Annotated in this window: 61 protein-coding genes and 1 tRNA gene (2 of these 62 only partly in view); 38 read left to right on the forward strand and 24 right to left on the reverse strand. The window is 67.9% G+C overall.

Annotation, left to right across the window (positions count from 1 at the left end):
• The 3 genes in view from PSPA7_RS08230 to PSPA7_RS08240 are tightly spaced (each overlapping or abutting the next) and all read left to right on the forward strand, a layout consistent with a single transcriptional unit that may run on beyond the window.
• On the forward strand, nt 1-164 hold the final stretch of the coding sequence (locus PSPA7_RS08230) for a type I secretion system permease/ATPase (protein ID WP_012074852.1). Its footprint begins 1,624 nt before the window's first position; the window shows 164 of its 1,788 coding nt (coding positions 1,625-1,788); its start codon lies off the left edge, out of view; it ends in the stop codon at nt 162-164.
• Nucleotides 161-1,492: an HlyD family type I secretion periplasmic adaptor subunit gene (locus PSPA7_RS08235; protein ID WP_012074853.1), complete on the forward strand. Its 1,332-nt coding sequence runs from the start codon at nt 161-163 to the stop codon at nt 1,490-1,492. The genes PSPA7_RS08230 and PSPA7_RS08235 overlap by 4 nt, the downstream gene beginning before the upstream one ends.
• Nucleotides 1,489-2,844: a TolC family outer membrane protein gene (locus PSPA7_RS08240; protein WP_012074854.1), complete on the forward strand. Its 1,356-nt coding sequence runs from the start codon at nt 1,489-1,491 to the stop codon at nt 2,842-2,844. Before PSPA7_RS08235 ends, PSPA7_RS08240 begins: the two co-directional genes overlap by 4 nt.
• Here PSPA7_RS08240 and PSPA7_RS08245 read toward each other — a convergent pair.
• Nucleotides 2,837-3,124, reverse strand: a complete 288-nt coding sequence (locus PSPA7_RS08245; RefSeq protein ID WP_003157324.1) for a DUF3509 domain-containing protein — start codon at nt 3,122-3,124, stop codon at nt 2,837-2,839. The genes PSPA7_RS08240 and PSPA7_RS08245 overlap by 8 nt on opposite strands.
• A 174-nt stretch (nt 3,125-3,298) precedes the next feature.
• On the opposite strand from PSPA7_RS08245, the gene PSPA7_RS08250 reads away from it, so the two are divergent.
• From PSPA7_RS08250 to PSPA7_RS08270, 5 genes are all read left to right on the forward strand, one after another.
• Complete coding sequence (locus PSPA7_RS08250) at nt 3,299-3,784, forward strand: phosphate-starvation-inducible protein PsiE (RefSeq protein WP_003157323.1); 486 nt, start codon at nt 3,299-3,301, stop codon at nt 3,782-3,784.
• Between the two features lie 128 nt (nt 3,785-3,912).
• Nucleotides 3,913-4,884 carry an HlyD family secretion protein gene (locus PSPA7_RS08255; RefSeq protein ID WP_003157321.1) on the forward strand — a complete coding sequence of 324 codons (972 nt, stop codon included), beginning with the start codon at nt 3,913-3,915 and terminating at the stop codon, nt 4,882-4,884.
• A gap of 3 nt (nt 4,885-4,887) precedes the next feature.
• On the forward strand, nt 4,888-6,060 hold the full coding sequence (locus PSPA7_RS08260; protein WP_003157320.1) for an ABC transporter permease: 1,173 nt from the start codon (nt 4,888-4,890) through the stop codon (nt 6,058-6,060).
• Nucleotides 6,057-7,190 (forward strand): ABC transporter permease, encoded by a 1,134-nt coding sequence (locus PSPA7_RS08265; RefSeq protein ID WP_012074855.1) that lies wholly within the window; start codon nt 6,057-6,059, stop codon nt 7,188-7,190. Before PSPA7_RS08260 ends, PSPA7_RS08265 begins: the two co-directional genes overlap by 4 nt.
• 53 nt (nt 7,191-7,243) lie before the next feature.
• On the forward strand, nt 7,244-7,585 hold the full coding sequence (locus tag PSPA7_RS08270) for a YceK/YidQ family lipoprotein (protein WP_012074856.1): 342 nt from the start codon (nt 7,244-7,246) through the stop codon (nt 7,583-7,585).
• 1 nt (nt 7,586) lies between these two features.
• On the opposite strand, the gene PSPA7_RS08275 is transcribed toward PSPA7_RS08270, so the two are convergent.
• Nucleotides 7,587-8,513, reverse strand: coding sequence for a LysR family transcriptional regulator (locus PSPA7_RS08275; protein WP_012074857.1), 927 nt, complete (start codon nt 8,511-8,513; stop codon nt 7,587-7,589).
• Between the two features lie 273 nt (nt 8,514-8,786).
• On the opposite strand from PSPA7_RS08275, the gene fpr reads away from it, so the two are divergent.
• Entirely contained in the window at nt 8,787-9,563 is a 777-nt protein-coding gene (gene fpr / locus PSPA7_RS08280; RefSeq protein ID WP_003157318.1) for a ferredoxin-NADP reductase, read from the forward strand.
• Nucleotides 9,564-9,645: 82 nt separating this feature from the next.
• On the opposite strand, the gene PSPA7_RS08285 is transcribed toward fpr, so the two are convergent.
• The 7 genes from PSPA7_RS08285 to PSPA7_RS08315 form a co-directional block, all read right to left on the reverse strand.
• Complete coding sequence (locus PSPA7_RS08285; protein WP_012074858.1) at nt 9,646-10,182, reverse strand: nitrous oxide reductase accessory protein NosL; 537 nt, start codon at nt 10,180-10,182, stop codon at nt 9,646-9,648.
• A 16-nt stretch (nt 10,183-10,198) separates the two neighbouring features.
• Nucleotides 10,199-11,026 (reverse strand): ABC transporter permease, encoded by an 828-nt coding sequence (locus PSPA7_RS08290; RefSeq protein WP_012074859.1) that lies wholly within the window; start codon nt 11,024-11,026, stop codon nt 10,199-10,201.
• On the reverse strand, nt 11,017-11,931 hold the full coding sequence (locus PSPA7_RS08295; protein WP_012074860.1) for an ABC transporter ATP-binding protein: 915 nt from the start codon (nt 11,929-11,931) through the stop codon (nt 11,017-11,019). Before PSPA7_RS08295 ends, PSPA7_RS08290 begins: the two co-directional genes overlap by 10 nt.
• Nucleotides 11,928-13,214, reverse strand: coding sequence for a nitrous oxide reductase family maturation protein NosD (locus PSPA7_RS08300; protein WP_012074861.1), 1,287 nt, complete (start codon nt 13,212-13,214; stop codon nt 11,928-11,930). Before PSPA7_RS08300 ends, PSPA7_RS08295 begins: the two co-directional genes overlap by 4 nt.
• Nucleotides 13,211-15,121, reverse strand: a complete 1,911-nt coding sequence (nosZ, locus tag PSPA7_RS08305) for a TAT-dependent nitrous-oxide reductase (RefSeq protein WP_012074862.1) — start codon at nt 15,119-15,121, stop codon at nt 13,211-13,213. The genes PSPA7_RS08300 and nosZ overlap by 4 nt, the downstream gene beginning before the upstream one ends.
• 42 nt (nt 15,122-15,163) lie before the next feature.
• Entirely contained in the window at nt 15,164-17,311 is a 2,148-nt protein-coding gene (nosR, locus tag PSPA7_RS08310; protein WP_012074863.1) for a transcriptional regulator NosR, read from the reverse strand.
• Nucleotides 17,312-17,530: 219 nt separating this feature from the next.
• The gene (locus tag PSPA7_RS08315; RefSeq protein ID WP_012074864.1) at nt 17,531-17,944 is read right to left on the reverse strand and encodes a VOC family protein; all 414 of its coding nucleotides are present in this window, start codon (nt 17,942-17,944) and stop codon (nt 17,531-17,533) included.
• Between the two features lie 60 nt (nt 17,945-18,004).
• Between PSPA7_RS08315 and PSPA7_RS08320 the strand changes: the two genes are divergently transcribed.
• Nucleotides 18,005-18,307, forward strand: coding sequence for a heme-binding protein (locus tag PSPA7_RS08320; RefSeq protein WP_003091811.1), 303 nt, complete (start codon nt 18,005-18,007; stop codon nt 18,305-18,307).
• Between the two features lie 6 nt (nt 18,308-18,313).
• Here PSPA7_RS08320 and tsaA read toward each other — a convergent pair whose 3' ends face one another.
• From tsaA to amrZ, 3 genes are all read right to left on the reverse strand, one after another.
• A complete protein-coding gene (gene tsaA, locus PSPA7_RS08325) occupies nt 18,314-19,009 on the reverse strand; it encodes a tRNA (N6-threonylcarbamoyladenosine(37)-N6)-methyltransferase TrmO (RefSeq protein ID WP_012074865.1) in 696 nt (231 codons plus the stop codon).
• A 34-nt stretch (nt 19,010-19,043) separates the two neighbouring features.
• Nucleotides 19,044-19,412, reverse strand: coding sequence for a DUF2784 domain-containing protein (locus tag PSPA7_RS08330; protein WP_012074866.1), 369 nt, complete (start codon nt 19,410-19,412; stop codon nt 19,044-19,046).
• A 181-nt stretch (nt 19,413-19,593) separates the two neighbouring features.
• Nucleotides 19,594-19,920, reverse strand: a complete 327-nt coding sequence (gene amrZ / locus PSPA7_RS08335) for a transcriptional regulator AmrZ (RefSeq protein WP_003091802.1) — start codon at nt 19,918-19,920, stop codon at nt 19,594-19,596.
• A 361-nt stretch (nt 19,921-20,281) separates the two neighbouring features.
• Here amrZ and phnC point away from each other — a divergent pair, with 361 nt between their 5' ends.
• The 13 genes from phnC to phnP all read left to right on the forward strand — a co-directional run bounded on the left by phnC (nt 20,282) and on the right by phnP (nt 30,904).
• Entirely contained in the window at nt 20,282-21,118 is an 837-nt protein-coding gene (gene phnC, locus PSPA7_RS08340) for a phosphonate ABC transporter ATP-binding protein (RefSeq protein WP_003153332.1), read from the forward strand.
• 52 nt (nt 21,119-21,170) lie between these two features.
• Nucleotides 21,171-22,175 (forward strand): phosphonate ABC transporter substrate-binding protein, encoded by a 1,005-nt coding sequence (phnD, locus tag PSPA7_RS08345; protein WP_012074867.1) that lies wholly within the window; start codon nt 21,171-21,173, stop codon nt 22,173-22,175.
• 67 nt (nt 22,176-22,242) lie between these two features.
• Nucleotides 22,243-23,037 (forward strand): phosphonate ABC transporter, permease protein PhnE, encoded by a 795-nt coding sequence (gene phnE, locus PSPA7_RS08350; protein WP_003153337.1) that lies wholly within the window; start codon nt 22,243-22,245, stop codon nt 23,035-23,037.
• Nucleotides 23,038-23,057: 20 nt separating this feature from the next.
• On the forward strand, nt 23,058-23,780 hold the full coding sequence (gene phnF, locus PSPA7_RS08355) for a phosphonate metabolism transcriptional regulator PhnF (RefSeq protein ID WP_012074868.1): 723 nt from the start codon (nt 23,058-23,060) through the stop codon (nt 23,778-23,780).
• A gap of 9 nt (nt 23,781-23,789) precedes the next feature.
• Complete coding sequence (gene phnG / locus PSPA7_RS08360) at nt 23,790-24,248, forward strand: phosphonate C-P lyase system protein PhnG (protein WP_012074869.1); 459 nt, start codon at nt 23,790-23,792, stop codon at nt 24,246-24,248.
• Complete coding sequence (gene phnH / locus PSPA7_RS08365; RefSeq protein WP_012074870.1) at nt 24,248-24,877, forward strand: phosphonate C-P lyase system protein PhnH; 630 nt, start codon at nt 24,248-24,250, stop codon at nt 24,875-24,877. The genes phnG and phnH overlap by 1 nt, the downstream gene beginning before the upstream one ends.
• On the forward strand, nt 24,877-25,977 hold the full coding sequence (locus PSPA7_RS08370) for a carbon-phosphorus lyase complex subunit (protein WP_012074871.1): 1,101 nt from the start codon (nt 24,877-24,879) through the stop codon (nt 25,975-25,977). The genes phnH and PSPA7_RS08370 overlap by 1 nt, the downstream gene beginning before the upstream one ends.
• Nucleotides 25,974-26,855, forward strand: coding sequence for an alpha-D-ribose 1-methylphosphonate 5-phosphate C-P-lyase PhnJ (locus PSPA7_RS08375; protein WP_012074872.1), 882 nt, complete (start codon nt 25,974-25,976; stop codon nt 26,853-26,855). Before PSPA7_RS08370 ends, PSPA7_RS08375 begins: the two co-directional genes overlap by 4 nt.
• Nucleotides 26,852-27,667 (forward strand): phosphonate C-P lyase system protein PhnK, encoded by an 816-nt coding sequence (gene phnK, locus PSPA7_RS08380; protein WP_012074873.1) that lies wholly within the window; start codon nt 26,852-26,854, stop codon nt 27,665-27,667. Before PSPA7_RS08375 ends, phnK begins: the two co-directional genes overlap by 4 nt.
• Nucleotides 27,668-27,716: 49 nt before the next feature.
• Nucleotides 27,717-28,433: a phosphonate C-P lyase system protein PhnL gene (gene phnL, locus PSPA7_RS08385; RefSeq protein ID WP_012074874.1), complete on the forward strand. Its 717-nt coding sequence runs from the start codon at nt 27,717-27,719 to the stop codon at nt 28,431-28,433.
• A complete protein-coding gene (locus tag PSPA7_RS08390) occupies nt 28,423-29,586 on the forward strand; it encodes an alpha-D-ribose 1-methylphosphonate 5-triphosphate diphosphatase (protein WP_012074875.1) in 1,164 nt (387 codons plus the stop codon). The genes phnL and PSPA7_RS08390 overlap by 11 nt, the downstream gene beginning before the upstream one ends.
• Entirely contained in the window at nt 29,586-30,143 is a 558-nt protein-coding gene (gene phnN / locus PSPA7_RS08395; protein ID WP_012074876.1) for a phosphonate metabolism protein/1,5-bisphosphokinase (PRPP-forming) PhnN, read from the forward strand. Before PSPA7_RS08390 ends, phnN begins: the two co-directional genes overlap by 1 nt.
• Entirely contained in the window at nt 30,134-30,904 is a 771-nt protein-coding gene (phnP, locus tag PSPA7_RS08400; protein WP_012074877.1) for a phosphonate metabolism protein PhnP, read from the forward strand. Before phnN ends, phnP begins: the two co-directional genes overlap by 10 nt.
• Nucleotides 30,905-30,941: 37 nt before the next feature.
• On the opposite strand, the gene PSPA7_RS08405 is transcribed toward phnP, so the two are convergent.
• From PSPA7_RS08405 to PSPA7_RS08420, 4 genes are all read right to left on the reverse strand, one after another.
• Nucleotides 30,942-31,127 carry a PA3371 family protein gene (locus PSPA7_RS08405; protein WP_012074878.1) on the reverse strand — a complete coding sequence of 62 codons (186 nt, stop codon included), beginning with the start codon at nt 31,125-31,127 and terminating at the stop codon, nt 30,942-30,944.
• A gap of 52 nt (nt 31,128-31,179) precedes the next feature.
• Entirely contained in the window at nt 31,180-31,326 is a 147-nt protein-coding gene (locus PSPA7_RS08410) for a hypothetical protein (RefSeq protein ID WP_012074879.1), read from the reverse strand.
• Between the two features lie 88 nt (nt 31,327-31,414).
• Nucleotides 31,415-31,690 carry a hypothetical protein gene (locus tag PSPA7_RS08415; protein ID WP_041025306.1) on the reverse strand — a complete coding sequence of 92 codons (276 nt, stop codon included), beginning with the start codon at nt 31,688-31,690 and terminating at the stop codon, nt 31,415-31,417.
• Nucleotides 31,691-31,881: 191 nt separating this feature from the next.
• Entirely contained in the window at nt 31,882-32,400 is a 519-nt protein-coding gene (locus tag PSPA7_RS08420) for a GNAT family N-acetyltransferase (protein ID WP_012074881.1), read from the reverse strand.
• A gap of 119 nt (nt 32,401-32,519) precedes the next feature.
• Between PSPA7_RS08420 and PSPA7_RS08425 the strand changes: the two genes are divergently transcribed.
• Nucleotides 32,520-32,596: transfer RNA gene (locus tag PSPA7_RS08425), tRNA-Arg, on the forward strand.
• 49 nt (nt 32,597-32,645) lie between these two features.
• On the opposite strand, the gene PSPA7_RS08430 is transcribed toward PSPA7_RS08425, so the two are convergent.
• Nucleotides 32,646-32,984 carry a YdcA family protein gene (locus PSPA7_RS08430; RefSeq protein ID WP_012074882.1) on the reverse strand — a complete coding sequence of 113 codons (339 nt, stop codon included), beginning with the start codon at nt 32,982-32,984 and terminating at the stop codon, nt 32,646-32,648.
• Between the two features lie 266 nt (nt 32,985-33,250).
• Here PSPA7_RS08430 and PSPA7_RS08435 point away from each other — a divergent pair, with 266 nt between their 5' ends.
• The 5 genes from PSPA7_RS08435 (at nt 33,251) to PSPA7_RS08455 (ending at nt 38,185) form a co-directional block, all read left to right on the forward strand.
• Complete coding sequence (locus PSPA7_RS08435; protein WP_012074883.1) at nt 33,251-34,291, forward strand: aliphatic amidase; 1,041 nt, start codon at nt 33,251-33,253, stop codon at nt 34,289-34,291.
• Between the two features lie 81 nt (nt 34,292-34,372).
• Entirely contained in the window at nt 34,373-35,488 is a 1,116-nt protein-coding gene (locus PSPA7_RS08440; protein WP_012074884.1) for an AAA family ATPase, read from the forward strand.
• Between the two features lie 25 nt (nt 35,489-35,513).
• Nucleotides 35,514-36,671, forward strand: a complete 1,158-nt coding sequence (gene amiC, locus PSPA7_RS08445) for an aliphatic amidase expression-regulating protein AmiC (protein WP_012074885.1) — start codon at nt 35,514-35,516, stop codon at nt 36,669-36,671.
• Nucleotides 36,668-37,258 carry an ANTAR domain-containing response regulator gene (locus PSPA7_RS08450; protein WP_012074886.1) on the forward strand — a complete coding sequence of 197 codons (591 nt, stop codon included), beginning with the start codon at nt 36,668-36,670 and terminating at the stop codon, nt 37,256-37,258. The genes amiC and PSPA7_RS08450 overlap by 4 nt, the downstream gene beginning before the upstream one ends.
• Nucleotides 37,259-37,510: 252 nt before the next feature.
• On the forward strand, nt 37,511-38,185 hold the full coding sequence (locus PSPA7_RS08455) for a DUF3313 domain-containing protein (RefSeq protein WP_012074887.1): 675 nt from the start codon (nt 37,511-37,513) through the stop codon (nt 38,183-38,185).
• Between the two features lie 47 nt (nt 38,186-38,232).
• Here the strand turns inward: PSPA7_RS08455 and lecB are convergent, their stop codons facing one another.
• The gene (lecB, locus tag PSPA7_RS08460; RefSeq protein ID WP_012074888.1) at nt 38,233-38,580 is read right to left on the reverse strand and encodes a fucose-binding lectin LecB; all 348 of its coding nucleotides are present in this window, start codon (nt 38,578-38,580) and stop codon (nt 38,233-38,235) included.
• Between the two features lie 458 nt (nt 38,581-39,038).
• On the opposite strand from lecB, the gene PSPA7_RS08465 reads away from it, so the two are divergent.
• Entirely contained in the window at nt 39,039-40,097 is a 1,059-nt protein-coding gene (locus PSPA7_RS08465; protein ID WP_012074889.1) for an HlyD family secretion protein, read from the forward strand.
• A gap of 22 nt (nt 40,098-40,119) precedes the next feature.
• A complete protein-coding gene (locus PSPA7_RS08470) occupies nt 40,120-41,130 on the forward strand; it encodes a DUF2955 domain-containing protein (RefSeq protein ID WP_079262229.1) in 1,011 nt (336 codons plus the stop codon).
• Nucleotides 41,131-41,134: 4 nt separating this feature from the next.
• On the opposite strand, the gene PSPA7_RS08475 is transcribed toward PSPA7_RS08470, so the two are convergent.
• Both PSPA7_RS08475 and dsdA read right to left on the reverse strand, forming a co-directional pair.
• Nucleotides 41,135-42,013, reverse strand: coding sequence for a DMT family transporter (locus PSPA7_RS08475; protein ID WP_012074891.1), 879 nt, complete (start codon nt 42,011-42,013; stop codon nt 41,135-41,137).
• A gap of 57 nt (nt 42,014-42,070) precedes the next feature.
• Complete coding sequence (gene dsdA / locus PSPA7_RS08480; RefSeq protein ID WP_012074892.1) at nt 42,071-43,417, reverse strand: D-serine ammonia-lyase; 1,347 nt, start codon at nt 43,415-43,417, stop codon at nt 42,071-42,073.
• 326 nt (nt 43,418-43,743) lie between these two features.
• Here dsdA and PSPA7_RS08485 point away from each other — a divergent pair, with 326 nt between their 5' ends.
• The 3 genes from PSPA7_RS08485 to PSPA7_RS08495 all read left to right on the forward strand — a co-directional run bounded on the left by PSPA7_RS08485 (nt 43,744) and on the right by PSPA7_RS08495 (nt 47,133).
• Nucleotides 43,744-44,985, forward strand: coding sequence for a glutamine synthetase family protein (locus tag PSPA7_RS08485; protein WP_074197259.1), 1,242 nt, complete (start codon nt 43,744-43,746; stop codon nt 44,983-44,985).
• Nucleotides 44,986-45,167: 182 nt separating this feature from the next.
• Nucleotides 45,168-46,472, forward strand: a complete 1,305-nt coding sequence (locus PSPA7_RS08490; protein WP_012074894.1) for an MFS transporter — start codon at nt 45,168-45,170, stop codon at nt 46,470-46,472.
• Nucleotides 46,473-46,521: 49 nt separating this feature from the next.
• Complete coding sequence (locus PSPA7_RS08495) at nt 46,522-47,133, forward strand: TIGR04282 family arsenosugar biosynthesis glycosyltransferase (RefSeq protein ID WP_012074895.1); 612 nt, start codon at nt 46,522-46,524, stop codon at nt 47,131-47,133.
• Between the two features lie 2 nt (nt 47,134-47,135).
• On the opposite strand, the gene flgZ is transcribed toward PSPA7_RS08495, so the two are convergent.
• The 4 genes from flgZ to flgA all read right to left on the reverse strand — a co-directional run bounded on the left by flgZ (nt 47,136) and on the right by flgA (nt 49,647).
• The gene (gene flgZ, locus PSPA7_RS08500; protein WP_049792028.1) at nt 47,136-47,927 is read right to left on the reverse strand and encodes a flagellar brake protein FlgZ; all 792 of its coding nucleotides are present in this window, start codon (nt 47,925-47,927) and stop codon (nt 47,136-47,138) included.
• Nucleotides 47,928-47,955: 28 nt separating this feature from the next.
• Entirely contained in the window at nt 47,956-48,426 is a 471-nt protein-coding gene (locus PSPA7_RS08505) for a flagellar protein FlgN (protein WP_012074897.1), read from the reverse strand.
• Between the two features lie 54 nt (nt 48,427-48,480).
• Nucleotides 48,481-48,804, reverse strand: a complete 324-nt coding sequence (gene flgM, locus PSPA7_RS08510; RefSeq protein WP_003151922.1) for a flagellar biosynthesis anti-sigma factor FlgM — start codon at nt 48,802-48,804, stop codon at nt 48,481-48,483.
• A 144-nt stretch (nt 48,805-48,948) separates the two neighbouring features.
• A complete protein-coding gene (gene flgA, locus PSPA7_RS08515) occupies nt 48,949-49,647 on the reverse strand; it encodes a flagellar basal body P-ring formation chaperone FlgA (RefSeq protein ID WP_003151924.1) in 699 nt (232 codons plus the stop codon).
• A gap of 131 nt (nt 49,648-49,778) precedes the next feature.
• Between flgA and PSPA7_RS08520 the strand changes: the two genes are divergently transcribed.
• From PSPA7_RS08520 to hsbR, 4 genes are all read left to right on the forward strand, one after another.
• Nucleotides 49,779-50,711: a chemotaxis protein CheV gene (locus PSPA7_RS08520; RefSeq protein ID WP_003151925.1), complete on the forward strand. Its 933-nt coding sequence runs from the start codon at nt 49,779-49,781 to the stop codon at nt 50,709-50,711.
• A 77-nt stretch (nt 50,712-50,788) separates the two neighbouring features.
• A complete protein-coding gene (gene cheR, locus PSPA7_RS08525; RefSeq protein WP_012074898.1) occupies nt 50,789-51,613 on the forward strand; it encodes a protein-glutamate O-methyltransferase CheR in 825 nt (274 codons plus the stop codon).
• Nucleotides 51,614-51,929: 316 nt separating this feature from the next.
• A complete protein-coding gene (gene hsbA, locus PSPA7_RS08530) occupies nt 51,930-52,235 on the forward strand; it encodes an anti-anti sigma factor HsbA (protein WP_003151927.1) in 306 nt (101 codons plus the stop codon).
• A gap of 1 nt (nt 52,236) precedes the next feature.
• Nucleotides 52,237-52,987, forward strand: partial view of a two-component system response regulator HsbR gene (gene hsbR, locus PSPA7_RS08535; RefSeq protein ID WP_012074899.1) — the beginning only. It continues 965 nt past the right edge of the window; only the first 751 of its 1,716 coding nucleotides appear in the window; its start codon is at nt 52,237-52,239; its stop codon lies off the right edge, out of view.

Here is a 52,987-nt window from a genome sequence, read left to right on the forward strand (position 1 = left end):
CCGGGCGTCTGCAGCGCTTCGGCGCGACGGCCGAGGTGCTCGCCAGCGCCTCGCCGCCGTCGGCCGCTGCGGCACCGGCACGGCCGACGCCGGCGTTCGGTTTCGGCTACCGGCCGGGACCGGGCATGCCGGTCGGCGGTGTGCCGGGAGGAGCGACGCGATGAACGGGCGGGCGCGGTTGCGCGAAGTCGGCACAGGCGGCCTGGCGCCGGAGCTGGACGAAAAGCGTTTTTCCCGGCTTGGCTGGGGGCTGGTGCTGCTCGGCTTCGTCGGCTTCCTCCTGTGGGCCGGGTTGGCGCCGCTGGACAAGGGCGTCGGGGTCTCCGGCAAGGTCATGGTGGCCGGTAGCCGCAAGGCCGTGCAGCATCCCACTGGTGGCCTGGTCAGGCATATCCGCGTGCACGAAGGCGAACGGGTGGAGGCGGGGCAGGTACTGCTGGAAATGGACGCTACCCAGGCCCGGGCCCAGGCCGATGGCCTGTTCGCCCAGTACCTGGCGGCGCTGGCGAGCCTGGCGCGGTTGAGCGCCGAGCGTGATGAAAAGGCGCGGATCGAGTTTCCCGCCGAGCTGCTGGCGGTGGACGACCCGCGCCTGCCGACCCTGCTGGAACAGCAGCGGCAGTTGCGCGACAGCCGTCGGCGGGCGTTGCGCCTGGAACTCGATGGCCTCGCCGAGACGGTCGCCGGCAGCCAGGCGCAACTGGACGGCCTGCAAGCCGCGCTGCGCAGCAAGGAACAGCAGCGCGCCGCTCTCGAGGAGCAATTGCGCGGCCTGCGCCAGCTGGCCAGCGAAGGCTACGTGCCGCGCAACCGCCTGCTCGACAGCGAACGCCTGCTGGCCCAGGTCAACGGCGAAATCGCCGGCGACCTCGGCAGCCTCGGCAGTACCCGCCGGCAGATCCTCGAACTGCGCCTGCGCATGGCCCAGCGGCGGGAGAAGTTCCAGGAAGAGGTGCGCGCCAGCCTGGCCGACGCCCAGGTGCGCGCCGAGGAGTTGCGCAACCGCCTGGCCAGCGCGCGCTTCGACCTGGCCAACAGCGAGGTACGGGCGCCGGTCGCCGGCCTAGTGGTCGGCCAGGAAGTGTTCACCGAGGGCGGCGTGATCGCGCCCGGCCAGCAACTGATGGAAATCCTTCCGGAACGCCAGCCGCTGCTGGTGGACGCCCGGCTGCCGGTGGAAATGGTCGACAAGGTCCGCGTCGGCCTGCCGGTGGAACTGATGTTCAGCGCCTTCAACCAGAGCACTACGCCGCGGGTGGCGGGCGAAGTGACCCTGGTTTCGGCCGACCGGCTGGTGGACGAGCGAACCGAGGCGCCGTACTACCGGATGCGCATCCGCGTCGGTGAAGAAGGCGTGCGCCGCCTGGCCGGTCTGGAGATCCGTCCGGGCATGCCGGTGGAGGCCTTCGTCCGCAGCGGCGAGCGCTCGCTGTTGAACTACCTGTTCAAGCCGTTGACCGACCGCACCCACCTGGCGCTGGGGGAAGAATGACTCGTCTGCGAGCCTGCCTGCTGCTGTCCGCCCTGCTTTCGGCCTCCTCGGCCCAGGCGTTGGGCCTGCTGGACGCCTATCAACTGGCGGTGCGCCACGACCCGACCTTCCAGGCGGCGCTCCACGAGCGCCGCGCCGGCGGCGAGAACCGCGCCATCGGTCGCGCCGGCCTGTTGCCGAGCCTGCGCTACGACTACAACAAGGCGCGCAACGATTCCACCGTCAGCCAGGGCGACGCCCGCGTCGAGCGCGACTATCGCAGCTACGCCTCGACCCTCAGCCTGGAACAGCCGCTGTTCGACTACGAGGCCTACGCGCGCTACCGCCAGGGCGAGGCCCAGGCGCTGTTCGCCGACGAACAGTTCCGCGGGCGCAGCCAGGAACTGGCGGTGCGCCTGTTCGCCGCCTATAGCGAAACCCTGTTCGCCCGCGAGCAGGTGGCCCTGGCCGAGGCCCAGCGGCGCGCCCTGGAAAACCAGCTGGCGTACAACCAGCGGGCCTTCGAGGAAGGCGAGGGCACCCGCACCGACCTGCTGGAGACCCGCGCCCGGTTGAGCCTGACCCGCGCCGAGGAGATCGCCGCCGGCGACCGCGCCGCCGCCGCCCGGCGCACGCTGGAAGCGATGCTCGACCAGGCGCTGGAAAACGACGAACTGGCCGCGCCGCGCGAGCGCTTTCCGGCGCTGCGCCTGCAACCGGCGACCTTCGAGGCCTGGCGCGAGGTCGCCCTGCAGCGCAACGCCGAACTGGGCGCCCAGCGCCATGCGCTGGAGGCGGCGGCCCACGAGGTGGAGCGCAACCGCGCCGGCCACCTGCCCAGGCTCAGCCTCTACGCCAGCAGCAGCAAGACGCACTCGGCCTCGGAAAGCACCTACGATCAGAAATATGACACCGACAGCATCGGCCTGCGCCTGAGCCTGCCGCTGTTCGAGGGCGGTCGAGTATCGGCGGCGACCCGCCAGGCCGGCGACAAGTACGCCCAGGCCCAGGCCGAGCTGGATGCCCAGGTGGCCAGCGTGATCAATGACCTGCACAGCCAGTTCGACCTGACCGCCAGCAGCCTGGCCAAGGTGCGCGCCTACGAGATGGCGGTGGCGGCGGCGCGCGAGCAGGTCACGGCGACGCGGCGCAGCGTCGCCGGCGGGGAGCGGGTCAATCGCGATGTGCTGGACGCCGAACAGCAGTTCTACGGCGCCCGCCGCGACCTGGCGGAAGCGCGCTACGCCTACCTCAACGCCTGGCTGCGCCTGCGCCAGCTGGCGGGAGTGCTGGAAGACCGCGACCTGGCGGTGCTGGCCGCCTACTTCGGCGCCGGCGACGAACGCGCGCGGGTCGCCGCTGCCATCAGATAGCTATCGGCCAGCGTGCCTTGCCTTGGGTCATCGACTGCAACAGTTGCGGCGCGCTGGTGCCGTTTTCGATGGCGATGCCGAAGCGGATGCTCTCGATCATCCGCTGCAATTGCTCCATGTCGTGCAGTTGCGCCGGGCGGATCAGGCGCTTGGCGGCGACCCCGCGCTCGTTGGAGAGGGTGAGGACGATGCTGCCGTCCGGCCGCTCCAGGCTGAGGTTGACCCGGTACTCGGCCTGGAAGGCCGCGGTGAGGAGCTGGAAAGGGCTGCTGTCGGTCATGGCGGACCACCTGAATGCTGTCGTGCTGGTTGGGACTGGGTGCCGCCCGGAAAGTTCTTTGTCACCGCCGGGCTGTACCCTGCGCCGACGTGCGGACGTCTATCTGCGCACGTGCCTTGGCCTGGGCCTTGCACGCTTCGGGCCAGGTGGCCGTCGTCTTCGTCGGGAGTCGCTATGAAACAGAATTGGGCCGAGCGCCTGCGCGCACGCATGCACCACCAGGCGGAGAGCCTGGGCAACCTGCTGGTGGAGGCCTTTCACTACCTGGCACTGTTCGCCATCGGCGCCACGGTGTTCTGGGCGGCGGGCGCGGCGTTCCTGGGGATGCTGGACAAGGGGCATGCGTCGATCGACGACATCCTCCTGCTGTTCATCTACCTCGAGTTGGGCGCGATGGTCGGCATCTACTTCAAGACCAACCACATGCCGGTGCGCTTCCTGATCTACGTGGCGATGACCGCGCTGACCCGTCTGATGATCGCCGACATCCAGCACAACCACACGCCGGACGACGGCATCATCCTGGTCTCGGTGGCGCTGCTCCTGCTCGCCCTGGCGATCCTGGTGGTGCGCTACGCCTCGGCGCGCTTCCCCTCGGCGAAGGCCGAAGGGGCCGCGCCGCGGCGGGTGGCGAGCGAGGATCCTGAAGGCGAATCCTGATTTTCCATGCCGCCGGTCCCCGCCCCCGGCGGGACCCGGCAGGCGCCGGGTTTCCTCCGCCGCACCGGCCAGCGCAACGGCCCGGCAATGTACTACCATCGCCCGGTCGTATTCAGGAAGCCTGCCCCATGAAGGGATGGAAACTCTTTACCCCGCTGCTGATCCTCGCGATCGTCGCCATCACCCTTTACCTGCGGCTGCACAACCCGCCCCTGCTGCTGCAGGGCGAGGCGGACGCCACCAACGTCATCGTGTCCTCCAAGGCCAAGGGCCGTGTGCAGGTCCTGCATGTGCGGCGTGGTGACGACGTGAAGCGCGGCGACCTGCTGGTCAGTCTCGACAGCCCCGAGCTGGAAGCCCAGCTCGATGCCCTGCACGCGGCGCGCAACCAGGCCCAGGCGCAGCTCGACGAGTCGCTCCACGGCACCCGCGAAGAGAGCATCCGCGCGCTCAGGGCCAGCCTGGCCCAGGCCGAGGCCGAGCTGCGCAACGCCGAGGCGGACTTCCAGCGCAACCAGCAGATGGTCGAGCGCGGCTTTCTCTCGCGCACCCAGTTCGACCTGGCGCGCCGCGAGCGCGACGTCGCCCGCGATCGCGTCGCCGAGGCCCGGGCCAACCTCGACGAAGGCCTCAAGGGCGATCGCGAGGAGCGCCGCCAGGCGTTGCAGGCCGCGGTGCGCCGGGCCGACGCGCAGATCGCCGAGCTGCAGGCGCAGACCGATGACCTGCAGGTGCGCGCGCCGGTGGACGGCGAGGTCGGGCCGATCCCCGCCGAGCAGGGCGAGCTGATCAACGCCTACAGTCCACTGCTGACCCTGGTGCGGCTGGACGACAGCTACTTCGTCTTCAACCTGCGCGAGGACATCCTGGCCAAGGTCCGCAAGGGCGACCACATCGTCATGCAGGTGCCCGGCCTGGGTGGCGCAGAGGTCGAGACCGAACTGCGCTACATCGCTCCGCTGGGCGATTTCTCGACCAGGCGCGCGACCCGCGCCACCGGCGACTTCGACCTGAAGACCTTCGAGACCCGCTTCTATCCGCTGCGGCCCACCCCCGGCCTGCGCCCGGGCATGAGCGCGCTGTGGCGCTGGACCCATTGAGCGATGGGCTGGGCCGCGCTGAAGCGCAACGCCGGGCGTTTCGTCCAGGCGTTCAACACCGAGACGCGGATCGCCTGCCGCAGCTGGACCATCCACTGGCTCGGCTGGTGCTGGCCGCTGCTGCTGTTCGGCGTGATCAGCGGCGTCTACCAGGCCGGCACCCTGCTGGACATGCCGGTGGCGGTGGTCGACAAGGACCATAGCGAGCTGTCGCGCAAGCTGGTCCGCGAGCTCGACGCGACCTCCCACGCCCAGGTGCTGCTGGTTCCCGACGGCGTCCCGGAGGGACTCGACGCGATCCGCCGGGCCGACGCCTATGCCCTGCTCTATATCCCGCCGGACTTCGAGGCCGACGTGCTCGGCGGGCGCGCGCCGAAGGCCGAGCTGTACTACAACGCGCTGCTGTATTCGGCTGGCTACGCCGCCACCCAGGATTTCTCGGCGCTGGTCGCCAGTCTCAACGGCGAGCTGCGCCCGCGCCTGGCGGCCGGGATGCCGGCGGCGCTGCCGCACCTGGCGAGCATCAGCGTGTCCTACGACAGCCTGTTCAACGCCAGCGGCAACTACATCTACTACCAGCAGTTCGCCGCCATCGTGCACCTGCTGCAGTTGTTCGTGATCGTCGCCATGGTCCACGTGCTGGCCCGCGAGGCGCCGGAGCTGCGCGCCTCCTCGCCGCATATCCTGCGGGCCAAGGCCCTCGGCGTGCGCCTGCTGGGCAAACTGGCGCCGTACACGCTGCTGTTCACCGCGCTGCTGATGCTGGAGATCTTCCTACTGGTGGCGTTCTCCGGCGCGCGGATCAACGGCAGCCCGCTGGCGATGCTGATGATCACGCTGTTCTACGTGATCGCCGCGCAGAGCGTCGGACTGATCCTGTTCGTCTTCACCGCCAACCGCTTCACCGCCTATTCCCTGGTGGGCATGCTGATCGGCATCGCCCAGACCTACTCCGGGGTGCTGATCCCGGAACTGGCGATGCCGACCCTGGCGCGGGTGATCGCCGAGGCCGAGCCGCTGACCCATACCCTGCACGGCCTGTTCGACCAGTTCCTGCGCCAGGCGCCGCCCAGCTCGGCACTCTACACCTGCGCCAAACTGGCGCTGTACCCGCTGATCGCCTACATGATCGCCAAGATGCGCCTGCGCAGCCGCCTGGACCTGAGCCCGACATGAAGAACTACCTGCAGATCCTCCGGGAAACCCTCAAGGCCATGCTGGCCAAGCCGATGTGGCTGATGGTGGTGGCCTCGGTGTGCATCACCTCGCTGCCGTACCTGAACCACACCGCCCTCGACCTGCCGGTGGCGGTGGTCGACGAGGACCACAGCAGCGTGTCGCGCGAACTGACCCGCCTGCTCGATGCGGCGCCGAAGGTCGCGGTAGTCGGCTACGACAGCCTGCCGCAGGCCCGCCGCGACCTGGCCTGGCGCGAACTGTACGCGATCATCGTGATTCCGGTGGATTTCGAGAAGCGCCTGCTGCGTGGCGAGGCGCTGGTGATCCCGTACTTCGGCGACGCCACCAACCGCATGGCCAATGGGCAGATCCAGCAGGACATCTCGGCGGTCTACAGCACGCTGACCAACCGCTACAACGCCGCGCTGCTGGAGCGCGAAGGCTTCACCGCGACCCAGGCGCAAGTGCTGCTGAGCCCGCTGGTGGGGCAACTGACCGACCTGTTCAACCCCGGCACCAGCTTCGCCGCCATCGTCCTGCCCGGGCTGCTGTCGCTGATGCTGCAACACAGCCTGCTGCTCGGCTGCACCCGCGGCAACATCATGCTGCGCGGCGGCACCCCGCGCTACATGCGCCAGCCGCTGTCGACCCGCTTCGGCCGCTACAGCGCGCAACTGCTGATCTGGACCGTGCTGGCGATGCTCTTCTACGTGATCTGGCCGCACCTGCTGGGCTATCGCCAGTCGGCCTCGTTCTTCATGCTGCTGGGGATCGTCCTGCCGTTCCTGATCGCGGTGATCGCCCTCAGCGAGTTCATCGCCGAGCTGCTGCCCACCGAGGAATCGGTGTACCTGACCATGACCTTCATCACCCTGCCGCTGTTCTACATGGCCGGCTACAGCTGGCCGGAACAGGCCATGCCGGACTGGGTACGCTGGCTGGCCGACGCGATCCCCTCGACCTGGGCGATCCGCGCCATCGCCGAGATGAACCAGATGGACCTGCCGCTGCGCGAGGTCAGCGACCATGTCCTGGTGCTGCTGGGCATGGCCGCCACCTACGCGCTGCTCGGCACGCTGCTGTACCAGTACCGCAACTGGCGCTGGGACAACGTCAAGGGTTGGTGAAGCGGCGCGAGGCCGGCCATACTCGGCCGGCGTTCGCAGAGGGAGATGAAGGAATGTTTCGTTCGGGGCTTTCTTTGCTGGTGCTTCTGGGGGGCGCCGCGCTCGGCGGCTGCGGTTCGGTCAACACGCTGGCGCGCGGTGACGCCAGCGCCGCGCATGACCTGCGCCTGCAGAACACTGCCTGCAGCAGCCTGCCGCGGGTATACAGCGGGGTCAGCTACACCTTCTGCCGGCTCAACGTGAAGACCGGGTCGCCGGTGGCGCCGGCGCAAGCCGACGGCATCCTCGAGGTGCTGGCCCTCGACTTCGCGCTGTCCGGGGTGATCGGCACCCTCGTGCTGCCCTATACCTCGTACCGCCAGTACCGCGACGGCAACCTGTCCCTGGCCGACTGAGTCAGGGAATCAGCGGCAGCACGATCTCGTCGCTGCGGCTGACCCCGGCGGTCTCGCTGCGGCACAGGTCGAGGAACTCGCGCATGGTCGCGGTCTGGTACTTCTGCTTGTGCCAGATGAAGTAGAACTGCCGGCGCAGGTCCAGGCCGGGCGTCTCCACTGGCACCAGGCTGCCGCGGCGGAAGGCGTCGCGCAGGGCCAGCCGGGAAATGCAGCCGATGCCCAGGCCGGACTCCACGGCACGCTTGATCGCCTCGGTGTGCTCCAGCTCCAGGCGGATGTTCAGCGGCCGCGGCTGATGACGCATGGCCTGGTCGAAGGTCAGGCGGGTGCCGGAGCCCTGCTCGCGGAGGATCCAGGCCTCCCGCGTCAGCCGTTCCAGGTCGGCGCCGTCGCGGCGCGCCAGCGGATGCTGCGGGGCGCAGAACACCACCAGTTCGTCCTCCATCCAGGGTTGCACCTCGATGTCCGGGTGCCGGCAGTCGCCCTCGATCAGGCCCAGGTCCAGCTCGTAGTGGGCGACCTGCTGCACCACCTGGGCGGTGTTGTGCACGTGCAGGCGTACCCGGCAGTCCGGCTGGCGCTGCATGAAGGCGCCGATCAGCAGCGTGGCCAGGTAGTTGCCGATGGTCAGGGTGGCGCCGAGGTCGAGGGAGCCGAAGGCGGTCTTGCCGTTGAGCAGGTTCTCGATTTCCTCGCCGCGATCGAGCAGCGCCACCGCCTGCGGCAGCAACTGGCGGCCGAGGGCATTGAGGGTCAGGCGCTTGCCGGCGCGGTCGAACAACTTGCAGTCGAACTGCCGCTCCAGCTCGCCGAGCGAGGTGCTGGTCGCCGACTGCGACAGCGACAGCCCCTCGGCGGCGCGGGAGACGCTCTCCTGCTGGGCCACGGCGACGAACACCTCGAGCTGGCGGAGGGTGAATTTCATCCAGGCTTCCTCGTCTAGAGCGAAAGGCCCCGCGACATTTTGCCGTTCCGCCGGCGGGGTTGGCTCGGTTATCCTTGCGCCCCGTCCGCGGGAGCGATGGGAGCCCTCGGCGGCCGGCGGCCGACCGATATCGTGTTATCCCATATCCATATTCTGGATAAGCATTATCCAGACAATTCATTTTGCGGATATTTTGGCAACCGATAAAATGCCGCGCAACTGCGTCACGTCTGCTGCTGTTGGTGTGGGCCCGCGTTTTCCTAGGAGTCTTTGATGAGCAATCTGTACACCGAGCGCGTTCTCAGCGTGCACCACTGGAACGACACCCTGTTCAGCTTCAAGACCACCCGCAACCCGGGTTTGCGCTTCAAGACCGGCCAGTTCGTGATGATCGGCCTGGAAGTCGAGGGTCGCCCGCTGATGCGCGCCTACAGCATTGCCAGCCCGAATTACGAAGAGCACCTGGAGTTCTTCAGCATCAAGGTCCCGGACGGCCCGCTGACCTCGCGCCTGCAGCACCTGAAGGAAGGCGACGAGCTGATGGTCAGCCGCAAGCCGACCGGCACCCTGGTGCATGACGACCTGCTGCCCGGCAAGCACCTCTACCTGCTCAGCACCGGCACCGGCATGGCGCCGTTCCTCAGCGTGATCCAGGACCCGGAAACCTACGAGCGCTACGAGAAGGTGATCCTGGTCCACGGCGTGCGCTGGGTCAGCGAACTGGCCTACGCCGACTTCATCACCAAGGTCCTGCCGGAACACGAGTACTTCGGCGACCAGGTGAAAGAGAAACTGATCTACTACCCGCTGGTGACCCGCGAGCCGTTCCGCAACCAGGGCCGCCAGACCGACCTGATGCGCAGCGGCAAGCTGTTCGAGGACATCGGCCTGCCGCCGATGAACCCGCAGGACGACCGTGCGATGATCTGCGGCAGCCCGAGCATGCTGGAAGAGACCAGCGCCGTGCTCGATAGCTTCGGCCTGAAGATCTCGCCGCGCATGGGCGAGCCGGGCGACTACCTGATCGAGCGCGCCTTCGTCGAGAAGTAGGCCTCCGCCGCGCCTCGTCGCGCCAGGCGAAGAAAGCCCCTGCCGTATCCGCGGCAGGGGCTTTCTGCTTTCCGGCCCCCGCTCAGTGCGCCGGGTGCTGGTGCGGATGGTCGCCGCCCACGCCTTGCAGCACCGCCTGGCCGATCTCGGCGAAGCGCAGCACCCGACCGCCTTCCTCGGCCGCCAGGCGCGTCGCGGCCTCTTCGTCGGCGAACGAGGCGAGGGTGGCGCCCATGCCGCCCGGCCGCTGGATGCCGACCACGTAGTAGGCGCGGGTGGCGTCGATCAGGCGGGCGTCGTCGGGGTGCCGCCAGTCGGCCTGGCTCATATCGTGGACATACAGGCGCGCCTGGCCCTGGCGGTTTTCCGGTTGCAGCCACCAGCCGAACAGTTCGGCGGTGGAGCAGAACTTGCGCACCGCGCCGGGAAGCACCGCCTCGCCCTTGGGACCGGGCATTTCCTCGATGAGCATGCCGCAGACGTGGCATTCGTCGCCGCTGGCGATCGGCACCGGGCCGAGCGCCGTGGCGTCGTCCCGCGACGCGTCGCAGCCGGCCAGCAGCAGGCCGAGCAGGAGCGTGCCGAGCAGAGGGCGCAGGGGGAGGGTATGACGTTGCATGGCGGAACCTCGCGAGTCAGATGGGGCGGCGGCGGAACAGGCCGTGGGCCAGCGCCAGGGCAGCGCCAGCCCACAGGGCCAGGGCCAGCCAGAGGGCGCTGGCGGACACCGGCAGGTCGCTGGCCAGGGGAACCACCCCGCCGGCGGCGGCCGCGTCGAAGCCGGACAGGTTGATCAGCCGGTAGAGGTCGGTCGGGTTGAGCAGCAACAGCCAGGGCAGCAGCCGCGGGCTCAGGTGGCCCTGGCTGAGGACCAGGATCGCCAGCAGGGCCAGGTCGAACAGCAGGACGAAGAAGAACCACAGGCCGAGCGCCTGCCCGGCGGCGCTGGATTTCTCGCCGGCGCGGCTGCTCAGGGCGTAGGCCAGGGCGAGGAACACGCAGCCGAGCAGCAGCGAGGAACCCATGAAGCGGCCGAAGGCGCCCAGCAGGATGGCCGCCTCGACTTCCGGCACCAGCGCGAGGATCGCCAGCGCCGCGCTGCCGAAGCCGATCAGGGTGGCCAGGGCGAGGATCAGGCCGTGGCCGAGGAACTTGCCGAGCAGCAACTGGCCGCGCCCCAGCGGGTAGGTCAGGAGCAGCAGCAGGGTGCCGCCTTCTTCCTCGCCGACGATGGCGTCGTAGGCCAGCAGCAGGGCGATCAGCGGCATCAGGAAGGTGGCCAGGCTGGTCAGGCTGGCGACCGTCGCCGGCACCGAGGTGAAGCCGACCTGGCCGGCCGCGGCGGCGCCGAACCAGGCGATGCCCACCGAGAGCAGGGCGAACAGCAGGCTGATCGCCAGCAGCCAGCGATTGCGCAGGCCGTCGGCCAGTTCCTTGCGGGCGATAGTCCAGACTACGGGCATGGCGTGGCTCCGGCGGGGGCGGCGGACATGTGGTGGCGATAGAGGTCTTCCAGCGACGGTGGGAGGATCTCCAGGTCGAACTCGCGCGCGGCCAGCAGCGCTTCGAGCACGCCGTCGCGTTCGGCATCGTCCAGCAGTACCTCGATGCGCTGGCCGTCCAGTCTCCGCGCCGTCAGGCCGGCCCGGCGCCAGCGTTCGAGCCACTGCGGATTGCGTGGGCTGGCCAGGCGCACGCGGGTCGGCAGGGCCGCCTTGCGGCGCAGTTCGGCGAGACTGCCGGCCACCTGCAGGCGGCCGCCGGCGAGAATCGCGGCGCGGTCGATGTGCGTCTCGACGCCGGGCAGCACATGGGAGCAGAGGACGATCCCGGTGCCCTGGCCGCGCAGGCGGTCGAGCAATTGGTAGAGCTCGACGGTGGCCAGCGGGTCGAGGCCCACCGTCGGTTCGTCGAGCAGCAACAGGCGTGGTTCGCCGAGCAGCGCCTGGGCCAGGCCGAGGCGCTGGCGCATGCCCTTCGAGTAGGTCTTCAGGCGCCGCCTGGCGGCATGGCCGAGGCCGACCTGTTCCAGCAGGCGCGTGGCTTCGGCCGGCGCCACGCCCTTGAGGCGGGCGAAGTGGCGCAGGGTTTCCGCGCCGCTGAGCTGCGGGTAGAAGGTCACGTTCTCCGGCAGGTAGCCGAGCTGGCGGCGCGCCTCCAGGCTCCTCGCATCGTGGCCGAGGACCCGCACGCGGCCTTCGCTGGGGGCCAGCAGGCCGAGGACCAGCTTGATGGTGGTGGTCTTGCCGGCGCCGTTGTGGCCGAGCAGGCCGAGCACCTCGCCCGGCTCCAGGCGCAGGTCGAGCCCGCTCAGGGCGGTGAGGGCGCCGTAGCGCAGGGTCGCGCCGTCGATCTCGACCAGGCTCATGGCCTCGGCTCCGCGGCGGGCATCCGCATCAGCGGATGGCTGTCGCGCACGCCGGGCGAGCGCACCACCGGGAAGGCGCGCTGGACCCAGCGCAGCAGCTCGATGCTCGGGCTGTTCAACAGCAGGCGTACCTGCGGGTACAGCCAGATCAGCCGGTCGACGTTGTCGTTGGGCTCGTAGGCGACGTCGCCGAGACCGTCGTCGTCGCGGTCCCAGCCCAGGTAGTCGCTCCAGTAGTTGCCGCGGCCGTCGGCGGACCACTCCTGCTCGCGGCTGGCGACGTACTTGACCTGCTGGCGGTTGCCTATGAAGGCGTTGCCGGCGATGCGATTGTCCTCCGAGCCGGCGGTGAGGTGGATGCCCAGGGCGCTGTCGGCGAAGCTGTTGCCTTCGATGCGGTTGAACAGCGAGTTGTAGATGAACAGCGCCTTGCCCTCGGCGCCGGAGATCATCGCGTCGCCGGTGCTGCCGCTGCGCACGCCTTCGACGCGGTTGCCGGCCAGGGTCGAGTAGGTGATGTAGTTCATCAGGATGCCGTAGTTCTCGTCGTCGATGGAGCGGTTGCCGGTCACGGTCAGCTTGCGGCTCTGCATCAGTGCGTAGCCGGTACGGGTGCGCCGGGTCAGGTTGTCGGTCACCCGGCTGTTGTGGGTGAACATGTAGTGCACGCCGTAGCGCAGGTCCTCGAAGCGGTTGGCTTCGATGCTGCTGTCGTTGGAGGTGTCGATGTAGACCCCGTCGCGGGTATGGCTGACCCGGTTGCCGCGGACCAGGGCGTCCTTCACCGCATAGAGGTGGATGCCGTTGCCGCGATCCTGGGAGCGCACGCTTTGGTCGCCCTCGATGCGGTTGTCGAGCACCTGCGCGCCCACCGTGGCGTCGAGCCAGACGCCGAAGCCCGCGCCGCGCAGGTCGTTGCCGCGAATCACGGCGCCGCTGGCGGCCTTGCCGACGAAGATCGCGGCGTCGAGTTCGGTCAGGTTGCGCCCCCAGTTGCGCAGCCGGCAGCCCTCGACGGTGATCCCGGGGCTGGTCAGGGTCAGCAGGCTGCCGTGGCCGCCGCCGTCCAGTTCGGCGCCGGCCTCGCAGCGTAGGTGCAGCGGTCGGTCGATGACGAAGTTGCCGGCGTAGCGGCCCGCCGCCAGGCTCCAGCGGCCATCGCCGTCGGCCCGCAGCGGCAGGCCGTCGACCGGCTCCGCGCGGGCCGTGGCGACGCCGAGCAGGAGCAGGGCGAGGAGCGGCCCCGCCCGGCGCCCGGCCATCGACCGCGCGGCGTGGCTCAAGCCTTTTCCACCAGCATCCGCCCGCACATTTCCATGTGCAGGGCGTGGCAGAACCAGCTGCAGTAGTACCAGTGCACCCCGGGCTTGTCGGCAACGAAGGTGATCGACGAGGTCTGTTGCGGGCTGATCTCCATGCAGACGCCGTGGTTGACCATGACGAAGCCGTGGGTCACGTCCTCGATCTCGTCGAGGTTGGTGATGGTCACGGTGACTTCGTCGCCCTGCTTCACCTTGAACTCGGTGAGGCCGAAGGAGGGCGCCATCGAGACCATGTAGACGCGGACCTTGTTGCCGTCGCGGATGACCTTGTTGTCCTTCATCAGGTCGATGCCGTCCTGTTCCGCGCGCTTGACCGTCTCGGCGAAGAACGGGTCCTTGCGGTCCCAGATCTTGCGGGTCTTGATCTGGTCGCGGCGGGCGAGGATGCAATCGTGCGGTTCGGCGAAGGTCGGGCCGTCGTGGACCAGTTTCATCTCCTCGCCGGAAATGTCGATCAACTGGTCGTTCTCCGGGTGCAGCGGACCGGTGGGCAGGAAGCGGTCCTTGGAGAACTTGCTGAGCACCACGATCCACTTGCCGTCGGCTTCGCTGGTCTCGCACAGGGTGGCGTGGTTGTGCCCCGGCTGGTACTGCACGTCGAGTTTCTGGCGGATGTAGTCGACCTTCTCGCCCTTGTAGGCGCGCACTGCGTCGGCCAGGTTCCACTTCACCAGCTGGCTGTCGATGAACAGCGTGGTGTAGGCGTTGCCTCGGCCATCGAAGGTGGTGTGCAGTGGGCCGAGGCCCAGTTCCGGCTCGCCCACCACCACGTCGCGCGGGTCGGCCAGCTTGCCGGCGAACAGGTCGGCGAGGCGCTCGATGGCGATCATGGTGCAGGTCGGCGAGAGCTTGCCGTTGGCGATGAAGTACTTGCCGTCCGGCGAGGTGTTCAGCCCGTGGGGGTTCTTCGGTACCGGGATGTAGCGGGTCACCGGGCTGTCCTTGCCGTCCTTGCGCCGGCCGTCGACCACCGGCACCTTCGAGTCGCCGAGGGTGACGAAGCGCCCGGCCTTGATCTCGGCCTCGATGCGCGGGATGTCGAACACCACCACCCAGTCGCGCTCGTTGCGCATCATGCCGCCGAGGTCGACGGCCTTCTCCGAGTTGTAGCAGGTGGAGGCGGCGAACCTGCCGCTGTAGTCCATGTCGGTGTTGTCGAGGTTGCCGTCGACGATCACCTGCCAGGCCACCTCCATGGTCTCGGCGTCGATGGCGTTGTACAGGGTGAAGGCGTTGTCGCCGGACAGGTCGAAGGTCGAGCCGTCGTTGGGATGGGGAATGATGAACTCGGCGTTGCAGAACACGTAGCGGGTGTGCGGCACCTTCTGCAGGCGCAGGCCGTGGATCGCCTGGACGTTGGGGATGGTGACGATGCGGTCGCATTTCATGACGTCCAGGCGGATGCGCGCGACCCGGCTGTTGGCCTTGTCGTTGATGAACAGGTACTTGCCGTCGTACTTGCCGTCGGTCATCGAGATGTGCGGATGGTGGCAGTCGCCGTTGAGGAAGCGCGCGCCGTCGCCGAGCACCCGCTTGCTCTCGTTGGTCAGGCCCCAGCCGGTGGCCGAGTCGACGTTGAACACCGGGATGCGCATCAGCTCGCGCATCGACGGCACGCCGAGCACGCGTACTTCGCCGGAATGCCCGCCGCTCCAGAACCCGTAGTACTCATCGAGTTCTCCGGGGGCCACCTCGGCCTTGCTGCGCTCGCCCTTGCCGGCGGCCCGGGCCTCGCGGCCGACCACCGCGCTGCCCAGGGCGCCGGCGCCGACCAGGGCGGCGGCTCCGGTCAGCGCCGAGGCGCCGAGGAAGCCGCGGCGGTTCAGGCCGTGGGTTTCTTCGTGGGGGCTTTTCGTGTCGTCGCTCATCTCGTGTCGTCCTCAAGGGCAGTCAGGGGAAAGGGAGCCAGGTCAGAGGTTCTCCGCGGGTATCCGCGCGTTGTCCGCCGGCGCGCTCTTCGCGCGCTTCTTGCGCTTGTTCACCAGCGGCGGGCACTTGTCCTGGTCGTGGTAGGTCATCTGGCAGTCGAGGCAGTAGTGGCATTCGTTGGCCTCGATGCGGCCGTCGGGATGGATCGCCTGGATCTCGCATTCGCGGGCACAGAGCTGGCAGGGCTTGCCGCATTCCGCGCGGCGCTTGAGCCAGTCGAACAGGCGCGCCTTGGCCGGTATCGCCAGGGCCGCGCCCAGCGGGCAGAGGTAGCGGCAATAGACCTTGCGGGTGAACAGGTTGACCGCCAGCAGCGCGACGGCGTAGGCGACGAACCACCACTGGCGGTCGAAGCCGAGGGTGATGGCGGTCTTGAACGGCTCCACTTCCGCCGCCTGCTCGGCCAGCGCCAGGGATTCCAGGGACAGGCCGAAGAGCACCAGCAGGATGATGTACTTGATCGCCCAGAGCCGCTCGTGCACGGCGAACGGCACCTGGAACTGCGGCACGTGGAGCTTGCGCGCGAGTTCGTTGAGCAGTTCCTGCAGCGCGCCGAACGGGCACAGCCAGCCGCAGAACACGCCGCGGCCCCAGAGCAGCAGGCTGGCCGCGGTGAAGGTCCAGAGGATGAACAGCAGCGGGTCGCTGAGGAACAGCTCCCAGCGGAAGCCTTCGAACAGCGCGTGGACGAAGGTCAGCACGTTGACCACCGACAGCTGGCCGAGGCTGTACCAGCCCAGGTAGACCAGGGTGAACGCCAGGTAGACGGTACGCAGTCGTTGCATCAGGCGCGGCCGTCGCACCAGGCGGTCCTGGAGGAAGAGGATCGCCAGGAGCAGGACGAGGGCGGTACAGAGGACCCCGACCTGGAAACTCTTCTGGTACCAGACCCGCAGCCACAGCGGCCGGGCGGCCTCTTCCAGGGCGGCCAGCTCCTCCGCCGTTGGCTGCGGCCGTTCCAGGTATTGCTCGGGCGTCTGGCAGGCCAGCTCGAAGCTGGTGAATACCCCCGCCACCGGGCCGGTCTGGCGCCGCACGAGCAACTCCAGGGTCCAGGGCGAGCCCGGATCGAAACGTTGGCTGGCGCGGGCGACGAAGATCGCCATCTCGCGGAACTCCGGCATGCCTTCGGCGTAGACGTCCGACAGGCGCTGGTAGTCGAGGTCGCGGAAGCTGATGATGTCGCCGAACTGGCGCAGTTGGACCCGATCGAAGATGCCGCCGCGCACGTAGCCGGAACCCTTGAAGGAATACTCGCCATCGCCGAGCACGACGAAGGCGTATTCGCCTGGCTTCAGCGACGCCATCAGTTCGCGGTACTGGTTGTCGCCGAGCAGGCTGCGGCCCACCGCGGGAGGGTTGAGCAGGGCGCTGTAGAGATCGATGAACGGCTCGTCGCGGTGCGCCGCGTCGGCTTCGCCGATGCCTTCGGCCTCGCTGCCCTTGAAGGCGTCGTCGATCTGCCCGCGACTCAACTGAAGGCGACGGATCGCGCCGTTGCCGAGCAATTCGCTCCAGCTCGCCGTCGCTGCCGGTTGCTGGCGCACCTGCGCCGGCTTGGGCCGCACATTGCCGCGGTCCTCGAGCAGGCCGAGGGAAACCGCCACCGTATGCGCGGCGCGCATGACGATCTCGTTGACCACCATCACCGTCACCGTGGCGCCGCTCACCGCGTCGACGGTCACCGCCTGCGGGTCGCTGGAGCGGCCGACCACCACCCGCTGGTCGGCGTGCACGCCGGCGTACCTGGCGCTGAAGGCGTGCAGCTTCTCTTCCGGGATGCCGATCAGCAGGATCGGTTCGTGGTGTTCGAGGACGTAGGCGTCGCGGATCACCGCCTGAGGATCGAGGATCACCTGCAGGTTGATCGGCTTGCCGGAATAGGCCGGGATGTCGGTGACGCGGAGGGTCTGGAAGGCGTAGCCGAGGGTTTCCTCGCCCTTGCTCAGGCGGCGTACGCCGTAGTCGCCTTCGGGATCGCCGATCCGCTCGACCGCGGGGAATACCTGGGCGATGCGCAGACGCTCCAGCTCGCCGAGTTCGGCAGCCTGGGCGGCGAGGCCGGCCAGCAGGAGCATCCAGGCGAAGACACACCGCCACGATCCGGCGGAAAAACGAAGGGCGCGCATAGGTTCCATCTACTACTGGCTACCGGCGAAAAAAGGGACGCCGCGCTGCGGTGGGGTCTGCGCCTGGCGGTGGAATCGCTTCCGTTGCCGGATGCTAGGAGGGGCGGGTGCGGAACGCGCTTGATGAAAGTCAAGAAGTGCGGATGAGGAGCAAGCGAGGTCGCTGGCAGTGCGTCTCCCCTCTCCCTTCAGGGAGAGGGGGAAAGGGCTGCCCGAGGCTCAGGCCAGGCGTTGCCCGGATACCGCTGGATGGTACAGCGGCTGCACCTTGTTGCCCGCCGGGTCGAGCAGGTGGAAGCTGCGCGCGCCGTCGCCATGGTCGAAGGGTTGGTCGAGCAGGGTCACGCCCAGCGCCTTCAGGTAACGGTACCAGGCCTCCAGTTCCTCCACGCTGTCGACGACGAAGCCGTAGTGGTCCATGGTCTGCAGGCCGTTGCTGGCGGCGTGGGCGCGGCCGAGGGACAGGTTGTCGTTGCCGCAGGTGAGATACACCAGGTCTTCGTTGGCGTGGTTCAGCACTTCCATGCCCAGCACGTCGACATAGAAGCGCTCGCATTCTTCCAGGTTGGGCACCAGCAGGGCGAGGTGACGCAGGCCGTTGAGGCGGGAGGGGCGGGCAGGGCGGTCGGACATGGGCTTGCTTCCTTTTTTGTATACAATAATTTTGTAAATCTAAAACAAAAGGAAGTTTCCGTGTACTGCATCTTTATCAAGACCCGCCTCCGGCCCGGCTGTGCCGAGGCCTTCATCGATGCCATCCAGGTCAACGCCGCCGCTTCCGTGTCCACCGAGCCCGGCTGCCTGGTGTTCGACGTTTCCCGCGACCGACAGGACCCTGACCTGGTCTATCTGTACGAGATCTATCGCGATGACGCGGCCTACGAGGCGCACACCCGCACCGCGCATTTCCGCGACAGCCGGCCGTTGGTCGAGCCGCTGATCCTCGAGCAGGAAGTCTTCGAAAGCGATGCGCTGGCGCTCAATCCGCTGCGCTGAAAAGGCTCAGCTGCCGCGGGCGACGTCGAGCACGCGGATCAGGTCCGGACGCGGGTAGTGCCAATGCACGTCGAGGTCCCACAGGCGCACCCCGTAGCGGCGCCCGGGCTCCGGCTTCTGGTAGGCCGGACGCGGATCCTGGGCCAGGCATTGCTCGATCAGCTCGGCCACCGGCTGCTCCAGGCGCTGGCCGTGCTCGTGGGCCTGGCGCCGCGCCTGGTCGCTCCATTCCACGGCGATGCCCGGTGGCGGCGCGGCGGCGATGCCGTTGCGGGCATCGGCCACGGCGTCGGCGTAGGGGACGTAGGGCTTGATGTCGAGCACCGGGGTGCCGTCGAGCAGGTCGATCCCGGACAGCCACAGGCGCCCCGGCTCGAAGCGTTCCAGGCGTACCACCGACTGACCGATGCCGTTCGGCCGGTGGGTGGCGCGGGTGGCGAAGACCCCCAGCGAGCGGTTGCCGCCCAGGCGCGGTGGGCGCACCTTCAGCCGCGGCTTGTCTTCCAGGGCCTGGTGGAAGAGGAACAGCAGCCAGACGTGGCTGACCTGCTCCAGGCCTTCCAGCGCTTCCGCCTGGTCGAACGGCGGCAGCAGTTCCAGCGTCCCCCGCGCCGCCGGCGCGAGCAGGGGCTGGCGCGGGATGGCGAACTTCTCCATGAAGCAGGAACGGATGTGGCCGATGGGGGAGACGCTGTGGGTCATGGCGATGGGCGCAGAACGGTAGGGGACCGCCATATTACCCGGCGCGCCGCCGACGCCGCAGCAGGTACAGGTAGACGACCAGGTTGAGCAGCAGCACGATGCCGCCGAGCATCCACTGCAGTGCCGGGGTCAGGCCGGCGGGGTAGATCAGCGGCAGCAGGTAATGCTCGACGAAGCCGCCGTCGTAGCCGGCGTCCCCGGCGGCATGGCGCAGGCGGTTTTCCCAGGGGGTCAGCGGGCACAGCAGGCCGAGGAACTCCACCGCGCAGCCCCAGGCCACCGCCGGCAGGTGCAGCCAGGCCAGGCGTGGCCAGCGCAACAGCAGCAGGCCGCCGAACAGAACGAAGAGGATGAAGCCCAGGTGCAGCCAGACCAGGGCGTCGGCGGCCAGGCGATAGCTCATTCGGCTCTCCAGGGGGCGGACCCCGCGCGCTCCCGCGTGGCGTAGAAGCGGTATCCGCCGCGGCTACAGGGTCGGCGGATAACCGTTCTGCGATTGTTCGCCTAGATCATGGTCTGGCCATATATAAAGAAAAAGCCGGCGAATGCCGGCCATTTCGAGCGAGACGCGTGGGCTTCGGCGCTCAGGCCTGGGCCAGTTCCGCATCGTGTGCGATCAGGGCGACCAGCGCGTTCTGCTGACGGTGGGTCAACTGGCGGAAACGCTGCAGCAGCTCGCGCTCGTGCAGGCTGAGTTCCGGGCTGTCCAGGCGAACACCGAGATTGTCTTGCAGCGCCCCTTCTTGGAGCAGGCTCTGCTCGAGTCGGGCGATGATCTCGGAGTTCATGCTGCGGTGATGGCTGCGAGCGACTTCTGCGATCTGCTCACGCATGCCTTCAGGCAGACGAACGACGAATTTGTCAGCGGTACGGCTGGAGTAGGTAGGAGTTGCCTGTTTCAGTGGGCGCATACATTGAACCTGTAGAGTCAGGGAAAAGCGGTGCCGAGGAAGCGTTCATTGTTCTCGGGCCTATGACCACGATTTCCGCTAGCCGTTCAGTCTGTCATTTCGGAAACAACAATTAGTTGACGTCAATTGTGCGTTGCGTGACGGCGTTTTGCCAGTACCAGCTATCCGAAATGCGAGCAACTCAGCAAAAACCCAGTTTGTTACTGGGTTACCGGGATGGCCTTCCCATCACCGCCCGTTCAACGGATTGTCACCCGACTGTCATCGCCGCTTCACTGGCCTGACACAGACTCCTCCTATCTTGGTCTACACCAGATGGCGTCGCTGGCGCCTTCGTGCAACCTATCGAGAGGGGAGAGCGATGAGCGCGGTGATCCGTGTCGATAACCTGAACAAGACCTTCGCCCGCAAGCAGGCGCTGTTCAACCTGAAGCTGGACATCCGCAAGGGCGAGATGGTCGCGTTGATCGGTGCGTCCGGCTCCGGCAAGTCCACCCTGCTGCGCCACGTCGCCGGTCTGGCCCGCTGCGACCGCGACAACGGCGGCAGCATCGAGGTGCTCGGTCGCCGTCTGCAGGAGTCCGGCCGCCTGAGCGGCGAGGTCCGCCGCCTGCGCGCCGACATCGGCTATATCTTCCAGCAGTTCAACCTGGTCAACCGCCTCAGCGTGCTGGACAACGTCCTGCTCGGTTTTCTCGGCCGCATGCCGCGCTGGCGCGGTTCGCTGGGCCTGTTCAGCGCCGAGCAGAAGCGCCAGGCCCTGGAAGCGCTGGCGCGGGTCGGGCTGGCCGATTTCGCCGGGCAGCGCGCCTCGACCCTCTCCGGTGGCCAGCAGCAGCGCGTGGCCATCGCCCGCGCCCTGACCCAGAAGGCCGAGGTGATCCTCGCCGACGAACCGATCGCCTCGCTCGATCCGGAGTCGGCGCGCAAGGTGATGGACATCCTCGCCGACATCAACCGCCACGATGGCAAGACCGTGGTGGTGACCCTGCATCAGGTCGACTACGCGCTGCGCTATTGCCCGCGCGCGGTGGCCCTGAAGGGCGGACGGATGCTCTTCGACGGCAGCAGCGAGCAGCTCTCGGAAAGCTTCCTCAACGAACTCTACGGCGCCGAAGGCGACACCCCGCTGCTGTTTTCCGACCGCGCCCGGCGCGGTGCGGCGAGCCAGGCGGAGCTGAGCCTCGCGCACGCCTGACGTCATTCGGAACGCATAGAAACCCGCCAAACCCTGCCCAGGAGTTCTCTCCATGTTGAAACGCTTCAGTCGTGTGCTCGCGGCTTCCGCCCTGCTCGCCGGCTCCCTCGCCGGGATGGCGCACGCCGACCAGCCGGTGATCAATTTCGGGATCATCTCCACCGAATCGTCGCAGAACCTCAAGAGCATCTGGGAACCCTTCCTCAAGGACATGAGCCAGCAGACCGGCTACCAGGTGAAGGCCTTCTTCGCCCCCGACTACGCCGGGATCATCCAGGGCATGCGTTTCGACAAGGTCGACATTGCCTGGTACGGCAACAAGGCCGCCATGGAAGCGGTGGATCGCGCCCACGGCGAGATCTTCGCCCAGACCGTCGCCGCCAGCGGCGCGCCGGGCTACTGGAGCCTGCTGATCGCCAACAAGGACAGCAAGATCGACAGCGTCGAGGACATGCTGGCGAACGCCAAGAGCCTGACCTTCGGCAACGGCGATCCGAACTCCACGTCCGGCTACCTGGTGCCCGGCTACTACGTGTTCGCCAAGAACAACGTCGATCCGGTCAAGGCCTTCAAGCGCACCCTCAATTCCAGTCATGAGGTCAACGCCCTGGCGGTGGCCAACAAGCAGGTCGACGTCGCCACCTTCAACACCGAGGGCATGGAGCGCCTGGAGCTGACCCAGCCGGAGAAGGCGAAGCAGCTCAAGGTGATCTGGAAGTCGCCGCTGATCCCGGGCGACCCGCTGGTATGGCGCAACAACCTCTCCGACGAGCAGAAGAACAAGCTGCGCGACTTCTTCTTCAAGTACGGCGCCAACGCCGAGCAGAAGAAGGTCCTCGCCGACCTGCAGTGGTCGAAGTTCCAGGCCTCCGACGACGACCAGCTGCTGCCGATTCGTCAGCTTGAGCTGTTCAAGCAGCGCACCGACGTGGCGAACAACGCCAACCTCGGCACCGAGGAGAAGGCCGCCAGGCTGAAGGCCCTCGACGAGGAGCTGGCCAAGCTGGAGAAACGCATGGCCGAGCGCGAGCAGAAGACCGCTGCCAACGCCGGCTGAGCCACCCCGGGCGCGGCCGGCGCCGCGCCCCACCCGATTCGCCAATACCGCTGTCGAGATTCCCGATATGAGCACTCTGAGCACCGCCGCCGCTGCGGCCGCCACCGGCAAGCCATCCTGGGGGCGCCTGTTCGGCTGGGGCCTGTTCCTCGCCATCCTCGCCTGGTCCTGGAAGGGCGCTGAAATGAACCCGGCCGTGCTGTTCCGCGACGCCGGCAACATGGCGACCTTCGCCGCCGACTTCTTCCCGCCGGACTTCGGCAACTGGAAGCTCTACCTCAGCGAGATGCTGGTCACCGTGCAGATCGCCTTGTGGGGCACGGTGCTGGCCATCGTCTGCGCCATCCCGCTGTCGATCCTGGCATCCGAGAACATCGTGCCCTGGTGGGTCTACCAGCCGGTGCGGCGGGTGATGGATGCCTGCCGTTCGATCAACGAGATGGTCTTCGCCATGCTCTTCGTGGTCGCTGTCGGCCTGGGCCCGTTCGCCGGCGTGCTGGCGCTGTTCATCAGCACCACCGGGGTGCTCGCCAAGCTCTTCGCCGAGGCGGTCGAGGCCATCGACCCCGGCCCGGTCGAGGGTGTCCGCGCCACCGGTGCCAGCGCCCTGCAGGAGGTCATCTTCGGGGTCATCCCGCAGGTCCTGCCGCTGTGGATCTCCTATTCGCTGTACCGCTTCGAGTCCAACGTGCGTTCCGCCACCGTGGTCGGGATGGTCGGCGCCGGCGGCATCGGCGTGATCCTCTGGGAAGCCATCCGCGGCTTCCAGTTCGGCCAGACCTGCGCCGTGCTGATCGTGATCATCGTGGTGGTGAGCCTGATCGACGTTCTGTCACAACGCCTGCGCAAGCTGTTCATCTGACGACGCGAGGAGGGCGCCTGGTGCGCCCTTTCCAAACCATGCACTTGTCTAGACAAAGCGAACCGCTGTACCGCGAACTGGCCGAACGGCTGCGCCAGGAGCTGCTGGCCTACCGCCCCGGCGACTACCTGCCCGGCGAGATCCAACTGGCCCAGCGCTTCGCGGTGAACCGCCATACCCTGCGCCGGGCGCTCGACGAACTGGTGCTCGAAGGCCGCGTGCTGCGCCGCCAGGGCAAGGGCACCCAGGTCCTGGAGGCGCCGACGATCTACCCGATGGGCGCGGCCAATGCCTACACCGAGTCGCTCTCGGCCCAGGGCCACCGGGTCGAGGCCCGGCTGCTGGAGGCGCGCCAGCGTCCGGCCGGCGTCATCGAGGCCACCCACCTGGGGCTCGGCGAGGGCGGGCGGGTACTCGAACTGACCACCCTGCGCCATCTCGACGGCCAGCCGGTGAGCCTGATCCGCCATTGCTACGCCGTTTCCCGCAGTGAGCTGCTCGCCGACTACCAGGGCGGTTCGCTGCGTCGCTACCTGGCCGATCGAGGCCTGCCGCTGACCCGCACCTACAGCCTGATCGGTGCGCGCCTGCCCAATCGCGAGGAGGCGGCGCGCCTGCTGATGCCCCGGCACGCGCCCCTGCTCACCGTCCTCACCCTGTCCCGCGACCGCGCCGGCCAACCGGTGGAACTGGCCCAGTCGATCAGCCGCGCCGATCGCTTCCAGTACCAGGTCGCCCCCTAGGAGAAGCCCATGACCGCCTTGCATTCCGATCCCACCATCGCCGCGCGACAGCGCTGGATGGGCGTGCTCGCCCGCGCCCGTCGCGAGGAGCTGGACGCCCATGCGGACGCCCTGCGCGATGCCGACTACCACCTGCTGCGCGCCGCCGAGACCGGCATGACCCTGGTGCGCGGGCGCATGGGCGGCACCGGCAGCCCGTTCAACCTCGGCGAGATGACCGTGACCCGCTGCGTGGTCCGCCTCGGCGACGGACGCACCGGCTACAGCTACATCGCCGGGCGCGACAAGCGCCACGCCGAACTGGCCGCCCTGGCCGATGCGCACCTGCAGGGCGCCGACGCGGCGAGCTGGCAGGCGCGCCTGATCGAACCGCTGGCCCGTACCCAGGCCGAGCGCCGTGCCGCCCTGGAGGCGGAAGTCGCCACCACCAAGGTGGAGTTCTTCACCCTGGTCCGAGGAGAAGATTGATGACCAGCGCTTCGCTTCCCAGCCCGGCGGATACCGCCGCGCTATTGCAACCGGCGTTCCAGGATCCGGTCCTGGACGCCCAGCGGAGCTTCCGCGCGGCGCTCAAGGCGCTCGCCGAACCAGGCCTGGTGCGCAACCTGGACCGCGCCCCGGCGCTGGCCGCGTTGCAGCCGGCCAGCTACGCGCTGTGCCTGAGCTTCCTCGACTCCGACACCCCGCTGTGGCTGGCGCCTGGCCTCGACAGCCCGGCGCTGCGCGCCAACCTGGCGTTCCACTGCGGCTGCCCGTTCGTCGCCGAGCGCGAGCAGGCGCTGTTCGCCCTGCTCGACGAAGGCGAGCTGGACGACCTGAGCGGTTTCGACAGCGGCAGCGATCGCTATCCGGACCAGTCCTGCACCTTGCTGATCCAGCTGGCGGGCCTCGACGGCGGCGCCCCGCTGGAATGGCGCGGGCCGGGCATCGCCGAGGTACGCCAGGTGGCGTTGCCGGTGGGCCCCGGTTTCTGGCGACAGCGCGCCGGGCGCAACGAATTCCCCAGGGGCCTGGATGCCTTCTTCGCCGCCGGCGAGCGCATCCTCGGCCTGCCACGCAGTACCCGGGTCAGCGGACCCGTCGAGGAGGTGGCCTGATGTACGTAGCCGTCAAGGGTGGCGAGAAGGCCATCGACAACGCCCATCGCCTGCTGGCGCGCAAGCGGCGCGGCGACCGCGCACTGCCGGAGTTGTCGGTGGAGCAGATCCGCCAGCAGATGCCGCTGGCGGTGGCGCGGGTGATGACCGAAGGTTCGCTGTACGACGAACAACTGGCGGCGCTGGCGATCAAGCAGGCGGCCGGCGACCTGATGGAAGCGATCTTCCTCCTGCGTGCCTACCGCACCACGCTGCCGCGCTTCGCCGCCAGCCTGCCGCTGGATACCGCCGGGATGCGCCTGCAACGGCGGATCTCGGCGACCTACAAGGACCTGCCCGGCGGGCAGCTGCTCGGTCCGACCTTCGACTACACCCATCGCCTGCTCGACTTCAGCCTGCTCGCCGAGGGCGAGCATCCCGGCCCCGAGGTGGAACCCGGCGCGACCCTGGAGCCCTGTCCGCGGGTGCTCGACCTGCTCGGCCGGGAAGGCCTGATGACCCCGGAGCAGGAACTGCCCGGCGCGGTGCCGGACATCACCCGCGAGCCGCTCGAGTTCCCCAGCAGACGCGCCCAGCGCCTGCAGGCCCTGGCCCGCGGCGACGAGGGCTTCCTTCTCGCCCTGGGCTATTCGACCCAGCGCGGCTACGGGCGCAACCATCCGTTCGCCGGGGAGATCCGCATCGGCGCCTGCGAGGTCTGGCTGGAGCCCGAGGAACTCGGCTTCGCGGTGCCGGTGGGCGAGATCGAGGTCACCGAGTGCGAGATGGTCAACCAGTTCGTCGGTTCCCGCGAGGAGCTGCCGCAGTTCACCCGTGGCTACGGCCTGGCCTTCGGCTACGCCGAGCGCAAGGCGATGGGCATGGCCCTGGTCGACCGCGCGCTGCGTGCCGGTGAATACGGCGAGGAGGTGGTGTCGCCGGCGCAGCAGGAGGAGTTCGTCCTGATGCACTGCGACAACGTCGAAGCCGGCGGCTTCGTCTCGCACCTCAAGCTGCCGCACTACGTCGACTTCCAGTCCGAGCTGGAGCTGATCCGCAAGTTGCGCCGCCCCGGCGCCGCCGATCCCGCCCAACCCACCGTCCAGGAGACGCGCGCATGAGCCTTTCCGCGCAAGCCGGCGTCGCGCCGGAACAGGGCTACAACTTCGCCTACCTCGACGAGCAGACCAAGCGCATGATCCGCCGCGGCCTGCTCAAGGCGGTGGCGATCCCCGGCTACCAGGTGCCCTTCGGTGGCCGCGAGATGCCGCTGCCCTATGGCTGGGGCACCGGCGGCATGCAGGTGACCGCGGCCATCCTCGGTACCGACGACGTGCTCAAGGTGATCGACCAGGGCGCCGACGACACCACCAACGCGGTGTCGATCCGGCGATTCTTCGCCCGCACCGCCGGGGTCGCCACCACCGAACGGACCCCGGAGGCGACGGTGATCCAGACCCGCCACCGGATCCCGGAGACCGCCCTGAGCGGCGAGCAGATCATGGTCTACCAGGTGCCGATTCCCGAGCCGCTGCGCTTCATCGAGCCGTCCGAGGCGGAGACCCGGACCATGCATGCGCTCGACGACTACGGGGTGATGCACGTGAAGCTCTACGAGGACATCGCCACCTTCGGCCATATCGCCACCAGCTATGCCTACCCGGTGACGGTGGACGAGCGCTACGTGATGGATCCCTCGCCGATTCCCAAGTTCGACAACCCCAAGCTGGACATGAGCCCGGCGCTGATGCTGTTCGGCGCCGGCCGCGAGAAGCGCCTGTACGCGGTGCCGCCGTTCACCCGGGTGGCGAGCCTGGACTTCGAGGACCACCCCTTCGAGGTCCAGCGCTGGGAGGAAAGCTGCGCCTTCTGCGGCAGCCACGAATCCTACCTGGATGAACTGATCGTCGACGACCGTGGCGGCAAGCGCTTCGTCTGTTCCGACACCGATTACTGCACGCAGCGGCGTGCCCGCCGGGAAGGGGAGGACGCGCAATGAACGCGCTTTGCGAATCCATCGATGCGAGCCTCGACGCGCGTGACCGGCCGCTGCTCTCGGTGCGCGGCCTGAGCCGCCTGTACGGGCCGGAGAAGGGCTGCCAGGACGTCGACTTCGATCTCTATCCCGGCGAGGTGCTGGGCATCGTCGGCGAGTCCGGCTCGGGCAAGTCGACCCTGCTCTCGCTGCTCTCCGGGCGCTGCCCGCCGGATGCCGGCGCGGTCGCCTACCGCGACGCTGGCGGCCGCTGGCTCGACCTCTACGCCGCCAGCGAGGCCGAGCGGCGCACCCTGCTGCGCACCGAGTGGGGCTTCGTCGAGCAGAACCCGCGCGACGGCCTGCGCATGGGCGTTTCCGCCGGCGCCAACATCGGCGAGCGGCTGATGGCCCAGGGCGTGCGCCACTATGGCCGGCTGCGCCAGGCCGGGCTGGACTGGCTGGCGCAGGTGGAGATAGACCCGCTGCGCATCGACGACCTGCCGCGGACCTTTTCCGGCGGCATGCAGCAGCGCCTGCAGATCGCCCGCAACCTGGTTTCCTCGCCGCGCCTGGTGTTCATGGACGAGCCCACCGGTGGCCTCGACGTGTCGGTGCAGGCGCGCCTGCTCGACCTGCTGCGCGGGCTGGTGCGCGAGCTGGACCTGGCGGTGGTGATCGTCACCCACGACCTGGCGGTGGCGCGCCTGCTCGCCGACCGCCTGATGGTCATGCGCCGCTCGCGGGTGGTGGAAGCCGGCCTCACCGACCAGATTCTCGACGATCCGCAGCATCCGTACTCGCAGTTGCTGGTGTCGTCGGTCCTGCAACCCTGAGCCGAAGCGTCGGCGCCGGTCCATGCGGCGGGCGCCCGGAGAAGTAGCGATGAACAACCTGATCGAGGTCCGCGACCTCAGCAAGACCTTCACCCTGCACCAGCAACAGGGCGTGGTGCTCAATGTGCTGCGCGGGCTCAACTTCAATGTCGCCGGCGGCGAATGCCTGGTGCTCCACGGTCGCTCCGGCGCCGGCAAGAGCACCCTGCTGCGCACGCTGTACGGCAATTACCTGCCGGCCGGCGGCAGCATCCGCTTGCAGCATGCCGGCGACTGGCTGGAGCTGGTCGGCGCTGAGCCTCGCGAGGTGCTCGCCGTGCGCCGCCAGACGCTCGGCTACGTCAGCCAGTTCCTGCGGGTGATCCCGCGGGTGGCGACCCTCGACGTGGTCATGGAGCCGGCCCTGGCCCGTGGCTGGAGCCGCGACAGCGCCGAGCTGCGCGCGCGCGGCCTGCTGGCCCGGCTGAACATACCCGAGCGCCTCTGGCAACTGGCGCCGGGCACCTTTTCCGGCGGCGAGCAGCAACGCGTCAATATTGCCCGCGGCTTCATGGTCGAGTGGCCGATCCTGCTGCTCGACGAGCCGACCGCCTCCCTCGACGAAGCCAACCGCCAGGTGGTGCTGGAACTGATCGGCGAAGCCAAGGCCGCCGGCGCCGCGTTGATCGGTATCTTCCACGACCGCGCCGCCCGCGAGGCGGTGGCCAGCCGCTACCTGGACATGAGCCAGGAGCTTTCCCGCCAGGAGCAAGCCCATGTCGTCTGAACGCGTTCTCAGCAATGCCCGGGTAGTCGGCGCCGACCGGGTCTTCGTCGGCAGCGTGCTGCTGCGCGACGGCCTGATCGCCGCGGTCGACGAAGGCCGCAGCCAGCTGGCCGGGGCCGAGGACCTGGGGGGCGACTACCTGCTGCCCGGCCTGGTCGAGCTGCACACCGACAACCTGGAGAAGCACATGACCCCGCGTCCCGGGGTCGACTGGCCGTCGGCCTCGGCGGTGCTGGCGCACGATGCGCAGATCGTCGCCGCGGGGATCACCACGGTGTTCGACGCGCTGTCCATCGGCGACGTCAACCCCAAGGGCAAGCGCATGCAGCAGTTGCCGAAGATGCTCGAGGCCATCGGCGAGGCCGCCGCCAGCGGCGACGCGCGCGCCGACCATCGCCTGCACCTGCGTTGCGAGGTCAGCCATCCGCAGACGCTGGAAGTATTCCGCGAACTGGTGGAGCACCCGCTGGTGCAACTGGTCTCGGTGATGGACCACGCTCCCGGCCAGCGCCAGTTCGCCAGGCTGGAGAAGTACCGCGAGTACTACCAGGGCAAGTACCACCTCAGCGATGCCGAGATGGACGCCTTCATCGTCGAGCAGGTAGCCAACTCCGGGCGCTACAGCGCCGCCGCCCGTGCGGCCATCGTCGATGTCTGCCAGGGGCGCGGCCTGTCGGTGGCCAGCCACGACGACGCGACCCTCGCGCATGTCCGCGAGTCGGCCGGCTACGGCATGGCCATCGCCGAGTTCCCGACCACCGTAGAGGCCGCCAGGGCCAGCCACGAGCATGGCCTGCAGGTGCTGATGGGCGCGCCCAACGTGGTCCGCGGCGGCTCCCACTCGGGTAACGTGGCGGCGGCGCAACTGGCGGGAATCGGTGTGCTGGATATCCTTTCCAGCGACTACTATCCGGCCAGCCTGCTGCACGCGGCCTTGCTGCTCGCCGGCGAGCACAGCGAGTATGATGCGATCCGCTACGACCTGCCGCGCGCGGTGGCGATGGTCAGCCGTACCCCGGCGCTGGCCGCCGGGCTGACCGATCGTGGCGAAATCCGCGTCGGCCTGCGCGCCGATCTGCTGCAGGCGCGGGCGCTCGGCAACAACCAGCCGGTGGTGCGCCAGGTCTGGCGCGGCGGGCAGAGAGTGTTCTGATGACAGGCAGACTGATTTATCTGATGGGGCCTTCCGGCTCGGGCAAGGACAGCCTGTTGCAGGCCGCGCGCGAGCCCCTGGCGCTACGCGGCTGCCGTATCGTGCGGCGGGTGATCACGCGCTCCGCGGAAGCGGTGGGGGAGGACGCCCAGGCGGTGACCCCGGCGCAGTTCGATACCCTCGAGCGGGCCTCGGCGTTCGCCATGAGCTGGCGCGCCAACGGCCTTTGCTATGGCATCCCGGTGCAGATCGACGAGTGGCTGGCGCAGGGCTACGACGTGCTGGTGAACGGCTCGCGCGGCTACCTGGCGCAGGCCCGCCGGCGCTATCCGGATCTGCTCGCGGTGCTGCTCGGGGTGCAGCCCGAGGTGCTGCGCCAGCGCCTGCTGGCGCGTGGCCGGGAAAGCCCCGAGGAAATCGAGGCGCGCCTGGCGCGCAACGCCGAGTTCGCCGCTGGCCTGGAGGGACCGCTGTTCCAACTGGACAACTCCGGCGAGCTCGACGACACGGTGCGCGCGCTCCTGGCGTGGCTCGGCGGCGACCGGGCATGCGCCTGACCCTGCTCGGCACCGGCGACGCCCGTCAGGTGCCGGTCTACGGCTGCGACTGCCCGGCCTGTGGCAGGGCCCGCATCGACGAGCGCCTGCGCCGCCGTCCATGCAGCGCGCTGCTGGAGCATGCCGGCCAGCGCTGGCTGATCGACAGCGGCCTGGCCGATCTCTGCGAGCGCTTCCCGCCCCATAGCCTCGACGGCATCCTCCAGACCCATTATCACGCCGACCACGCCCAGGGCCTGCTGCACCTGCGCTGGGGCCAGGGCCTGGTGATCCCGGTGCACGGCCCGGCCGACCCGGAGGGCCTCGCCGACCTCTACAAGCATCCTGGCATCCTCGATTTCAGCCAGCCCTTCAGCGCCTTCGAGCGGCGCCAGTGGGGGCCGCTGGCGGCGACCGCGCTGCCGCTGGTCCACTCGAAGCCGACATTCGGCTACTTGCTGGAGGGAGCTTCCGAGGAGGGGGCGCCGCGGCGTCTGGCCTACCTCACCGATACCGTGGGTTTGCCGGCGGACAGCGCCTCGCGACTGCTCGCGGCGCCGCTGGACCTGCTGGTGCTGGACTGTTCGATGCCGCCGCAGGAGCGGCCGCCGCGCAACCACAACGACCTGACGCGGGCGCTGGAGTGCATCGAATCGCTGCGCCCCCGTCGGGCCGTGTTGACTCACGTCGGACATGCGCTGGACGCCTGGCTGCTGGAGCACCCCGCTGCCTTGCCCGAGGGGGTGGAACTGGCGCGCGACGGCATGTGCCTGCCGCTGTGAGCGACGCCGTGTCGCCCGGCAAACGCCGTGGGTGAGATCAGTCCAGGCTGGGATCGAAGCGAATTCGCCGACCTACCACCAGCGCAAGCAGCAGCCAGGCGCCGGATAAGCCCAGCAGTCCCCAGGCGCACCAGGCGAGGAGGGTGGCGTCGGGCGGCAGGCTCAGGGCCAGGATGGCGCTGGCGATCACCACGAACAGAAGAATGACGGCGGATCGTGACATGGTTTTCACTCCCGGAGCCCTCTCCGTCGGGCTCGCTGTTCCTTGTGCCGGCTCAGTGGCGCCGAGCTTCCGTGACGTCCTCGCCGCTCAGCGGAACCCTCGCTGGATATTCTTCCCCTCCGCGCTCCATCAGCCAGAGCAGCCCATAGACGCCGACCGAGAGGGCCAGGGCGGTCAGCGGCAAAGCCAGGATCCACATGTTTCTTCTCCCTTCCGCCCGCCAGCATCCCGGGGACCTGTGCGGCGGTGCAGCGTCGATGGATGCCGGTTTCCCGGCGCGTACCTCGTCAGAATGTCCAGGCCTGTTCGTCGGCGCTGGTCACCAGGGCCGTGCCGCGCTCGTCCTCGCCGACCGTGACGATCCGCGGCGCTTCGTCGGGCGCCTGGATCACCAGTCGCTGCGCGGCGGGTGCCCATTGCGGCGTCGCGTTGCTGTCCAGCACCACCGTTTCGTCGTGTTGCTCCCGGGGGCGATCCTCGTCGCCCAGTGCGCTGTTCTGGAAGACCACGAGAGCCAGCAGGGAAAGAAGTCCGGTGCCGACCAGGTTGCGTGAGCTGCTCATGTTCACCTCCATTTTCGTGGCTCTGCCGGGCAGATGGCCAAGGTTTGATCCTGAGGGTCATATAGCAGCGGTTGTGCCAACTTTTTTCTATTATAAATCCTTGCTAATCAATAAGTTATAGATTCGCCTCAAGGACCTTCGAATGCACTTTGCACGGTCTGGCATTTTGCTGGTTGCAAAATGCATGATGCTCAGTCCAGGTGCAGCGCCAGGCTTACCCCGTGGGAGGTGAATCCCAGCGTGGCGTAGAAGCGCTGTGCCGTTTCCCGGTCCTGGTGGCTGGACAGCGCCAGCTTGTAGCAGCCCCAGCTGCGTGCCCGCTCCACCGCCCGGCCGATCAGTTCGCGGCCCACGCCCTGGCCGCGGGCGTGCTGGTCGACCACCATGTCCTCGAGAATCGCCGAACGGGCGAAGTCGTGCGCCAGGTGCTCGATCAGGTGCAGGGTGCAGGTGCCGAGCAGGCGTTCGCCGCGCTCGGCCACCAGGGTCACCCGGTCGCTGCGCGGGCGCTGCAACTGCACCGCCAGCAACGCCGGGTCGGGACCCGGATCGGCGCTGCCGAGCTGCTGCAGCAGCAGCGACAGGCGCGGCGCATCGTGCTCGCTGGCGATCCGCACGTCGAAGCGGGCGAAGGGGGAGTCCGGTATCCGCGTCCGCTGCGGGGCGTTCGGCGGGTCCTGAGCGGCGGGAATGGCGGCGTTCGGGTTCATGCTGCACCTCCGGGGTTGCGGAAAATTATGCGCAACCTTGGTGGCAGTGGCATGACAAACGCTTTCTCTGCCGTTAACATGCCGCCCGGACGCGGTGCACCGCTCGCCACGTCCGGCGTGTCCCGGTAGCTCAATTGGATAGAGCATCCCCCTCCTAAGGGGAAGGTTGGAGGTTCGACCCCTCTCCGGGACGCCATTCATTCTCTGCTCCAGCTTCCCTCGCCGCTGCGTCAGCCCGCTTCCCGTCACTTTCTCCGATAGCTTTTCTTGCCGCCCGGCGTCAGGCAGTAGACCCCTCCGCGCGGTCCCGTGCAGAACGTCCCGCTGCCACAGGCACAGCCGTCCGGCGTGCCGCGCAGGCGCTGTACGGCGGGTTGCTCGGCAGCTCCGCCGGCGTTGCCGAAGTAGGCCGCGCAACTGCGCTTCGAGGCGCTGATGGAGCCGTCGTTGCAGAGGAAGATATCGCCGTCGCAACCGGCGATACCGCCTTTCTTTCCCGAGCAGGGGCTATTGGCGGCCAGCGCCGGAAGTGCGCAGGCCGACAGGAGGAAGAGGGCGATCGAGGCGAAAGGTCCGAGTTTCATTGGCGAAGCTTCCGTGCGAATGATGGCTGCATGCTATCTCAGGCTCTTACCACGCGCTTTCGCGATCGCGCCGATTACATGACGTTACACGAACCTTGACAGCCCGTTCCGGCGGGGCTTATATGTTCCGCCATCAGGTCATGCGCATCAGCGTCGATGTCGCCGGACCGAACCTAACGCATACACACAGAGCAAATGGGCTCTCCCGGGGTTACCCGGGAGGGCCTTTTTTCGTCCCGAAAAAATAACAACAAGAGGTGATAGCCATGCGTCACGGCGATATTTCCAGCAGCAACGACACCGTCGGAGTGGCGGTGGTCAACTATAAGATGCCGCGCCTGCACACCGCGGCGGAGGTACTGGACAACGCGCGAAGGATCGCCGACATGATCGTCGGCATGAAGCAGGGCCTGCCCGGCATGGATCTGGTGGTGTTCCCCGAGTACAGCCTGCAGGGCATCATGTACGATCCGGCGGAGATGATGGAAACCGCGGTGGCCATCCCCGGCGAGGAAACCGAGATATTCTCCCGCGCCTGCCGCAAGGCCAACGTCTGGGGCGTGTTCTCGCTCACCGGCGAACGGCACGAGGAGCATCCGCGCAAGGCGCCGTACAACACCCTGGTGCTGATCGACAATAACGGCGAGATCGTCCAGAAGTACCGCAAGATCATCCCCTGGTGCCCCATCGAGGGCTGGTACCCCGGTGGCCAGACCTACGTCAGCGACGGGCCGAAGGGCATGAAGATCAGCCTGATCATCTGCGACGACGGCAACTACCCGGAGATCTGGCGCGATTGCGCGATGAAGGGCGCCGAGCTGATCGTGCGCTGCCAGGGCTACATGTACCCGGCCAAGGACCAGCAGGTGATGATGGCCAAGGCCATGGCCTGGGCCAACAACTGCTACGTGGCGGTGGCCAACGCCGCCGGCTTCGACGGCGTGTACTCCTACTTCGGCCACTCGGCGATCATCGGCTTCGACGGTCGCACCCTCGGTGAGTGCGGCGAGGAGGAAATGGGTATCCAGTACGCCCAGCTGTCGCTTTCGCAGATCCGCGATGCGCGCGCCAACGACCAGTCGCAGAACCACCTGTTCAAGATCCTTCATCGCGGCTACAGCGGCCTGCAGGCCTCCGGCGACGGCGACCGGGGGCTGGCGGAGTGTCCGTTCGAGTTCTACCGCACCTGGGTCACCGATGCCGAGAAGGCCCGCGAGAACGTCGAGCGGCTGACCCGCTCGACCACCGGCGTGGCGCAGTGCCCGGTGGGGCGGCTGCCCTACGAGGGACTGGAAAAAGAGGCCTGACGGCAGACGCCGCCAGCCCGGCGTGCCGCTGACGGCACGCCGTTTCCATTGTTTCCCCTTGTGGCAGAAGGAGCTTCATCCATGCCTTTTCTGAGCGACATGCTCGACCAGTCCCGCCGGCAGAAGGACGAGGAACAGGCCCTGGCGCGGGAAAACCTTGCCGAGGCCAGCCTGGTCCAGGCCCACTCGAGCCACCGCAGCGCGCTGCACAGCCGCTTCCGTTTCGACCCGGCGGCGGTGATGGACTGCCTGCGCGCCGAGGTGCTCGGCCAGGAGCCGGCGCTACAGGCCGTCGAGGACATGCTCAAGGTGGTTCGCGCGGACATCGCCGACCCGCGCCGCCCGCTGTTCAGCGCGCTATTCCTCGGCCCCACCGGGGTCGGCAAGACCGAGATCGTCCGCGCCCTGGCCAGGGCCCTGCACGGCGACGCCGAGGGATTCTGCCGGGTGGACATGAACACCCTGTCCCAGGAGCACTATGCCGCCGCCCTCACCGGCGCGCCGCCGGGCTACGTCGGGGCGAAGGAGGGCACCACCCTGCTCGAGCAGGACAAGCTGGACGGCAGTCCCGGCCGCCCCGGCATCGTTCTCTTCGACGAACTGGAGAAGGCCAGCCCGGAAGTGGTCCATGCGCTGCTCAACGTGCTCGACAACGGCCTGCTGCGGGTCGCTTCCGGCGAACGCACCTACCATTTCCGCAACACCCTGGTGTTCATGACCAGCAACCTCTGCGCCCACCAGATCCAGCGCTACGACGAGCGTCACCAGCGCCTGCCCTGGCGCCTCCTGCCGGTCGGCCCCGAGCGGCGCCGGCGCGATATCGACGACATGGTTCAGGCCCGGCTGCTCAAGACCTTTTCACCGGAGTTCGTGAACCGCCTCGACAGCATCGTCACCTTCAACTGGATCGAGCGGAACGTCGTCGAACGGTTGGTCGAGCTGGAAGTACGGCGCCTCAACCGCCGCCTGGAGAAGCATCGCTGCCACCTGGAAGCGGCGCCGGAGGTGCTGGCGAAGATCGCCCGCGCCGGCTTCGACCGGCAGTTCGGCGCCCGTGCGCTGCGCCGCAGCGTCCGTCATCATCTGGAAGTACCGCTGGCCGAGTACCTGCTCGAGCGGCACCAGCCGGGCGACGGGGCATTCACCACCTACCTGGCGCGCCTGGAGCATGGACGGATCCGCTTCGTGCCACGCTGAACCACAGTCACGGGAGAAAGATCGGATGGGATTGCACCAGGGGCGGCCGCTCATCGGCCTGCTGTTCTCCGAAACCGGCGTCACCGCCGACATCGAACGCTCGCAGCGCTACGGCGCGCTGCTGGCGGTCGAGCAACTGAACCGCGAGGGCGGGTTCGACGGGCGACCGATCGAGACCCTGTCGCAGGATCCCGGCGGCGATCCGGACCGCTACCGGCTGAGCGCCGAGGACTTCATTCGCAACCAGGGAGTGCGGTTCCTCGTGGGCTGCTACATGTCGCATACGCGCAAGGCGGTGATGCCGGTGGTCGAGCGCGCCGACGCGCTGCTCTGCTACCCGACTCCCTACGAGGGCTTCGAGTATTCGCCGAACATCGTCTACGGCGGTCCGGCGCCGAACCAGAACAGCGCGCCGCTGGCGGCGTACCTGATCCGTCACTACGGCGAGCGGGTAGTGTTCATCGGCTCGGACTACATCTATCCGCGGGAAAGCAACCATGTGATGCGCCACCTGTACCGCCAGCACGGCGGCGCGGTGCTCGAGGAAATCTACATTCCGCTGTACCCCTCCGACGACGACCTGCAGCGCGCCGTCGAGCGCATCCACCAGGCGCGCGCCGACGTGGTGTTCTCCACCGTGGTCGGCACCGGTACCGCCGAGCTGTATCGCGCCATCGCCCGTCGCTACGGCGACGGCGGACGGCCGCCGATCGCCAGCCTGACCACCAGCGAGGCGGAGGTGGCGAAGATGGAGCGCGACGTGGCGGAAGGGCAGGTGGTGGTCGCGCCGTATTTCTCCAGCGTCGACACGCCGGCCAGCCGCGCCTTCGTCCAGGCCTGCCACGGTTTCTTCCCGGAAAGCGCGACCATCACCGCCTGGGCCGAGGCGGCCTACTGGCAGACCCTGCTGCTCGGCCGCGCCGCGCGGGCCGCAGGCAGCTGGCGGGTGGAAGAAGTGCAGCGGCACCTGTACGACATCGACATCGACGCCCCCCAGGGGCCGGTGCGGGTGGAGCGGCAGAACAACCACAGCCGCCTGACGTCGCGCATCGCCGAGATCGATGCGCGCGGGGTGTTCCAGGTGCGCTGGCAGTCGCCCGAACCGATCCGTCCGGATCCCTACGTGGTGGTGCACAACCTGGACGACTGGTCCGCCAGCATGGGCGGGGGGGCACTGCCATGAGCGCCAGCTCGCTGCTCGGCAGCCTGCGCGAACTGCAGGTGCTGGTGCTCCATCCGCCGGGAGAGGTGAGCGACGCCCTGGTCCTGCAACTGATCCGCATCGGCTGCTCGGTGCGCCAGTGCTGGCCGCCGCCGGAGGCGTTCGAAGTGCCGGTGGACGTGGTCTTCAGCGGGATCTTCCAGAACCGCCACCATGAGCAGCTCGCCGCGCTGCTCGCCGCCGGCGACCCGCGCATCACGCTGGTGGCGCTGGTGGAGTACGAAAGCCCGGCGGTGCTCTCGCAGATCATCGAGCTGGAGTGCCACGGGGTGATCACCCAGCCGCTCGATGCGCACCGGGTGCTGCCGGTACTGGTCTCGGCACGGCGGGTCAGCGAGGCGCTGGCGCGGCTGCAACAGAAGAACGCCCAGTTGCAGGAGCGCATCGCCGGCCAGGCGCGGATCGGCCAGGCCAAGGCGCTGCTGATGCAACGCCATGGCTGGGGCGAGCGCGAGGCGCACCTGTACCTGTCGCGGGAGGCCATGAAGCGGCGCGAGCCGATCCTGAAGATCGCCCAGGAGTTGCTGGGAAACGAGCCGTCCGCCTGAGCGATACCGGCCTGTTTTCTGGCAACAGGCCGGGGAATATCCATGTCGGAACGTTCGTCGAAGCGTCTTCCTTGGGTGCGGGCATCCTCTCCAAGTTCTTCGATTCTGTTTGGGAGTGGATCGTTTACCGCAGGCGCTCGGGTAGAATTCGAATTCCGTTTTTGCAACTTCTGCCTATAGTCTGAGCGACTCGGTCTCGAGTGAGCGTTTTCCACTGTCCGGCGATATTCCTTTCCCTGTTCGAGGCTCTTCATGAAACGACTTCGAGTTGCCGTTTCCTGCGCGCTGCTAGCGGCGCTGGTGGGTTGTTCCAATGGTCAGGTCAAGCCGGAAAACTACTCGGGCTTCATCGGTGACTATTCGACGCTGGCGCCTGCCACCGCGCCTTCCGGAGCGCCGCTCCTGCGCTGGGTAGACCCGCAGGCGGACGTGCGGCGCTACCAGCGGATCTACATCGAGCCCAGCAGGTTCTATCCGGTCCCGAAACCGAACGACAAGGTTTCCGCGAAGACGCTTGCGGACATCACGACCTACTACGATCAGGCTTTGCGCCGTGAGCTGGGCAAGAGCCTGCCGCTGGCCAGCGCCCCTGGCCCTGGCATCCTGGTGCTGAAACCGGCGATCACCGCAGTTTCCAGCCATACCCAGGGCCTACGGCCCTACGAGGTCATTCCTATCGCGCTGATCGCTGCCGGGATGAGCACGGCGGTCGGGATTCGCGACCAGGATACCCAGATCGCCACCGAGGCCATGCTGCTCGACGGTGGAGACGACAAAGTATTGGCGAAGATGGTGCGCCAGGGCACCGGCAAGGCGCTGGACGACTCCGATCAGCCGATCACGGGTGACGATGTCAAGGCGGTGCTGGATGGTTGGGCGGCAGACATGCGCATGTCGTACGAGAAGACTCTCGGTTCTCGTCGATGACGGTCGGCGGGGAACTGGCGAAGCGTCCCCGCCGCCTTTTTCCGACGCTAGCCGAGCGGCCAGTTGATCACCACGACGGCGTCGTTGTAATCATTGTCGGTGCTGTCTTCCGAACCCACCAGGGCAACGTTCAGCTCGTTGGCCAGGATGACCTGCGCCGAAACCAGATCCGAAGAGCGGCCATTGACGCTGACCTGGATCTGCACTTTGCCGCCGCCGCCCGAGTTGAGCACCTGGCTGCCGATGACGGCGTTGTTGGTGCTCTGTCCTGTGAAGGTTGCGGCCGTCTCGTTGTTGACCAGTACTTTCACCGTCTGGGTTGCGGACGAGTTGGCGAAGGCAGTGACGCCGAAACGGGTGTTGGCGGGTAGGGTGAACACTCCTTGTGTTGCCATGATGTCTCTCCACTGAATACCTGACCTGCCTTTTCAGGCAGCCGTCTGGCGCGCGGTATGGCGTGTACGGGAGATCCGCAGTCCTTGGCGGCAGGCGGTGCGCAGGCAGGAAGGACGCACCGTTCGGCCAATCTACGCCGACTGTTCCGGCCAGCTACTGCCAGACTTCGCAGGGGCGTGACGGGACTGGGCTGGCACTGCCGATGCATGACCTGGATGGTGGTAGCCGGCCGCCTCCAATTGCCTTGACCGTTACGCTATGCGCAACGATCTGTTGCCGATGGCGGCAGGCGAGGGGAGATTGTTCCGAAATATACTGCGTCACCCGGTCGCCGTAGCAGCGAAGGCCACCCACTGGCCGTCGTCCGGGCCGCCGGTTCCATCCCGGTAGCGGCAACCCCCGCATTCAGGCCCCGCTGCGGCGACTGCATTCCTGCTGGATTCGAGGCTCGTATCCTATGACTCCCGATCAACGATTTGCCCGTTGGGTTCAAGTCGCTATCGCGGTATTCGTGTTGCTGTTCGTCTACTTCCTGGTCGCCGACCTGTGGATGCCGCTCACCCCCCAGGCCCAGCTGACCCGGCCGGTGGTGCGCGTCGCGCCGCGGGTCAGCGGGCAGGTCGCCGAGGTGCAGGTGGCCAACAACGGCCACGTGCAGCCCGGCGAGGTGCTGTTCCGCCTCGATCCCGAACCCTTCCAACTGGCGGTACGCCAGGCCGAACTGGCGCTGGAGGAGGCCGGGCGCACCAACCGCGAGCTGGACGCTGCCATCGCCTCGGCCAGGGCCGACCTGCTGGCCGCGCGCAGCAGTGCCGGCGAACTGGGCAGCGAGGCGCGCCGTACCGCCCAACTGGTGCAGCGCCACCACGTTTCGCAGCAGCTGCACGAGCAGGTCAGCGCCCAGGCCCAGGCCGCCCGTGCCCGGGTCGCCGCGGCCCAGGCGCGGATCGGCGAGCTGACCGCGCGACGCGGCACGGCCGGCGAGGACAACCTGCGCCTGCGCCAGGCGCGCAACGCCCTGGCCCAGGCCCGCCTGCAACTGCAATACAGCAGCGTCCGCGCCGACCGCGCCGGAACCCTGAGCAACCTGCAACTGACCCCCGGCACCTATGTTCCGGCCGGCACGCCGGTGGCGGCGCTGGTGGATGATCGCATCGACATCGTCGCCGACTTCCGCGAGAAATCGCTGCGCTACGTGCGCCCGGGCGATCGCGCGGCGGTGGTGTTCGACGCGCGTCCCGGCGAAGTGTTCGGCGCGCGGGTGGCGGCCATCGACGCTGGGGTCAAGGAGGGCCAGCTGGACGCCAACGGCGACCTCGCCGCGCCGGTCACTTCCGACCGCTGGGTCCGCGACGCCCAGCGCCAGCGCCTGCACGTGGTGCTCGACGAACTGCCCGAAGGCCTGTTGCCCACCGGCGCCAAGGCCACCGTGCAGCTGTATCCCGGCGACGGCCTGAGCCAGTTGCTCGGTCGCGCGCAGATCGTCGCCATCAGCCTGCTGCACTACGTCTACTGACGTCATGCCGGCCAAGCTCGCGATGTCCGCCAACGACCTGCGCCAATGCCTGCGCATCGCCGGCGGCGGCACCCTGGGATTCTTCGTCTGCAAACTGATGAACTGGGACTACGGCTCGTTCTTCGGCGTCTACCCGATGCTGCTGCTCGGCCTGACGCCGGTGCTCAACCCGCACATCGTCCGCCAGTTCCTCGCCAACTCGCTGGTGATCAGCGTCGAGGTACTGGTGCTGTACGGGTTGTTCGGCGACCGTCCGCTGCTGATGACGCCGATCGTCTTCGGCCTCTTCGTCTATCGCTTCGCCCTGATGGCGCGCGGCCCGCTGTTCTTCTTCGGCGCACTGAGCTCGGTATTCCTCTCGATGCTGCTGCACTTTGCCAGCTATCCGGAGGTCGATCTGTTCGACATGCTCGCCAGCAACATGGTCGCCACCTGGCTGACGGTGGCCATCGCGGTGCTGATGTTCCACCTGTTCCCCGACGTCGAGCCGCGGCCGCCGCGCCAGGCGCCGGCCAAGGACGCGCCCAGCCGTCGCCACGAGGCGCTGCTCGGGGCGACGGTGGCGACCCTGTCCTTCGTGGTGTTCCAGACCTTCGACCTGAAGGATTCGCTGTCGGCGCAGATCGCCTCGATCCTGGTGCTGTTCCCCATGCACTGGAAGGGCGTGCACTTCGCCGGGCGCATCCGCGCCCTCGGCACGCTGCTCGGCTGCGCGCTGGCGGTGGGGTTGCAGGTGCTGCTCTACGACCACTACGACATCCTGCCCTTCGTCGCCCTGCTGCTGTGGATCTCGGCGATGTTCTGCGCGCGCATCCACATGCTGGAGAACGGCGTGCCGGGCATCGGCTTCGGCGCGCTGACCACCCTGGCGATCGTCCTCGGCCAGTACCTGACGCCGACCCACGACATGATGTACAGCGTGCTCTACCGCTTCACTTCGGTGTGCTTCGCGGTGCTGGCCACGCTGATGACGGTGCTGGTGATCCACCTGTTCCTCAACCGCTTCGCCGCCACCCGGCACTACAGCCACTGAGACGTCAGGCGCGCCGGCCCGGCCAGTTGACCAGGGCGACGCCGAGCATCACCAGCAGCATGCCGCCGATCGCCGTCGGCGCCAGGCGCTCGTCGAACAGCAGCCAGGAGGCCAGCGCGGTCACCGGCGGCACCAGGTAGAACAGGCTCGCCACCTTCGACGCGGCGCCATGCCGGATCAGCGTGTAGAGCAGGCCGACGGCGCCGAACGAGAGGCCCAGCACCAGCCAGCCGAGAGTCAGCAGGAACGGTGTGGTCCATTGCACTTCGCGGCCTTCGAAAAGCAGCGCGGCGAGGCCGAGCAGGGCGCCGCTGGCCAGGTACTGGACCACGCCGCCGGTCCGCAGGTCCATGCCCGCGCAGAAGCGCTTCTGGTACAGCGTGCCGCAGGTGATCGCCGCCAGCGCCACCAGCACCGCGCCCCAGGCCAGGCCATCGGCGCCACCGTGGAGGCGGCCGAGCACCACCAGGGCTACGCCAGCCAGGCCGAGCGCCAGTCCCAGCCATTGCCGGCGGCTGACCCGCTCGCCGAGCCAGATGCCGGCCAGGGCCGCGGTGGCCAGCGGTTGCAGGCCGACCAACAGGGAGGTCAGGCCGGCCGACATGCCGTGCTCGATGGCGAGGAATACCCCGCCCAGGTACAGGCCATGGACCAGCAGGCCGGCGACCGCGACATGCCCGGCCAGCCGTGCCGAGCCCGGCCAGGGCGCACCGCTGAGGAGGGCGAAGACGGCCAGCAGGGCGGCCGCGAGGAGCAGGCGGATGGCCAGGAAGGTGAAGGGCTCGGCGTACGGCAGGCCGAACTTGGCACCGAGGAATCCGGTGCTCCAGAGCAGCACGAAGAGCAGCGGCATGCCGCTGCCGAACCAGGCGGGTGTGCGCATGCAAGATCCTCGGCGGGAGGTGGCGGGACGGTCGTGGCGTCCCGCTCATGCTCGGTTTCAGTCCAGCAGCGCGCGGCCGCGCTCCAGGTAGGCGTGCATTTCCGCTTCGGGCACCATGCCGCCGCCGGTGGCCCAGACCAGGTGGGTGGCATTGGCCAGGCGCGCCGAGGTCAGCCCCATGCGTTCGCGATAGCCCTGCGGCTCGCGGGTGACCCGCGCGATGCCCGGCGCGCCGGCCAGCGCCGAGGGTTCCAGGCGGATGCCCTGGCTGCGCTCGAGCAATGCGAGCAGGCGGAACAGCTCGTCGTCGTCCACCGTGTAGTAGCCGTCGAGCAGGCGCTGCATGGCGCGACCGACGAAGCCCGACGGACGGCCCACCGCCAGGCCATCGGCGGCGGTGCGGTTGTCGATGCCGAAGTCCTGCACCGAGACCTGCTCGTGGCGGCCGGTATAGACGCCGAGGAACATGCATGGCGAGTGGGTCGGCTCGGCGAACAGGCAGTGCACCGCGTCGCCGAATGCCAGCTTGAGGCCGAAGGCCACCCCGCCGGGTCCGCCGCCGACCCCGCAGGGCAGGTGGACGAACAGCGGGTGTTCGCTGTCGACGCGGATGCCGGCGGCGTCCAACTGGCCGCGCAGTCGCTCGGCGGCGACGGCGTAGCCGAGGAACAGGTCGCGGGAATTCTCGTCGTCGACGAAATGGGTATAGGGATCGCCGGCCGCTTCGCGGCGGCCCTGTTCCACCGCGACACTGTAGTCGGAGGCGTACTCCACCACCGTCACGCCGTGCGCGCGCAGCTTGTCCTTCTTCCACTGGCGGGCGTCGGCGGACATGTGCACGCTGGCCTGGAAGCCCAGCGCGGCGCCGATGATGCCGATGGAAAGGCCGAGGTTGCCGGTGGAGCCCACCGCTATCCGGTGGCCGGCGAAGAACGCCCGGCAGTCCGGCTCGGCCAGCCGCGAGTAGTCGTCGTCGAGGCCGACCAGGCCGTTCTCCAGGGCCAGGCGCTCGGCATGGGCGAGCACTTCATAGATGCCGCCGCGGGCCTTGATCGAGCCGGAGATCGGCAGGTGGCTGTCGCGTTTCAGCCAGAGTCGGCCGGGCAGTTCGGCGGCGTAGTGCTGGCGCAGGGCGTCGTGGAAGTCCGCCACCTCGACCAGGTCGGACTCGATGATGCCGCCGCTGCCGGCGGTTTCCGGAAACAGCCGGGCGATCAGCGGGGCGAAGCGCTGCAGGCGGGCGCTGGCATCGGCCACGTCGGCGGCGCCGAGGCCGACGTCGGCCAGGGCTTCGGCGCTCGGCGCGATGGCCGGGTTGAACCACTCGCTCGGGCGCAGGGCGATCAGGTCGGCCAGGCGCGGGAATTCGGCGAGCCAGTCGGCCTTGGGGGTTCCGAGAATCAACGGCTGTACTCCTGTGGCGGGTAGGGCGGCGAAGGCACAGAGGATATACGCCTGGCCGGCGTTTTTCCTCGTACCCGGCGGGCAAGGCAGAACGCCTCTGCGGCGAAAGGCTTTGCACGCGCGAGAATGTGCCGCATGCTTGATATCTTGAACAAGCGATGCGTATTTTGTACGCGGCCGCCGTCCCGGTGCGGCATCCGCGATACCAACAAGGATAAGAAGTCATGACTATCGAAGGCCAAGGCTCACTCGCCGAACGGCTGGCTGGAGTTGAAGAGATCGAATGCGTCACCCCCGACCTGAACGGGGTGCCGCGCGGCAAGGTGATGACCGGCGAGGGCTTCCTCAGCGGCCGGCGCCTGCAGCTCGCCCGTGGCGTGCTGCTGCAATGCATCATGGGCGGCTACCCGCCGGCGCGCTTCTATGGCAGCGACGACGGCGACCTGGCGCTGGTCGCCGAGCCGACCCAGGTCCATCGCCTGCCCTGGAGCAACACGCCGCGCGCCTTCGCCATCTGCGACGCGCAGGAACTGGATGGCACGCCGTCCGGACTGTCCACCCGCGGCCTGCTCAAGCAGGTGGTGGCGCGCTACGCCGCCCACGGCTGGCAGCCGGTGGTGGCGACCGAACTGGAATTCTTCGTCTTCGCCCCGAACACCGATCCCAACGAGCCGTTCCAGGCCCCGCTGGGTCCGGATGGCCGGCGCGAGCTGGGCTATTCGGCCTTCAGCGTGTCTTCCAACAACGGCCTGCGGCCGTTCTTCGAGGACGTCTATCGCTGCATGGATGCGCTGGGCCTGGTGCGCGACACCTTCATGCACGAGATGGGCACCAGCCAGTTCGAGATCAACTTCCTGCATGGCGACCCGGTCCTGCTGGCCGACCAGACCTTCCTGTTCAAGCACCTGCTCAAGGAGGTCGCGCTCAAGCACGGCCTGATCGTGGTGTGCATGGCCAAGCCGCTGGCGAAGACGCCGGGCAGTTCGATGCACATCCACCAGAGCATCGTCGAGCTGGACGGCGGGCGGAACATCTTCAGCGAAGCCGACGGCGAGGCTTCCGCCGCGTTCCGCCACTTCATCGGCGGCCAGCAGGCCTGCCTGGCGGACTTCACGCCGTTCTTCGCGCCGCACGTGAACTCCTTCCAGCGTCTCTGCCATCCCTACGCCTCGCCGAACAACGCCTGCTGGTCGCACGACAACCGCGCCGCCGGCCTGCGCATCCCGGCCAGCGGTCCGTCCGCGCGACGGGTCGAGAACCGCCTGCCGGGCGCCGATGCCAACCCCTACCTGGCCATCGCCGCCAGCCTGGCCGCCGGTCTCTACGGCCTGGAGCACGAACTGGAACCGAGCCCGGCGATCCAGGGCGAGTTCGAGGTGCCGGAGGAGCTGACCCTGCCCTGCACCATGTACGACGCCCTGCGCCGCCTGAAGGGCAGCGCGCTGGCGCGTGAACTGTTCGGTACGGAGTTCGTCGAAGGCTACGTGGCGACCAAGAGCATGGAGCTGACCAGCTTCTTCGACGAGATCAGCCCCTGGGAGCGTCGCGTTCTGGCAGCCCAGGCCTGATCCACCGTGGTACCTTCCTAGCCCTGTGTCACCCCCGCCGCCCACGGGCGGCGGGATCGTGGTTCGGGTGCCGGCTTCGGCAGCCCGCGTCCTGTCCCGGGGCGTCCCCGGGACTCCAACGCTGTGCGAGCCGGGCAGTCCGCGAGCGGCGCCGGCTCTCCTTGTACGGGACCGGAGGTCCGATGCGGCGGATTTTCTTCTCTTTTCGCGCTCTCTATTTCGCCACCCTGCTCATGCTCACCGGCTCCGGCCTGCTCAGCACCTACCTGGCGCTGCGCCTGGCGGCGGAGAAGGTCGACGGCCTGTGGGTCGGCGCGCTGATGGCGGCCAACTACTTCGGCCTGGTGCTGGGCGGCAAGGTCGGCCACCGGCTGATCGCCCGGGTCGGCCATATCCGCGCCTACGTCGCCTGCGCCGGGGTGGTCACCGCCGCGGTCCTCGGCCATGGCCTGCTGCCCTGGCTGCCGGCCTGGATCGCGTTGCGCATGGTGATGGGCCTGGGCCTGATGTGCCAGTACATGGTGATCGAGAGCTGGCTCAACGAGCAGGCCGACGCCAGCCAGCGCGGCGCGGTGTTCGGTGGCTACATGGCGGCTTCCTACCTGGGCCTGGTGCTCGGCCAGATGATTCTGGTGGCCCACCCGCAGCTGGGACCGGAGCTGCTGATGCTGGTGGCCTTCTGCTTCGCCCTGTGCCTGGTGCCGCTGGCGCTGACCCACAAGATCCACCCCGCGGCGCTGCGCCCGGCGCCGCTGGAGCCGCGCTTCTTCATCCGTCGGGTGCCGCAGTCGCTGACCACGGTGCTGGTATCGGGACTGGTGGTCGGTTCCTTCTACGGCCTCGCGCCGCTCTACGCCAACCAGCTGGGCCTGCCCAACGAGCAGGTCGGCCTGTACATGGGCGCCTGCATCTTCGCCGGGTTGCTGGTGCAGTGGCCGCTCGGCTGGCTGTCCGACCGCCGCGACCGCGCCTGGCTGATCCGCGCCTGCGCCATCCTGCTGTGCCTGTTCGCCCTGCCGCTGGCGTTGCTGCAGCAGATGCCGCTGGCGTTGCTGCTGGCCCTGGGCATCGCCGCGAGCATGTTGCAGTTCACCCTCTATCCGCTGGCCGTGGCCTTTTCCAATGACCACGTGGAGACCGAGCGGCGGGTCTCGCTGACCGCCATGCTGCTGGTGACCTTCGGCGTCGGCGCCTGCATCGGGCCGCTGGCGGCGGGCGCGCTGATGCGCCTGTTTGGCGCTAACATGCTATATGCGTTCGTCAGCGCCTGCGCCCTGATCCTGGTCTGGCGGGTGCATCCGGAGAAGGTCAGCGGCCTGCACCGGGTCGACGACGCGCCGCTGCACCACGTGCCGACTCCGGACAACATGACCAGCTCGCCGCTGGTCGCGGCACTGGACCCGCGGGTCGACGAGCAGGCCGTGCAGGAGCAGATGGTCGACGAGGACAGCGCGGCGCCCGCCGAGGAGGCTGCGGCGCGCAGTTGAGCCCGCGCCGTCCGTTGCGAGGAACGACCTGTTTGCTGGAGAGGTTGCGATGAGTCCGACGCTTTCCCTTCACCTGATGGTCCGCAACCTGCCGCCCGGACAGCGGCGGCCGAGAATCGCCCAGGCCATCGGCGAGGAAAGCGCCTGGCGGCTGCAACGGGTCCTGCTCGAGCGCGCCCTGCGCCTCCCCGATCGCGGCTTCAGCGCGCGTATCCTGTGGTTCGACGAGGACCTGGACAGCGATCTCCAGGCGCTGGCCGTCGCGCTCGGCTGGAGCCTGATGAGCCAGCCGGCCGGCGATCCCGGTGAGCGCATGCGGCGGATCGCGGCGCTGGGCCTGGCGGAAAGCGAAGCGGTGCTGCTGATCCGCCACGATTGCCCGGAGCTGGACGGCGCCTACCTGGAGGCGGCCTGCGCCGCCCTGGAGGGGCGCCAGGCGGTGCTCGGGCCGGTGGAGCGGGGCGGCTATGCGTTGCTCGGCCTGACCCGGGTCGACCCCCTGCTGTTCGAGTCGATGCCCTGGGGCGGCGAGCGCCTGCTGGCGCTGACCTGCGAGCGCCTCCGGCAACTGGGCTGGGAGCATCACCTGTTGCCGGCGCTATGGGACGTCGACCGTCCCGAGGACCTGCCGCGCCTGGCGGCGCTGGGCGTGGTCCTGTGAGCCTAGAAAAGCGCGTCCTTCTCGAAGCGCCGTGCTTCGCGCTGCAACTGGTAGACGAAACGGTCCACCTGGCGCTGGGCGGGCCCGCTCATCTCGCTGAAGCGCACGCCGGCGAAGGTCGCGTCGAGCTTTTCGTCGAAGCGCACATGGCGCAGTTCGATCGCGCTGCCGATCGCGCCCTGCGGTAGCTGGGCGCTGAACGCCTCGTAGATCTCTCCGGGATGCAGGCGTTCGGCGACATTGCCGGCGAAGCGCAGCTTGGCGCCAGTGGCGGAGATGTCCAGCAACTGCCCGGTGAGTGGCACGCGGAGTTTTTCCCCGGCGATTTCCGCGATGATCGGCTGGCTCTGCTTGATGCCGGCGCGATAGGCGTTGCGCCGCTGGTGATAATGCACCTCGGCGGGAAGGGTGGCCCAGTAGCAGGGAACCCCGTCGTGTTCGCCGAACTGTACGGGACGCTCGCAATCCCAGGCGATGCGCACGCCTTCATGGAAGGCCTCGACGCGAAAAGCCTCGCCATTCTGCAGGAAACGTTCGCCGGTATTGGGGACCAGTTCGTCCAGGGCGAGCAGGCCGCGATCACGGTCGATATCCACCAGGAAGCTCTGGAAGCGCTGGTTGCGCTCATGAAAGGTGATCAGCAGCGAGTCGCGGCCGTCCTGCAGCAGGCGCAGGCTGGCCTGGATTTCCACCGGTGCCTTGAGCACCTTCGGGGGTTGCGGCCCCGCTTCTTCGGCGAACGGGTTGGGCACCTTCAATGCTCTCCTGGGGCACGAATGCCTCAATGATAGCATTGTGCCTTGATGCTTGCGCTGGTGGTCGTCAGGCCTGGCTGAGCGGACGTTGCCTGGCGCTCGAGGCGGTACTGCCGCGACTGTCGTAGAGGCCGGGAGCGTCCTGGCCGCGGAGAATGTTCAGCAGGCTGCCGGTGGAGGCCTGGTTGGCGCGGATGATCCGGCCATTGCGCAGGTTGGCCTGCTGGCAGCGCTCCAGCAGTTCGCCCAGCTCGTCACCCCGGGCCAGTAGCTCGGCGCCGTCGGCGTGCTCGCGGGCGTAGCGGGCCAGGCCTTCGCGGTCGAGGGAAACGCCGGCGGCATGGAGGATCTCCGCGCGCGCCCGGCCGTTGCGTTCCAGCTGCTGCATCAGCGGCTGCTTGGCGCCGAGAAGCTGTTGCAGGGCCGCCAGGTCGCGTTGTTCCAGGGCCTGGAATTCTTCATCGACCAGCTTCAGGAGCTGGCTGGCATGGCCGATATCCTCGGCGAACAGGTCAAGCAGGGTAGGGGAGTCTGGCATCTCGGGCTCGGGAGTTCATTCGGCGTCCAATGGCCCCCAGCGCTTCCTTCGAGTTCAGCGCTGGGATTCGAAGTCGAGCAGCTTGCTGGCAACGCGCTCGCTGTCGACCTGATAGGTGCCATCGGCGATCGCTTGCTTGATCCGGGCAACCTTCTCGTTGTCGACCACCGGCAGGGTCTGCAGCTTGTCCGTGACTTTCTGCATGTTCTGGGCGGTTTCGCTGATCTGCACCGACTCGCCGCTCTGCTTCGCGGGACTCGCGGACTGGCCTGCCTTGTCGGCGCCAGCGGCGTCGGGACGGCCGGCGGCGGTGTTGCCGGTACGGCCGGTGGTGGCTGGCGTGGTGCCGGGATTCAGCCGGTTGAAGTCGATGACCATGATTGTAAACCTCGAAGGTATTGGACGCTTGCCTAGCTTTTCGGCGAAGGCTTGAAAAACTTTAGGACTTATTTTCGTGCGTCGTTTCCCAGTTTAGAGAAACCCGCAGGGGTAGCGCCAGCGCTACCGGCCACGGCTTTCCCTCTACATATTCACCTCGACCGTGCCGGGCTCCAGCACGCGGGCCTTGATCACCCGCTGCGAGCGCAGGTTGCGCACGCGGATCTGCTGCCCCGGCGCACCATCGGCCAACGCTTCGCCGGGCATCTTCACATTGATGGTGGCGGTACGCGCGAGGATCACCACCTGATCGCCCTTGCGCACGGCCTCGGCTTGCTCGAGGAACGCCGGCGCCAGCACCTGGTCGTTGATCACCGGCCGCCGCAGCTTCTGCCCGACGACGCGGGCCGGATCGGTCAGGTAGCCCTGGGTCAGCAGGCCGACGTCGCGCTCGACCAGGGCGATGTCGGCGTCGTCCAGCACGTGCTCGCGCTTGAGCGGCTGCACCGCGACGACCACCTGGCGGAACAGCTTCACCTGGGCCGGCATGAAGATGGTCCAGGGCGAACCGCCTTCGCAGCGGACCCGCACTGTCACCCGGCCAACCGGCTGTGCCGGACTTTCCTGGCTGAGCGTCAAGTCCCTGTCGCACTCGGCGAGGCGCAGGCGCGGGTCGACCCGGTTGACCTGGACCTCGTAGCGCGCGTCGAGTCCGCTATTCTGCAGATATTCTTCTACCTTGAACTCAAGAAACCCCTGGGTGGAGCCGATAAGCACTTCGGGAGCGGTAAAACCCTGGGCCTGGCCGTGATTCGGCGCGCACAGGTAGCCGAGCCCGAGCAAAACGGGTACAAACCGTAAAGAGACATGGCTACGTGCCATCATTCGTCGAAAAACTGTCGTTGCCTGTTTCATGCAACGGGTCAAGCAATGGTCGTGCCGGAGTCCGTCACGATCGTCTGAGGGGAGCGCCAATGGCCGGTGTTTTGGATTCAGTCAACCAGCGCACGCAGTTGGTCGGACAGAACCGTCTGGAGCTGCTTCTGTTCCGCCTGGACGGCAATCAGCTCTACGGCATCAACGTGTTCAAGGTGAAAGAGGTGTTGCAGTGCCCGCGCCTGACGGTGATGCCCAAGTCCAGTCCGGTGGTGCGCGGGGTGGCGAACATCCGCGGAGGCACCATTCCGATCCTCGACCTGGCGCTGGCCACCGGCCGCCGCGGGTTGCAGGACCTGACCAACAGCTTCGCGATCATCACCGAGTACAACACCAAGGTGCAGGGCTTCCTGGTACGCTCGGTGGAGCGCATCGTCAACATGAACTGGGAAGAGATCCATCCGCCACCCAAGGGCGCCGGCCGCGAGCACTACCTGACCGCGGTGACCCGGGTGGACAAGCAACTGGTGGAAATCATCGACGTGGAGAAGGTGCTCGCCGAGGTCGCCCCGACGTCCGAGGAAGTCTCCCACGGCGTGATCGACGCCGAGACCCAGAGTCGCGCGGTGACCAAGCGGGTGCTGGTGGTGGACGATTCGTCGGTGGCGCGCAAGCAGGTGATCCGTTGCCTGGAGGCGGTCGGCGTGGAAATAACCGCGCTGAACGACGGGCGCCAGGCCCTGGAGTACCTGCAGAACATGCTCGCCGAAGGACGACGCCCGGAAGACGAGCTGCTGATGCTGATCTCCGACATCGAGATGCCGGAAATGGACGGCTATACCCTGACGGCGGAAATCCGTAGCGATCCCCGCCTGCAGAAACTGCACATTCTCTTGCATACTTCGTTGTCCGGGGTCTTCAACCAGGCGATGGTGAAGAAGGTCGGTGCGGACGACTTCCTCGCCAAGTTCCGTCCGGACGACCTGGCGGCGCGGGTGGTGGAGCGGGTCAAGGCAGTGGACGAGGGCTGAGCGATCGGCTCCCTACGACAAATGTGAATACGGGCGACCGGCTGCGTTCCGGTCGCCCAGGGCGAAGAGGCTTATGCGTGTCGGCAGCTAATGCGGATTTCGAGTTGTTCAGGGTCTTCCTCGAGAAGACCTGCGGCATTGTGCTGGGCAGCAACAAGCAGTACCTGGTCTCGAGCCGGCTGAACAAACTGATGGAGCAACAGGGCATCAAGAGCCTGGGGGAGCTGGTGCAACGCATCCAGACCCAGCGTGGCGGCTTGCGCGAAATGGTGGTGGACGCCATGACCACCAACGAGACCCTGTGGTTTCGCGATACCTATCCGTTCGAGGTGCTCAAGCAGCGGGTTCTTCCCGAACTGATCAAGGCCAACGGCGGGCAGCGTCTGCGGATCTGGTCGGCGGCCTGTTCCTCCGGCCAGGAGCCCTACTCGCTGTCGATGGCCATCGACGAGTTCGAGAAGACCAACCTGGGGCAACTGAAGGCGGGGGTGCAGATCGTCGCCACCGACCTGTCCGGCTCGATGCTCACCGCCGCCAAGGCCGGCGAGTACGACAGCCTGGCCATGGGACGCGGCCTGTCGCCGGAGCGTCTGCAGCGCTATTTCGACGCCAGGGGGCCGGGGCGCTGGGCGGTCAAGCCGGCGATCCGCAGCCGCATCGAGTTCCGCGCCCTGAACCTGCTGGACAGCTACGCCAGCCTCGGCAAGTTCGACATGGTGTTCTGCCGCAACGTGCTGATCTATTTCTCCGCCGAGGTGAAGCGCGACATCCTGCTGCGCATCCACGGCACGCTGAAACCGGGTGGCTACCTGTTCCTCGGCGCCTCCGAGGCGCTGAACAACCTGCCCGATCACTACCAGATGGTGCAGTGCAATCCGGGCATCATCTATCGGGCCAAGTAGAACCTGAGGAAAGCGGGCCCGCGCCGAACTGCGCGGGGGTGACCTGACAATTCGGCGCGGGTCCGCTTGGGACGGGCAGGTGGGTCGGAAGCATTCGCCCACTGCCCTGGCTCCGAGTGCCGCGCGCGGCGGCGCCGTCGCAGCCCGCTCAGCACAGGACGGCTTGCTCGGAGCGGGGCAGTCTAGGGCAGCGCGATGTGCTTGTATTGACAGATATTTCTGATAGTTGGAAAGCCTGGCAAGTTGCCGCTTTGCCGGGGAACTGCTTACATGATTCGAGCGTTCCCCGATTCGACACGCCTACCAGGAGAGTTTCATGGCCATCACTGCGCTGCCCTCGGCCGACGGCCAAGAGCTGACCATCCAGATCCAGGGACGCTTCGACTTCGGGGCCCATCAGGACTTCCGCGACGCCTACGAGCGGGTCGCGATCACCCCGCGGCGCTATGTCGTCGATCTGCGCAACGCCACCTACCTGGACAGCTCGGCACTGGGCATGCTCCTGCTGTTGCGCGACCACGCCGGCGGCGAAAGCGCGCAGATCAGCCTGGCCAACTGCAGCCCGGAAGTGCGCAAGATCCTCGCCATTTCCAACTTCGAGCAGCTGTTCAAGATCACCTGAGATGAACCCTGCGGCGGCGCGGATCGAGAGCCTGACGATTCTCATCGCCGAGGATAACGCGGCCGATCGCTTGCTGCTGTCGACCATCGTCAGCCGCCAGGGACATCGCGTGCTGACCGCCGGCAATGGCCTGGAGGCGGTGGCGCTGTTCGAGGCCGAGCGCCCGCAACTGGTCCTGATGGACGTGATGATGCCGGTGATGGACGGTTTCGAGGCGGCGCGGCGGATCAAGCAGCAGGCCGGCGAGGAACTGGTGCCGATCATCTTCCTCACCTCCCTCAGCGAGACCGAGGCACTGGTGCAGAGCCTGGAGGCCGGCGGCGACGACTTCCTCTCCAAGCCCTACAACCGGGTGATCCTCGAAGCCAAGATCAACGCCATGGGCCGCCTGCACCTGCTGCAGCGCACGGTACTGGAGCAGCGCGACCTGATCGCCCGGCACAACGAGCACCTGCTCAACGAGCAGCGGGTGGCCAAGGCGGTGTTCGACAAGGTCGCCCACTCCGGCTGCCTGAACGCGAGCAACGTGCGCTACCTGCAATCGCCGCTGGCGTTGTTCAATGGCGACCTGCTGCTGGCTGCCTACAAGCCGTCCGGCGGCATGCACGTGCTGCTCGGCGACTTCACCGGCCACGGCCTGCCGGCGGCGATCGGCGCGATGCCGCTGGCCGAGGTGTTCTACGGGATGACCGCCAAGGGCTACCCGATGGCCGACATCCTCCGCGAGATGAACGCCAAGCTGAAACGCATCC

Source organism: Pseudomonas paraeruginosa PA7 (assembly GCF_000017205.1).
Taxonomy (GTDB): Bacteria; Pseudomonadota; Gammaproteobacteria; order Pseudomonadales; family Pseudomonadaceae; genus Pseudomonas; species Pseudomonas paraeruginosa.

What these genes read in the sequence shown, in the direction of transcription:
- PSPA7_RS08235 (WP_012074853.1), top strand. Translation starts at nt 161, where the DNA reads ATGAACGGGCGGGCGCGGTTGCGCGAAGTCGGCACAGGCGGCCTGGCG.
- PSPA7_RS08240 (WP_012074854.1), top strand. Translation starts at nt 1,489, where the DNA reads ATGACTCGTCTGCGAGCCTGCCTGCTGCTGTCCGCCCTGCTTTCGGCC.
- PSPA7_RS08245 (WP_003157324.1), bottom strand. Translation starts at nt 3,124, where the DNA reads ATGACCGACAGCAGCCCTTTCCAGCTCCTCACCGCGGCCTTCCAGGCC.
- PSPA7_RS08250 (WP_003157323.1), top strand. Translation starts at nt 3,299, where the DNA reads ATGAAACAGAATTGGGCCGAGCGCCTGCGCGCACGCATGCACCACCAG.
- PSPA7_RS08255 (WP_003157321.1), top strand. Translation starts at nt 3,913, where the DNA reads ATGAAGGGATGGAAACTCTTTACCCCGCTGCTGATCCTCGCGATCGTC.
- PSPA7_RS08260 (WP_003157320.1), top strand. Translation starts at nt 4,888, where the DNA reads ATGGGCTGGGCCGCGCTGAAGCGCAACGCCGGGCGTTTCGTCCAGGCG.
- PSPA7_RS08265 (WP_012074855.1), top strand. Translation starts at nt 6,057, where the DNA reads ATGAAGAACTACCTGCAGATCCTCCGGGAAACCCTCAAGGCCATGCTG.
- PSPA7_RS08270 (WP_012074856.1), top strand. Translation starts at nt 7,244, where the DNA reads ATGTTTCGTTCGGGGCTTTCTTTGCTGGTGCTTCTGGGGGGCGCCGCG.
- PSPA7_RS08275 (WP_012074857.1), bottom strand. Translation starts at nt 8,513, where the DNA reads ATGAAATTCACCCTCCGCCAGCTCGAGGTGTTCGTCGCCGTGGCCCAG.
- fpr (WP_003157318.1), top strand. Translation starts at nt 8,787, where the DNA reads ATGAGCAATCTGTACACCGAGCGCGTTCTCAGCGTGCACCACTGGAAC.
- PSPA7_RS08285 (WP_012074858.1), bottom strand. Translation starts at nt 10,182, where the DNA reads ATGCAACGTCATACCCTCCCCCTGCGCCCTCTGCTCGGCACGCTCCTG.
- PSPA7_RS08290 (WP_012074859.1), bottom strand. Translation starts at nt 11,026, where the DNA reads ATGCCCGTAGTCTGGACTATCGCCCGCAAGGAACTGGCCGACGGCCTG.
- PSPA7_RS08295 (WP_012074860.1), bottom strand. Translation starts at nt 11,931, where the DNA reads ATGAGCCTGGTCGAGATCGACGGCGCGACCCTGCGCTACGGCGCCCTC.
- nosZ (WP_012074862.1), bottom strand. Translation starts at nt 15,121, where the DNA reads ATGAGCGACGACACGAAAAGCCCCCACGAAGAAACCCACGGCCTGAAC.
- nosR (WP_012074863.1), bottom strand. Translation starts at nt 17,311, where the DNA reads ATGCGCGCCCTTCGTTTTTCCGCCGGATCGTGGCGGTGTGTCTTCGCC.
- PSPA7_RS08315 (WP_012074864.1), bottom strand. Translation starts at nt 17,944, where the DNA reads ATGTCCGACCGCCCTGCCCGCCCCTCCCGCCTCAACGGCCTGCGTCAC.
- tsaA (WP_012074865.1), bottom strand. Translation starts at nt 19,009, where the DNA reads ATGACCCACAGCGTCTCCCCCATCGGCCACATCCGTTCCTGCTTCATG.
- PSPA7_RS08330 (WP_012074866.1), bottom strand. Translation starts at nt 19,412, where the DNA reads ATGAGCTATCGCCTGGCCGCCGACGCCCTGGTCTGGCTGCACCTGGGC.
- amrZ (WP_003091802.1), bottom strand. Translation starts at nt 19,920, where the DNA reads ATGCGCCCACTGAAACAGGCAACTCCTACCTACTCCAGCCGTACCGCT.
- phnC (WP_003153332.1), top strand. Translation starts at nt 20,282, where the DNA reads ATGAGCGCGGTGATCCGTGTCGATAACCTGAACAAGACCTTCGCCCGC.
- phnD (WP_012074867.1), top strand. Translation starts at nt 21,171, where the DNA reads ATGTTGAAACGCTTCAGTCGTGTGCTCGCGGCTTCCGCCCTGCTCGCC.
- phnE (WP_003153337.1), top strand. Translation starts at nt 22,243, where the DNA reads ATGAGCACTCTGAGCACCGCCGCCGCTGCGGCCGCCACCGGCAAGCCA.
- phnG (WP_012074869.1), top strand. Translation starts at nt 23,790, where the DNA reads ATGACCGCCTTGCATTCCGATCCCACCATCGCCGCGCGACAGCGCTGG.
- phnH (WP_012074870.1), top strand. Translation starts at nt 24,248, where the DNA reads ATGACCAGCGCTTCGCTTCCCAGCCCGGCGGATACCGCCGCGCTATTG.
- PSPA7_RS08370 (WP_012074871.1), top strand. Translation starts at nt 24,877, where the DNA reads ATGTACGTAGCCGTCAAGGGTGGCGAGAAGGCCATCGACAACGCCCAT.
- PSPA7_RS08375 (WP_012074872.1), top strand. Translation starts at nt 25,974, where the DNA reads ATGAGCCTTTCCGCGCAAGCCGGCGTCGCGCCGGAACAGGGCTACAAC.
- phnK (WP_012074873.1), top strand. Translation starts at nt 26,852, where the DNA reads ATGAACGCGCTTTGCGAATCCATCGATGCGAGCCTCGACGCGCGTGAC.
- phnL (WP_012074874.1), top strand. Translation starts at nt 27,717, where the DNA reads ATGAACAACCTGATCGAGGTCCGCGACCTCAGCAAGACCTTCACCCTG.
- PSPA7_RS08390 (WP_012074875.1), top strand. Translation starts at nt 28,423, where the DNA reads ATGTCGTCTGAACGCGTTCTCAGCAATGCCCGGGTAGTCGGCGCCGAC.
- phnN (WP_012074876.1), top strand. Translation starts at nt 29,586, where the DNA reads ATGACAGGCAGACTGATTTATCTGATGGGGCCTTCCGGCTCGGGCAAG.
- phnP (WP_012074877.1), top strand. Translation starts at nt 30,134, where the DNA reads ATGCGCCTGACCCTGCTCGGCACCGGCGACGCCCGTCAGGTGCCGGTC.
- PSPA7_RS08405 (WP_012074878.1), bottom strand. Translation starts at nt 31,127, where the DNA reads ATGTCACGATCCGCCGTCATTCTTCTGTTCGTGGTGATCGCCAGCGCC.
- PSPA7_RS08410 (WP_012074879.1), bottom strand. Translation starts at nt 31,326, where the DNA reads ATGTGGATCCTGGCTTTGCCGCTGACCGCCCTGGCCCTCTCGGTCGGC.
- PSPA7_RS08415 (WP_041025306.1), bottom strand. Translation starts at nt 31,690, where the DNA reads ATGAGCAGCTCACGCAACCTGGTCGGCACCGGACTTCTTTCCCTGCTG.
- PSPA7_RS08420 (WP_012074881.1), bottom strand. Translation starts at nt 32,400, where the DNA reads ATGAACCCGAACGCCGCCATTCCCGCCGCTCAGGACCCGCCGAACGCC.
- PSPA7_RS08430 (WP_012074882.1), bottom strand. Translation starts at nt 32,984, where the DNA reads ATGAAACTCGGACCTTTCGCCTCGATCGCCCTCTTCCTCCTGTCGGCC.
- PSPA7_RS08435 (WP_012074883.1), top strand. Translation starts at nt 33,251, where the DNA reads ATGCGTCACGGCGATATTTCCAGCAGCAACGACACCGTCGGAGTGGCG.
- PSPA7_RS08440 (WP_012074884.1), top strand. Translation starts at nt 34,373, where the DNA reads ATGCCTTTTCTGAGCGACATGCTCGACCAGTCCCGCCGGCAGAAGGAC.
- amiC (WP_012074885.1), top strand. Translation starts at nt 35,514, where the DNA reads ATGGGATTGCACCAGGGGCGGCCGCTCATCGGCCTGCTGTTCTCCGAA.
- PSPA7_RS08450 (WP_012074886.1), top strand. Translation starts at nt 36,668, where the DNA reads ATGAGCGCCAGCTCGCTGCTCGGCAGCCTGCGCGAACTGCAGGTGCTG.
- PSPA7_RS08455 (WP_012074887.1), top strand. Translation starts at nt 37,511, where the DNA reads ATGAAACGACTTCGAGTTGCCGTTTCCTGCGCGCTGCTAGCGGCGCTG.
- lecB (WP_012074888.1), bottom strand. Translation starts at nt 38,580, where the DNA reads ATGGCAACACAAGGAGTGTTCACCCTACCCGCCAACACCCGTTTCGGC.
- PSPA7_RS08465 (WP_012074889.1), top strand. Translation starts at nt 39,039, where the DNA reads ATGACTCCCGATCAACGATTTGCCCGTTGGGTTCAAGTCGCTATCGCG.
- PSPA7_RS08470 (WP_079262229.1), top strand. Translation starts at nt 40,120, where the DNA reads ATGTCCGCCAACGACCTGCGCCAATGCCTGCGCATCGCCGGCGGCGGC.
- PSPA7_RS08475 (WP_012074891.1), bottom strand. Translation starts at nt 42,013, where the DNA reads ATGCGCACACCCGCCTGGTTCGGCAGCGGCATGCCGCTGCTCTTCGTG.
- PSPA7_RS08485 (WP_074197259.1), top strand. Translation starts at nt 43,744, where the DNA reads ATGACCGGCGAGGGCTTCCTCAGCGGCCGGCGCCTGCAGCTCGCCCGT.
- PSPA7_RS08490 (WP_012074894.1), top strand. Translation starts at nt 45,168, where the DNA reads ATGCGGCGGATTTTCTTCTCTTTTCGCGCTCTCTATTTCGCCACCCTG.
- PSPA7_RS08495 (WP_012074895.1), top strand. Translation starts at nt 46,522, where the DNA reads ATGAGTCCGACGCTTTCCCTTCACCTGATGGTCCGCAACCTGCCGCCC.
- flgZ (WP_049792028.1), bottom strand. Translation starts at nt 47,927, where the DNA reads ATGCTATCATTGAGGCATTCGTGCCCCAGGAGAGCATTGAAGGTGCCC.
- PSPA7_RS08505 (WP_012074897.1), bottom strand. Translation starts at nt 48,426, where the DNA reads ATGCCAGACTCCCCTACCCTGCTTGACCTGTTCGCCGAGGATATCGGC.
- flgM (WP_003151922.1), bottom strand. Translation starts at nt 48,804, where the DNA reads ATGGTCATCGACTTCAACCGGCTGAATCCCGGCACCACGCCAGCCACC.
- PSPA7_RS08520 (WP_003151925.1), top strand. Translation starts at nt 49,779, where the DNA reads ATGGCCGGTGTTTTGGATTCAGTCAACCAGCGCACGCAGTTGGTCGGA.
- hsbA (WP_003151927.1), top strand. Translation starts at nt 51,930, where the DNA reads ATGGCCATCACTGCGCTGCCCTCGGCCGACGGCCAAGAGCTGACCATC.